Below are 57671 nucleotides of genomic sequence, written 5' to 3' on the forward strand. Positions count from 1 at the left end.
GCTGGGCCTCGGCACCGGCGGAGCCTGGGTGGGGCATGTCGACAAGGCCATCGGACTGCCCCTGCCGCACCTCCTCGACCAGGTGCTCCGCGCCCACGGGAAGCGGACCCTCGACCTCGGCGCGCTGACCGAGTACGACGGCCGGGCCTGGCTCCTGGTGGCGGTGGCGGCCGTGGTGCTGCTCCTTGCGGCCTTCATCGCGGCGGTCCGCTCCCCGGCCCGGCGGCCGGCCTGGCGGCACGCCGTCGAAATGGCCGTGGCCCTGGCGCTCACCCTGCTGGCCGTCGGCCTCCTCACCCGCATCTCCGCCCACTACGGGCTCTCCCTGATGGGCGTCGGTGACCTCGGCGGCGACCTGGGCGGCGAAGTCACCCTGGATCCGCAACTCCTGCGGCTGGTGGGCGCCGGCCTCGCCTGGGGACTGGTCACCGGCTTCCTCGGTGCCTTGCCGGCGCGGCGCGTACGCCATCCGGGCGAGGCGGAGAAGCCGTAGCGGAAGCCGACGCCCGGGAGCCGGCACCCCGGAGCTGACACCCCGACGGCTCCTCCCCGGCAATCAGTCGAGGCACACAACCCGGCTCCCCAAAACACGATTTCAGGCCATGATCCCGCTTTATCCGAGCGAATACGATCGGCTACTCGCGAGAAACGGCGCAGGTCAACTAAGGTGAACGCTCCGATTAGTCCACTTGTAAATTCCATGGAAATGCCGGAATTTACTGCGCTGATCGAAGGAAGTCCTGCCGAACCAGGACACACCGTGCAGCGCAGGGCTACGTGGTGTCGGCGACACCGCTCAACGTCGGCTTTGCAAGACCCAGCCGGCCCGTCCGTCCCCCCCGGAACGCGACGGCGCCGGTTCCTTCTTATTCACCTACCTCCCGAAGGCAAGGCAGAGATGGCACGAGTCTCCCGACAAGACCCCGAGCAGTTCTCCCAGCAGCGGGCTCACCCCGTCGACGAGGTGCTCCCCGTCGGCAAACTCACCCTCTACGGGTTCCAGCACGTCCTCGCGTTCTACGCGGGAGCGGTGATCGTCCCGATCGTTCTCGGGAACGCCCTGGGTCTCTCCCGCGAGGAGCTCGTCTATCTGATCAACGCGGACCTGCTGACCTGCGGTGTCGCCTCGATCATCCAGGCCCTCGGCGTCTGGAAGATCGGCGCCAGGCTGCCGCTGGTCCAGGGCGTCACCTTCACCGCGGTCTCCCCGATGATCGCCATCGGGCTGGGTGCGGGAGGTGGCACCGCCGGACTGCTCGTCGTCTACGGCGCGGTGATCACCGCGGGCATAGCGACCTTCCTGTTCGCGCCGTTCTTCAGCAAGCTGATGAAGTACTTCCCGCCGATCGTCATCGGCACGATCCTCACCGTCATCGGCCTCACCCTGATCCCGCAGGGGCTGCAGGACGCGGCCGGCGGTGCCCAGTTGAAGGGCCACGCCGAATACGGCTCCACCAAGAACCTCGCCTATGCGCTGGGCACCCTGCTGTTCATCCTGATCGTGGTCCGGCTCGGGAAGCCGTACCTGCGCAGCCTCGCCGTGCTGCTCGGCCTGGTCGCCGGCACCGGCGTCGCCTGGCTCCTCGGCGATGTGGACTTCAGTGGCGTGCAGAGTGCCGACTGGGTCGGCGTCAGCACGCCCTTCCACTACGGAATGCCGAAGTTCGAGGTGTTCCCGATCATCGCCATGATCATCGTCATGCTGATCACCATGGTGGAGACCACCGGAGACGTCTACGCCATCGGAGAGGTCACCCGTAAGAAGGTCGACAACACCACTGTCGCCAATGCCGTGCGCGCCGACGGTGTCGCCACCATCCTCGGCGGAATCTTCAACTCCTTCCCCTACGGCGCCTTTGCTCAGAACATCGGCCTGGTGCGGATGTCCAAGGTCATGAGCCGGTTCGTGGTGGTCGCGGCCAGCGGCTTCATGATCGTGATGGGGCTGCTGCCGAAGGCGGGCAGTGTGGTGGCCGCGATTCCGCATCCGGTGCTCGGCGGTGCCGCGATCGCGATGTTCGGCATGGTCGCCGCGGTCGGCATCCAGATCCTCGGCAAGGTGGATCTGCGCGAGGAGCACAACGCCCTGATCCTGGCGGTCAGCCTCGCCGCGGCGCTGCTGCCGAACGCCGTCGCGCCGTTCTTCGAGCGGATGCCGGAGGACGTCCGGGCCGTCCTCAACAGCGGTATCACGCTGGGCAGTCTGGCCGCCGTCGTGCTGAACCTCTTCTTCAACGTCTTCACCCGCCGCAGCACAATGGAGATCGACTGGGACGGGATGGAGGACGACGAGCCGGAGGAGGCGCACGGACCGCTGGGAGCGCACGAGCCGGTCGGCGCGCACGCGCCGGCGGCCCCGTTCCCTCCGCAGGGCCCGCACGCGCACCAGGGCCCGCACACCCCGCAGGGTCCCCACACCCAGCAGGGCTTCTATGACCCGCAGGGCTCACACAACCCGCAGGGCCCGCACAACCCGCAGGGCCCGCACTGGGGCGGCGCCCCCGGCAACTGAGCCGTCAACAGCTGCGGCAACGGCCGCGGGCGGAGAGGGAACCGCTTCCCGGTCCCTCCCCGCCCGTCGGCGTCCGCCTCCTCGCCGCTCCCGTCAGTGGGTGGCCACGGAGTTGAACGGCGGTGCTTCGCCCGCATCCCCGATCAGGTCCCAGAAGTGGTCGACCAGCCGGCGCAGATACGCCGAGCGCTCGGCCGCGACCTCCTTGAGTCGGAAGTCGTCGTTCCGCGCCACCACATGCCCCATATAGCGCTCGGAGAACTCCGCGAACTCCGCATGCATCGTGCGCAGGGCATCGCTCACCCGGGTCTTGTTCAGCGTGGTGATCTTCGCGATCGCCCCCACATGCCCCTTCCAGCGTCCGTCGATGGCCGACCGCAGATACCCGGCCAGCTCGTCGTTGTGCCCCATCACCCCGATCAGCTTCCGCAGCGACAGCCCCAACGCCTCCACCAGTGCCTTGGTCTGCCGGTAGTCGCCGCTCCACTGCTGCGACGACTCGGCCGCCCAGTATGTGGCCGGATCCATCCCGATCAGCTGCGCCAGCCGCTCCACGCTCAGCTGCCGGGCCATCCGGTGTTCGGCCAGGGTCCGGGGCTCGATGCCCATCAGCACGGTCGGCGGGCACCACAGGACATCGGCCAGGGCGAAGAGCTGCGCCTCGGACGGCGCCTGGGTGCCGTACTCCCAGGTCTCGATCAGCTCAGGACGGACCGGCAAGCCGCACGCCGTCATGGCCTGGGCGACCTGAGCCGTACTCAGGCCCACCCGGGCCCGCGCGGATCTGGCCTCTGCGGGGGAAAAGGGAGTGCTGTACACCTACGGGACACCTCGCTGCACCCGGCGAACGGGGGTGCTTGTGGGGAGAGGAGATGGAGGAACATCCAGGAGCGGGCAGATTAACAGATGGTCGATAGGTACGAATCTCCAGTTCCCTATCGAGGCGAAGGCGGGCAAGGGCCGCGAGGGCGGACGGGCAGGAGATGTGCACCATCTGTCCGATTTCGCGCATCAACTCGCTTACTGGGTATAGCCGATGCCTCGGTGTTTACCGGGCGGTAGCGGTTCTTGAGACCACACGGACAACGCAGCGTAATAAGAGCGTTACGTGAATGAGGGTGCGGCGGCCGGCCCGGTGCAGGCGCTCTGGTCGCACCTCGTCGTCCGCCGGAGATCAGCGCAACGTGTGCCGGTCTCCGGCGAAGATCTTGTCGAGGTGGTAATCGAGCGTGCGCCGTACGTCCTCCAGCGTGCGGCGCCGATGGAGGGCGTCCTGGCCCAGTCCCACTGCACCGGACACCAGCAGATCCGCCTCGCGCCACGGGTCGAGGCCGGGGGCCGTCCGCCCGTCGTGCTGCGCCGCGGCGATCAGCTCCGCCACCAGCCGCTCCAAGGGCTGGTCGGCCGGCAGAAAGACCTCGGCGAGCTCCGGGTCGGTCAGGCTGCGGGCGTAGTACGCGGCGAACACCCGCAGTGCGGCGGTGCGTTGGGCATCCACGGGCAAGAACTCGTCCAGCACCGCCCGCAGTAGGGCGCGGGGATCGGTGGCGTCGAACCGGATACGGGAGCGGGCGATGCGCTCGTTCTCCTCGTGCAGCAGTTGCAGCGCGTCGACCAGTAGCCGGTGCTTGCTCGCGAAGTGGTACTGGACCGCGCGCAGCGACACCCCGGCCTCGGCCGCGACCTCCCGCAGACTCGCCGCGTGCAGCCCCCGTTCGGCGGCGATCCGCCAGAGCGCCTCGGCGATCTGCCGGCGCCGCGGCGAGGGGGCACCGGGCGCCGCGGCCCGCTCGGCCGCCGGGGCGGGCGGCTGCTTGCGCCGCCGGTACGCCTTCGCCTGACAGCTGCGCGAGCAGTAGAGCGTCGGCCGGCCCCGTCCCGGAGCGGGGACGGCCGTGGAGCACATCCGGCACACAGCTCCCTGGGCAGCCTTCATTTCATCACGCTCATTTCCCATTCCAGAACCCCTGAAATGTGTGACGTAATTCGAATTCATCAGTAATTCGGCGGCAAATGCCCCTTGCCACGATGATACGTTTGTAACGTCCTTTCGAGGGGGCGCGGAACGTTCCGAGGGGACTTTCCGAGAGATCGTCCTGAGGGGGCTTCCGGGAGAACTTTCCGAGGGGGCTTGGGAATCGATGAAGTACGACATCCTGCAGATCGTCGGTGCCGTCATGACGGTGGTCTTCACTCAGGGGGCGATCCGGCTGCTCATCGACCACGGCGACACCGGGCTTCTGGGCCTGCTGGGCGGTGGTTTCGCGCTCACGCTGGCCGCGCACGGGGCGCTGGTCGCCGTGGGTGTTCTGCTGACGGGCTGGTCCCATACCCGCGCGAAGGCGCTCGGTCGACGGGGCTGACCCGCCGGATTGAGTGTCAACCACGGGTTGACAGGACTCTGGCTGTCAACCTAGGGTTGCCTCATGGTGGAATCGACTCAGATCAACCAATCCGTCCGCCTCGACGACCTCATCGAGGCCATCAAGAAGGTGCACGGCGACGCCCTCGAACAGCTCCAGAGCGCCGTCGTCGCCGCTGACCATCTCGGTGAAGTGGCCGACCATCTCATCGGCCACTTCGTCGACCAGGCCCGCCGCTCCGGTGCCTCATGGACCGAGATCGGCAAGTCCATGGGCGTCACACGGCAGGCCGCCCAGAAGAGGTTCGTGACGAAGGACGAGCCGGCGCCCGACATGAGCCAGGACTTCGGCAGGTTCACCCCTCGGGCCAGGAGCGTCGTCGTCGCGTCCCAGAACAAGGCCCGCGAGGGCGGCCACGCGCAGATCGGCACGGGCCATCTCCTGCTCGGCCTGCTCGACGACCCGGAAGGGCTGGCCGCACGGGTGATCGTCGCCCAGGGCGTACAGCTGGAGACGGTCGGAGCGGCCGCGGCCGAGGCGCTGCCGGAGCCTTCCGTCGAGCCGTTGCCCGCCCTGGTGCCTTTCGACGCCGGCGCGAAGAAGGTCCTCGAACTCACCTTCCGCGAGGGGCTGCGGCTGGGCCACCACTACGTCGGCACGGAGCACATCTTGCTGGCGCTGCTGGAGCAGGAGAACGGGGAGGGCGTGCTCAGCGGCCTCGGCCTCGACAAGGCGAACACCGAGGAGTACGTGTCGACCGCCTTGAGGGCGGTCCAGGAGAAGCTGCAGGAGTAGCTACAGGCTGCAGGAGTAGCTACAGAAGGAGCTGCAGAAGCAGCTACAGGAATATCTGCAGGAGAGCAGTGGCATACCGTTCCCTCCCCGGCTTCCCGGGAAGCCGGGGAGGGAACGGTACGCCGGGGAGGAAACGAGGCCGGGGAGGGAATCGTCCGCCCCGGTTTCAGCCGACGTGCACCCGCGGGCGCCGGGCCGGGTCGGGCTCGGCGCGGCGCAGGACCTCACGGGCGACCGGGGCGACCTCGCCGTCGCCGAAGACCAGGAACCGCAGCAGATGGCTGAACGGATGGCCCTCGGTCCAGTTGAAGTAGGCGTGCGGCACCTGACCGGTGTGCTCGCGCAGGTGCATCAGCACGGCGGCGATGGTGTTCGCCACGCCGGCGCCCTCCACTCGCAGGATCTGCGCCCCGTACCGCTCCTCGCCCCGGACGTGCAGGTCCGTGGTGAAGTCCGAGGAGTCCCTGACGGTCACTTCCAGGAACAGCACCGGCCGGCCGTCGGGTATATGGGTCTCCTCGCGCTGGCTGTACTCCTTCTCCTGGTACTCCGCCGCGTCCCGCTCGTCGGGCTCGTTGGCGATGACCCGCAGCGGCCCGGCCGCCATCGCGGCACCGATCAGCCGCTCGGCCGTCTCGTCGAAATCGACCTCCACGGCGCGCAGTTCGAAGGCCCGGTGAACCCGTGAGGCGAACGAGGTCAGCAGGATGCCCAGGATGAACAGCAGGGCGATCTTCAGGCCGTCCGGCCGCTCGATGACGTTGGTGACCAGGGTGTAGCCGAAGACGAGGGTGATGGCGCCGAAGCCGACGGTGGCCGCCCGCAGCCGCCGGTGGCGGGCGGCCACGGTGGAGGCGAACGACGCCGAGAGCATCAGCACCAGCACACCGGTCGCATACGCGCCGCTCTGCTCGTCGACGCTGGCGTTGAAGAAGAAGGTGATGCCGAAGGCGGTGGCCAGGAAGATCAGCACCAGCGGACGCACCGCACGGGCCCACTCCGGCGCCATGCCGTAACGCGGCAGATAGCGCGGTACGAGATTGAGCAGCCCGGCCATCGCCGAGGCACCGGCGAACCAGAGGATGGCGATGGTGGAGAGGTCGTAGACGGTGCCGAAGGCCTCGCCCAGGTACTGGTGCGCGAGGTAGGCCAGCGCACGCCCGTTGGCCGAACCGCCGGTCGCGAACTCCTTCTGCGGGATGAGCAGCGTGGTGGCCAGGCTCGACAGCAGCAGGAAACAGCTCATGACCAGGGCAGCCGTGGTCAGCAGCCGGCGGGTGCCCCGGATCCGGCCGGCCGGGTGCGCTGCGGTGTCGGTGGCGGCGCCCCGTACCTGCGGCATGACCGCCACGCCCGTCTCGAAGCCGGACATGCCCAGCGCCAGCTTGGGGAAGACCAGCAGCGCCACGGCGACGATCGCCACCGGCGAGGAGTGCTCGGCGGTCATCGCGCCCCACCAGTTGCCGACCACCACCGGGTGCGACAGCACATTCCAGGCCGCGGTGGCCAGAACCACGACGTTCAGCGCCAGATAGGTCCCGACGAGTCCGACGGCGATGCCGATCGCCTCACGGAACCCCTTGAGGAACACCGCGCCCAGGGCGGCCAGCAGCACCAGGGTGATCCACAGATTCGCGCCGTGCAGCAGGGGAGGGGCGAAGGGGTTCTCCACGACATGCGCCGAGGCATCGGCGGCCGACAGCGTCATGGTGATGATGAAGTCCGTCGCGGCGAACCCCAGCAGCACCAGGACCAGCAGCTTCCCCGCCCACCACGGCAGCAGTCGCTCCAGCATGGCGATCGAACCCTCGCCGTTCGGGCTCTCCTTGGCGACCCTGCGGTACACGGGCAGCGCGCCGAGCAGGGTCAGCGCGATCAGCACGAGCGTGGCGAACGGCGAGAGCAGACCGGCCGCCAGCGCGGCGATGCCCGGCTGGTAGCCCAGTGTGGAGAAGTAGTCGACGCCCGTGAGGCACATGACGCGCCACCAGGAGTGGCCCTTGTGCTCGGCCGGCGGGGTGCCGTGCGGCCCGGGGTGGCGGGCGGCCTGGCTGCTGAGCCCGTCCAGGAGCCAGGCGCGCCACCGTCGGGAGGTGGGGGTGGGGGGCGTGGGATCCGCCTGGACAGTGGTCATGCGGGGAAGGCCTGCCGATCCTCGGTCGTCGTTCGGGCAACGAGGAGCGAGTATGCATCACCACGTCAGCGGCGCTCCGGCCCACCCCGCGCGGGGCGACATCGGCGGGTTCGGCTCTGCCGTCAAGGCCGTGTTCACCCTGCTGTCGACGCGGTGCCCCTTTCTGTCGTCTCTGTCGTCGGGGGCCCGGGTCCCGCTTGCCGCCGATGCCGGGTTCCCCCTGTCGTGAGGGCCGGGTTCCCCTCCGCGTCAAGCCCGGGTGCCCTCTGGCAGCAAGGCCTGGTTCCCCTGCCGTCAGGGCCGTGTCAGAAACCGCCCGCCGCCCGTACGCAGGGCGTTAAAGGTCGGCGCGCCAGGGCTCCCGCACCGCCTCCCGTGCGCACTCTGGCGGCAAGGGTCCACCGCGGGTCCATGGACCGACCGGTCCGCCGCGCGGACCACAGCAGGAGCGGACCACAGCAGGAGCGGACCACAGCAGGAGGTGTTCCCCGTGGCCACCCTTCACCGTCCGGCGACCTCCGACCGCCCGTACGTGCCCTACACCCCGCACACCCCCCGCACCACCGGAACCCCGCGCCTCCCGCGGGTGGCACTGCCCCGTACCCGGCCGGCCCATCAGACCCCGACCGACCGCACCCTCGCCCGGGACCTCGCCCTGCCGCTCGGCGCCCTGGGAGCGGCGCTGCTGGTGACCGCCCTGATGCTGACCGGGGAGACCGCGCACGCCACGGTCGCGCTCGCGGTCTTCGCCCTGCTGACGGTGGCGGTGTCCCTCTTCGCCCGGCCGGCCGTAGTGCCCGTCGTGGCCCTGGTCTCGTGGATGTTCTACGACGGCTTCGTGCTGAACCAGCGCTCCGACCTGGCCTTCCAGCCGCAGGACCGGACCGGCCTGCTGGTCCTGCTCCTCGCCGGTGTCATGGGCGCGGGCTGCGCCGCCGCCGCACGGGCCGTCCGGCGGCACTCGCCCGGCTGACCTGAGCCTGCCTGCTCAGGGCGCGCTGACGGGGGTCTGCCGCTCACGGCCGGGTGACGGGGGCCTGCTCGATCAGGGCCCCCTGACCGGCCCGGCCCGCTCGTAACCCGCTGACCGGGCCTGCCCACTCACGACCCGTTCACCGAGCCCGCCCGCTCACAGCCGGCACGCCTCGGGCCCTCGTCATCACTCACCACCGGCCGGACCCTCGCGGCGCGGCACTCAGGCACTCACCACCGGCAACGCCCCCGGTGATGGCGCCGGCAGCACGCCGAGTGCCGGTGCCGGGCCGCCGCGGCCCGCCGCCGTCGGCCGGACGCGCCCAGAAACCCGAGTCCGATGCCCAGCATCCAGGTGTCCTTGGCCATCGGAATCCCGTCCTGGGTCGGCCGCAGACTCCCTTCCTGCCGCAACCCCGGGACGCGCAGATACAGACCGACCAGCCCACCGGAGAACCCGGTCAGCGCCAGTCCGGCCAGCCGAGTGGGTACGAACGGCACCAGCAGCGCGCCACCGACCACCAGCTCCGACCATGACAGGAGCCGGGTGAACCGCTCGGCGGGAATCCTGTCCAGGAACGGGTACGCCACACACGCCATGCCGTGCACGGCCTCCGCGGTGGCCTGGTCCGCCCGCAGCTTCGTCAGCCCGGAATTCAGGATGAACGCACCGGTGGCCAGCCGAGGGGCCAGATCACGCGCTTCGGGCAGCTGCACCATGGAGCCTCCAAGATCAGATCTTCGGGCCCCTTCATCGAGCTTAGCCAGCAGGCAAGAGGGGTGCATCCGGCCGCCATCTTCGGTATCTCGGGCCGTCGAACACCTCGCAGCTCAGGGCTGTCGACCTCAGGCCGGCTTGCGCCACACGGAGATGTGCTTCGTGGAGTCCTGGGTGAACGGTGCCCCGTCCCAGTCCGCGACGCGACGTTCCCACTCGAGCCCGGCGATCCGTGCCATCAGGTCGAGCTCCGCCGGCCAGGCGTACCGGTGCCGGGAGCTGCCGCGGCGGTAGCGGCGGCCATCCCCGTCGCCGTGCCCGTCCCCGGTGCTGTCACCTTCGCGGGTGAAGTGGTGCGAGACGAGAATCTGCTCGACCAGATCGAAGGTGTCGAAGCCGAGATGCTGATCGGAGACGTCGAACGGCACCGCGACCTGGCCGGGCGGCAGGAATCGCAGCGGGGGCACGCCCAGCTCGATGACAAATCGGCCGCCGGGCGCCAGGTGGCGTGCGGCGTTGCGGAAGCACTCGACCTGCTCGTCCTGTGTGAGCAGGTTCGTGATGGTGTTGTAGACGAGATAGACCAGGGCGAACTCGCCGGGGACGGCGGTGGTGGCCATGTCCCCGATGACCACCGGGAGCGTGTCCTCGTCGACCTTGCGCCGCAGGACCGCTGCCATGTGCTCGGACAGTTCGATGCCCACCACCGGCACGCCGCGTTCCCGGAGCGGAACGCCCACTCGTCCGGTGCCGATGGCGAGCTCCAGTGCCCGGCCCTCTCCGGCGAGCTCGGCGAGGAAGGCGAGAGTCGGGCCGAGAACGGCGGCCGAGGACATCTCGGTCTCCTCGGCGTCATAGCGGTCGGCGGTCGCACGGGTCCACAGCTCACTGGTCGTCACGGCCGGCCACTTTGCCGGGTGCCGAGGGGCGCTGTCGACGCATTTACCTTCCACCGGCTCCGACCAGCACCCTCGGGGCGTCGGCGGCGGAGTGATCCAACCAACGTGGAGATCATTTCGCCAGGAGTTCCGAGGAGCGGCAGTGCCGGTCACGATGACCTCTGAAGACGGTCGCTAACGGAAATCCCGGATACCTCCCATCTTATGCGCCACTTCAGTGACTTGAGTGTGGAACCTTTTCGCGGTGCGAGTGCTCCTACATGGCACGCAGGTGTGCACATGTACCCACGTTTGCACGCACACTCACGCACACACACGCACACCATGCGACATGCACGGCCTGAACATGACGCACGTCAACCTGTGCCGCCCAGGTGGCACTTGGGATACGAAAGGTCTGCTGGATGAAGATTCGCAGAGCTCTGACGGCCGCCGCAGCGGCTGCCGTGTTAGCGCCTGCCGCCGTACTGGCCGCGCCTGCTGCCGCATTCGCAACGGGGGCGGTGTCCGAGGGCGGTTCCCGCACGCCCGCCTCTTCCGACTCCTCCGGTGCCGCGACATCGGCGGACCGGCCGGCGGGTTCCGCAAAGAGCGGCGGTGGAACGGGTAACCCGGACGAGCCTCAGCGCCCCGGCGAAGCCACTGCCGCCGGCTCGGCATCCCAGGTCCGCGACGGGGCCGCCCGTTCCGGCCCGGGGAAGCAGCCGAAGGCCGCCGGGACCGCCGAAGGGGCCACCGGCGCGAGTCACGCCACCGGCGCAGGCAAGGACGCCGGTGATTCCGATGGTGCGGGCCAGTCCTGCGCGTTCGAGTCCGACCAGTTGCAGGCGGCCGTCCACGGGCTGCCGCGCCAGCTGACTGCGGGCGGCGCCTGGACCCCCTTCTCCATGACGCTCACCAACACCACCGGCAAGGCCTTGGAGGAGGTCCAGCCCTTCCTGCGCGTGTCCTCCGCCGAAGATGTCGACCGGCCGGAGTGGGAGCTGGAGACCGAGTACCGCGACGCCAAGACGGGCCGGTGGAAGACCTTCCACGACGCGGAGCCCGAGGACCTGTTCGGCTTCTTTGCCGTCGGTCCGCGCAGCACCGTCACGCTCCAACTGCGCACCCGCGTGGTCAAAAACGCCAAGCCCGGCGCCGGGTACGCGCTCGCCGCCGGCGACTACCGCAACCGCGACGGTTCCTGTGGTTCGGCCAAGGAAACCTGGTCCGACTTCACCATCCTCCGCGCGGGCACGAAGCCGACGCAGCCCCCGACCGCCAAGCCGGGTGAGCCGGGCAAGCCGGGTGGCACGGCCGATGCCGGCCAGAGCGCCGCGTCCGCCGGCGGTACGGGTGGTTCCGATGCCACCGGTGGCATCGGCCCGCAGGGCGGCTCCCAACTCGCCACGACCGGCTCCTCGTCCGCGCTCCCGGCGATCGCTCTCGCCGGCGGAGCCGCGATGGTGGTCGGCGCGGGTGCGGTCATCGGCGTGCGCCGCCGTAAGGGCGTGGCCGGTCCGGGCGCCACGGACATCACCGCGTAAGCCCCTTCCACTCCTCCGAGAACCTGACACCCAAGGATCCACGGCCTGAGAACTCAGAGAACTCAGAGGACTCGGAGAACTCAGAGAACTCAGAGGACTCGGAGAACTCGGAGAACTGAGAACTCAGAGAACTCGATGACACCGGAATCAAAGACTCCAAGGGTCCGAAGAAACCAGGAAAGAGATCTTCATGAACACGAAACTGCGCCGCGCCCTGTCGGTCTCGGCCGCGACGGCCGCCCTGCTCCCCTTGGCGTTGGCCGCCGCGCCCGCCTCTCAGGCGGCCCCTGACGCGGAACTCCCGAAGTGCTCCGAGGTCAGCAACGGGCAGTACCACAACAACGCCTTAGTGGGCCGCTCGTTCGGCGTACCCGATTCGATCACTCTCGGCACGCACTGGACGACCTACACCACCACGCTCACCAACACCTCGGCGAAGGAGCTGAAGTCGCTCGACCTCAGCGCCTCGCTGGGCAGTTATGTCTACAACGAGGGCGAGCGCGACCTGAGCCCGTACGGCGATCTGCAGTACTGGGACACCTCGCAGCACGCCTGGAAGACGCTGCGCCAGGCCGATGGAGACGCCCGTGGCACCGTCCCCGGCCCGAAGACGCTGAAGCCCCGCGAGTCTGTCCACGTACAGCTGCGGTTCCGGGTGGGCAAAGACCTCCCGCTGGACCACGCGTACGACGCGTTCACCGGCCTCACCGGCACCTTCGCCGACCGCTACCACGACACGGCCTGCACATCCGACGGCTCCGCCCTGGGCACGTTCTCCCCCCGCGAGGGCTGAAACCTGCGAGGAGGGCTGCCGCCGCCACAACCGGCGGCGGCAGCCCCTGGGGGCCCGGCGATCGGCGGTCTGTTCGCCCATCGGGGGGGGGAGTCCGGAGACCAGATAGCAGTGCGATCACTTGGCGTCTGATCTCCGGCACCGGGCGCACGGAAACGGGCACGGCGGAAACTTGGGCTCAGGGAGATGGACCACGCCGGAAGCCACGTCCAGAGCCCCGCCGTACTCCGTCCACCAGCCGTCAGGGGAGTCCGCATACGGACCCAGTGGGTCATCAGTGAGACTCACCAGCTCAGGTGCCGGTAAGGCGCTCAGACGGGATCTGGTGCGCTTTGCCGGGGCGGTCACCGGGGGCACTCGAAATGCCGGTAAACAGCGACGGACGAAGCGGATTTTCTTTCGATGGTGAAACGGCGGCAAAGGACAAGACGTTTGATCTTCCGCTTGCAGTCGGCACACGTGGACCCGTCAGGGGCGTAGGTCACGTAATCCGCCTCGGTGCCGGTCACTGTGCTCGCTGCCATGTCGTCCCCTCACATTGTCGGTGGAGGGAAAAGCTACGAACTGACGCGAGCTCAGTACAGAGGCAGAGGAGAGGAGTTCGTTCGGCCCGTACGCCGAACTACCACGCTCCGTAGTAGTTACCCGGCAATCCCAAGGTGCGCTGCCATGCTGCGCATATCTTCGGTCAGCGTCCGCTTGCGCTTCTTGAGGATGTCTTCCATCACGCGCCGGGCCATGGGTTGATGAGTCAGCCAAATGTCGGCGGTTTGGCGGAGGTTCACCAGCTCGTCCATTGCGTCTTGATGAGAACCGAGCAGGACATGCGCCCGGGCAACGTCCAACCGATGGCGGCCCCAGTTATTCGTACTCAACCGACCGAAGTGCTTTACGGCCTTTCCGCTGAGCGGACCTTCGTCGGCACGTCGCAGCACACCACGCGCATCACGTGCAAGGGAGAGGTCTTCGATTGCCTTGGCCTCGGCGGTGACAGGGCCAAAGGCGCTCCAATGCGAGGGAAACTTCGAGTGTTCCCGTTCCAGTGCGCCACCAGCAGTAGCCGCCATTCGCCGGGCATGCTTCGCCGCATCCGGCCGGTTGTTCCTCCGGCCGGCAGCGGCAACTCTGAGCCAGAGTTCACCCCAGACGGCAAGCTGAGCGGGTGTCGCTTCGGACATACGCGGCTCAACCTCTGCCGCTGTCTGCGCTGCAAGTTGTTCGCTTTCATCAAAGCGGTCCTCCCTGAGCAACAACCAGCACAGCCCGACAACTCCCGTGGCAGTCAGCTGAGTTTTCCCGGTATCGCGGGAAAGTCGGATTGCTTCAGCGAGTGCGAAATAGGCCATGTCGTATTGCCGTACCTGAGTCAGGTACTTTCCTGCGAGCAGCAGTGCATGAGCTCGAGCAATCATGGCGCGCTGCTTCTCTTCACCCTCAAAGGCGGATACGGCAGCCTCAGAGCTATGCAGGAGCGGTGGAAGACGCTTCGCAACAGCACCGTATCGGCCGGCCTGGTACAGCGCATGACCTTCCTGTACGCCTTGCCGAATGGCTGTCGGCTCCTTCGCCTCGCCAGGCGTCGGCAAGGGCGAAGCAAGCCCGATGGGGGGCATGAGGGCGCGCCTGAGTGCAGCGAGGTTGCGGCGGTTCGCTTCATCCTCTGCACCGATCACGGATCTGGGTGATTCGCTGGCGAACAGGGCGGAAGTCGAGACCCCCAGTGCGCCGGCAAGGGCGGCGAGAGTGTCCATGCTGACGTGTCCGCCTTGTTCGGCCTTGTGGATCGTACTGAGGGACAGGTCAGCCGCTTCGGCCAACCCCTCTTGGCTCAGGCCAGCTGTGCGCCGGTACTTCTTGACGTTGTCCGCCAACCCTGTGGACATCGACATCACCTCACGTCAAGGGTATGCCCGTCGCCGGAACAACGCCGATTGGTCAAGCTGTAGACCAGTGCGTGCATTTGACGTTCCGCTAGAAGCAACGATCTGCAGTCCCCCTGTCGGCCGCAAGGAAGGCCGACCACTCGGGTGTATACCGCCCCATTCCTCCCGTCTCGCTGGTTCCCTCCGCCGTGCGGTCGTCCGACGATGCAGCGACCGGTCACCCCCTGACGGCGTGTGCAAAAGTGTGGCTCATGGGGACCACACCGGACGGGCGGCCGATTCCGCCGCTGCATGCTGATGAACGTGCGACGCTGGAAGGCTGGTTGGACTTTCACCGCGCCACGCTTCCGCTGAAGTGCGAGGGGCTGGACGACCGTCGGATCCGCCTCGCCTCGGTGACCCCGTCGTCCATGACGCTGCTGGGTCTGGTCCAGCACATGGCGGAGGTCGAACGCAACTGGTTCCAGCGGGTGTTCGCCGGCCAGGATGTCCCGCCCGTTCACGAGGCGGGTAACGAAGACGGCTTTGCGCCGGTCCCGGAGCGTGGGATCGACGAGGCGCTGGCCCGGTGGCGCGAGGAAGTCGCACGGAGCCGTGAGCTGACCGCCGCCGCCTCGCTGGACGACACCGGCAGCCTCTCGGAACGGGAATCCGGTCTCGCCGGCGGCCAGGGGGTCTCGCTGCGCTGGATCCTGGTCCACATGATCGAGGAGTACGCCCGCCACAACGGCCATGCGGACCTGCTCAGGGAGAGCATCGACGGGGTCACGGGGGCCTGAGCGGCTGAGGGCCTGAGGCCCGTCAGGCGCCGCTTGCGTCAATGTCTCGATTGTTCCGTTGGTGCCCCTGGAGTGTGCCGCGATCCGGTTCGAGTGGGATGTGCGTCGAGCGGCGTGCCGTCGAGCGGCGTGCCGTCGAGCGGCATGCCCGTCGAGTGGGATGCGGGCCGCGGAATCCCGCTCGGCGGGGCTCGTCCGTCGCTATCTGTGGATCTTCGGAAATCGCCCCGCCAGGTCGTTGTCGTCGACCTCGTCTTTACTGATCCGCTGAAACCTTTCTGCTGCCGTGTTGTCCGGGGAGAGCCATGGGTTCTTTCGCGGCGCGAGCCTCGGCGGGCGCAGTAGTTCTACGGCGTCGGGGTCGGCGAGGCGCCTTTGTCGATCACCGCGTTCCGTTCTCCGGGGCGGTGCGGCGGTGCGTGCCTTCACCTTCCCGAGCCGGTGAGCCATCTGCGGAATTGCCGACTCCCCTTGATGTGTACCTAATCGGCGCGTGGTCGTCGAAAACCCGAGTTTCCGCCAAGCCTTCGAACCCCTCCCGTTTCGGGTGGCGACGTGTCCGATGTGCCCGTGCATGCGGCCTGACCTCGGCATCGTCGGTGGGTGAGGGGCGGGACGGGGCGGGCCGTCAGGGCCTTGTGTGCGGGCGTGGGAGGGGGAAGGGGGTGAGCGCTGAGGAAGTGCGGGCGATCTACCTGGCCGTTCGATTTCTACCTATCAGTATCGTCAACATGGCGCGATTACCTCCCCCTGGAGCGTCACTCTGCGACTATCAACGGCAGTGGAAATCAGGCCATCCGGAATTCCGTGGGGGGAGTGGCCATGGGGCTGCTCGGTGATGAGCTGGCGTTCGCGCGCGCTCTGACAGTTCAGGAAAACGAGAGTGTGATGGCCCTCGGAAATCGGAAGCATTTTTCGGCCGATGCTCACCTTTTGACCGAAGGCGACCGTTCCAGTCACGTAATGATCGTACTTGCGGGATGGGTGACCGTTTCCGTGGTGACGGACCGCGGTGCCACCCGGTTGATACTCGGCCTGCGCGGCCCCGGCGAACTCCTCGGCGAGATGGCCGCGTTGGACAGCCATCCGCGCAGCGCCACCGTACGGGCCCTGGGCCCCATAGAGGCCCAGGTCATATCCGGTGACGCGTTCCGTCGCTTTCTCGCCCTGCACCCCCGCGTCAGCGGTCTGGTGATACGCCAGCTCACCTTCCGGCTGCGCAGTGCCGACCAGGAGCGGTCCGCACTCGCCTCGCTCACCGTGCTGCAGCGCTTGGCCGCCCGGCTCACCGAACTCTCACAGGCCGAACCCTCCGGCCCCTACGCGCCTTCCCTCTCCGGCCCTTCGCCCGCGGGCGCCGTCGTCCATCTGGCTCAGGACGAGCTCGCCGCCACCGTCGGAGCCACCCGCGAAGCCGTCGCCAAGGCGTTGCGGCTGCTGCGTACCCAGCAGGTCGTGCGGACGGGGAACCGGTTGGTGGAGATTCTCGACCCCGCACTTCTCGCCCTCCTCGCCGGCGGCCATCAGGAGTGAAAGCCACGCCCGGCCGTGTGTAAACGGCTACAGACGGCCTTGGTCCCGGGCCCGAAGCTGAGAGGGACAGCGAGCGACAGAACAGGGGCACGGAGTGGACGACGACGCAATGGATGTCGCCGAAGCGCGCTACGAGTTGGTGATCAGCGTCGACGCCCGGCGTTCCGGTGAGTACGACGACGTGGACAAGCCGCGGATGCGCGCCCGGATCTACCGGGTCCTGGAAGCGGCGTTCACCCACGCCAAGGTGGCGCGGGACGCCGTCCACATGGAGGACCGCGGCGATGGTGTGCTGTTGTCGGTGGCCGGCCGGATCGCCGTGACCCGGCTGCTCGGCCTGTGGATGGTCGAGGTGCACGAGAGCCTGCGGGACGAGAACCGCGCTCTGCGCGTGCCCCTGGGGCTTCGGGTGGGCATGCATGTCGGTCCGGTCCGGCACGACGGCCGGGGCATCAGCGGGCGCGCGGTGGACCTCGCCTGCCGGCTGGCGGATTCTCCCGTCGCCAGGCAGCTGCTGGATGCCGAACGGGCCGACCTCGTGCTGGTGGTCTCGGAGTCGCTGTACGGGGACGTGGTCAGCAGCGGCGGCAAGTTCATCGAGCCCGCGCGCTACTCCTCGGCCCGTCTGGAGCTCAAGGAGGGCGCGGTCACCGCCTGGTTCCATCTCCCGGGGCGGGCCGCTCCGGCGATACCGCTCGGTGATCCGCTGCCGGCTGCCGGTACGGAGACGCCCGGGAGGGGGGAGGCGGGGACCGGGGCCGCCGGCACGGACGTCCTGGACGACGACACGGAAGACGGTGCGGACGTCCCGGAGGACGGCGCGGACGACGACACGGACGATGACGACCGGACCGGTGGCCCGGGTGCCCGCTACACCGTGCACGGCGACATGTCGCAGCACCGGGACAACGTGTACCAGCAGCCCGTGCACATCGGGCGGACCATCGGTGGCGCCGGGCCGCGGAAGGACTGAGTCACGTGGCCGAGGAACAACAGCACGCGGACGCATCCCCGGGGCCCGCACCCCGGAAACCGGCCGGAGACCCCGCTCCCGAAGCCGGCAACAAGGCCAGGGCCGGGGACGGCGACGACAGGCCTCGCGGGCAAGAGGGAGCGGCGGACGGCGGGGACCTTGCCGACGGCGAGGCGGCGGAGAAGGAGAACGAACGGGAGCGCGCCGCAGGGCGGTTCAGGGAGCACACCCGCGACCCGCTCGCCGAGGCGGAGGGCGAGGACGGACCCACCGATCTCGCCGCCGCCTCGCGGGCCCGCCGCTCCACCCGGATGCTGTTCGACACCGGCCGGGACCTGAACAGCTTCGACCGTTCGTACATCCAGAGCGCCCATATCGGCGATATCCATCTGCGGATGGACGCCCGCCAGTCCAGTGCGGGGATGCGCAGCGGGCCGGTTCCCGACGAGGAGCTGCGCCGGCTCCGCCGGGTCCATGTGGAGCCGAAGGGCTACCTGCAACTGCGCAATGCGCTCCAGGCCCGCCGGCTGCTGGTGCTCGGTGCCGCGCCCGGTACCGGACGCACCAGCACCGCGCTTTCGCTCCTCGACGAGGTCACCGCCGGGGTGGGGAGCGACCAGGGCGCGGATGCCGGGACGGGCTCCCGGGTGCGACGGGTCGATCCCGACGTACGGGGGCTGGCCGGCTCGCTGGAGGAGCGGCAGGGCACCGGGTACCTGCTGGAGCTCTCCCTCGCCGGGCCCGGTGCGCTGCCGCCGGACGAGATGGACCTGGACGGGCTGGCCGCGGCCCTGGACGAGCGCGCATCGTTCGCGGTGATCGTCGTGACGGTCGGATCGGCGGCGAACCCGCTGCTGGCCGGGCGGTACGGGATGCGCTGCCAGCCCGTGCCCACGCAGGAACTGCTCACCACCCGGCTGCGGGAACGGTTCGAGGACCGCCTCGCCACGGCGCGGACCGGCACATCGGACGGCGGGCCCGGGGTGGCGGACCTGCTGGGCAGGGCGCAGGAGCTGGCAGAGGGGAAAGCGGTCAGGGATGCCGTCGGGCTGGAGGAACTGCGGCCCGCCGAGGCCGAGTTGGTCGCGTCGCTGCTGGCCGGGCATCTGCTGGGTGACGTCTCGTACGAGGAGCTGCTGTCCGGTTGCCGGAGCCTGGCTGCGGACCAGGCCCGGGAGTGGTTCGCCGGCGTGGACCGGGCCCTGGCCGCGCTCCCGTCCGGTACGGAGCCGAGCGCGGGGCGGCCGGGTACGGCGGCCCTCTTCCACCCGGTGGCGTTCCGCATCGCGCTCGCCGTACTGGGCGGGGCCTCGCGCAGCGTCGTGGCCACCGCCGCACATCTGCTGACCTGGGAACTGTCCGTACAGAGCGATCCGGACAACACGCCCGCACGCCCGCTGTTCTGTGACGACCCGGACTCCGATCTGGCGCTCTCGCGTGCCGAACCGACCGACGGCACGGTCGAGGTGGCCGGCACCGAGGTGGGTGCCCAGCTGCTCTGGTACCAGGGGTCCGCACTGCCCGCCGCGGTGCTGACCGAGGTCTGGGACCGGCACTTCCCCGCCAGGGCGCCGGTCGTCCGGTGGCTGCGGCTGCTGGCGGACGATCCCCGCCCCCAGGTGTGGATGCGCGCCGCGGTGGCTGCCGGGGAGCTGTGCGTACGGGACTTCGACCACGGCTACGCCGAGCTGGTCCGGCCGCTCGCCGAGGCGTCCACGCCACGCCGGAGGATCTTCGCGGCCACCACGCTGGACCAGGCGGCCGGCCATGCCACGCACCGCAAGGCGGTGTGCAAGCTCGTCGACGACTGGAGCAGGTACGGGACGAAGCCGCTCCGCTGGACCGCGGCGATGGCGCTGGGCTACGGGAACGCCGCCGCCACGATGGACGACACCCTGGACGCCCTGGCCCGGATCGGGGTACGCGACGACGGGGACCAGCTGGCGGCCGCCTCGTTCAACGTCGTACGGCTGCTGGCGCTCCCGGACGGTGCGCAGGTGCTGCGGCGGATGTCCGACTGGACCCACCACACCCGCGAGGCGTACCAGGACCTCGGTCTGCTGACCACCGTCCGGCTCACGGTGACATCTGTGGACGCGGTGCTGAACGGCGAGCCGGGATCCCCGCTGGCGGACCGCGGGGACTGGCCGCTGCCGCTCGCCCTCGCCGCCACCCGTCCCGAACTCGTGCGCCCCATGGCCGACTTGATGTGGACCGCGCTCAACACCCCGCGGTCGCAGGAGGTGGCCATGGACGCGCTGGAGGGCTTGCTGCGATCCGCCGTGCGCAAGGGCGGAAGGCCGTGGACACAGCCGGGCCTGGCGGCGCTGCTGCCCGCGCTGATGACGGAGGAGCACGACCGGCGGCGGCTGGACTGGCTGCTGCGCCGCATGATGAACGATCCGGAAAATCCGCTCCCCGACGCGCAGGCGCGCTCCTTGTGGTGGCTCGCCGTCCCGCCGCGGGACCGGACGGGTGAGGAGGAGAGGGATGGCTGAGCACGAGGGCATGGCGCCGGACGGGGGCGCGGAACATGCCGCGAACCCTGCGGGCCCGTTCCTGCGGGAGTACACGCCCGCGGGCCCGTTCCGGCAGACGAGTGCCCGGACCGCCTCGGTGCTGTTCTACCGGAATGGCGGCTACAGCGTGGCCACCGTCTCCGGTATCCAGCACTACGACAAGCGGGCGCTGGCCCGGCCGCACACCATCTGCGAGATCGCGCTCGGCACCTTCGAGACGACGCTCCAGATGGAGCTGCCGGCCGCGGGCGGCACCACGTTCTTCAAGGCCGAGGTGGACATCCACTGGTCCGTGAACGACCCCCATCTGGCCGCGACCGAGGTCGTCACCGATGTCGCCCAACGGCTCACCGCCCCGACGCTGGAGCGGCTGCGCGACGTCTCCTCGGAATTCCCGGTGGCCCAGGCCGAACAGGCCGACCGGGCCATCACCCGCAACTGTGCCAGCGGACGCTGGGACGACCTGGGTGCCGAACTCGGCCTGCGGGTGCGGCTGTACGTCCGTCTGCGGGTGGACGACCGGACCATCCACCACATGGACGATATCCGGGACGCGCATGCCTCGGCCGAGCTGACCCGGGTACACCAGAGCAAGTTCCGGGCGATGCTGCAGGGCGGGGAGCTGGACCAGCTCAGCTACATGCTGGCGGCCGAACCCGAGGCCGCCAAGGACTTCCTGGAGAAGATCCGCCAAGAGGGCAGGCAGGACGAGAAGGAACGCGTCGACCGGCTCTTCGCCATGGTCGACAGCGGTCAGATCCACTCCAGCGACGTGGAGTCGCAGGCGCTGGCGCTCCTCAACCGGGGCCGTGGGCACGTCCAGGGGCCCGTCGGCTCGCTGCCCGCCCACCGGGACACCCCGCAGTTGGAGAAGCCCGAGCCGTTCACCCCGGACTGGGTGGCCGACGAACCGCCCGCCCGGGCCGGGGGCCGGTCCCACCCGGGCAGGGACGAGGACGCCGAACCGGAGCCGCCCCGGCGCCGCAACCGCAGCCGGGACGACGGATGGTCCTGGGCGGAGGAGGACTGATGGCTGCCGACGGGGGCGCACACACCTCCCCCGATCCGGTCGTGCCGGTGCCGGACGGGGGTCTGCACGGGCACGACCGGACGGGGGAACGTCTCGCGGAACGACTGCTGATCACGGTCAGGGAAGACCTCGGCCGGGCCGACTCGAAGGCGGCTGTGCTGCTCTCCGGGGCGCTGGCACTGCCCGCGTTCCTGATCGGGCGGCACGGCACGCCCGACTGGCACGGGCCCGCCGACATCACGCTGGTCGTCGCGGGTCTGCTCTGGGCGGTCGCGGTGACCGCGTTGGTCCGGGTTCTGATGCCGCGTACCGGCACGGTCCGCAGCCGGAGCGGGGTGACGTTCTTCGGCGACCTGCTGGCCCCCCACGACCTCGCGCGGCTGTCCGCCGAGCTCGCCGAGGCGGGGCGTGATCCGGCCGGGTGGCTGCTCGTCCAGGCCGTGGACGTCAGCTCGATCCTGGCCGCCAAATACCGGGCGATCCGCTGGGGAGTGAGCGCGCTGGCCCCTTCGGCAGCACTGGCCCTGGCCTGGGGCCTGACCGCGCGCTGACCCGCGGCCGGCCCGCGCCGTCGACGGCGGCGCACCACTACGCACATACGCAGAGACGAAATAAGGGGACGGCCGTGGGAGCAGTCAGGGGAGAACGGCAGAAAAGAAGGGGCTGGGTGCGCCGCCGTGCGGTCGTTGTGCTGGGCGGTGCCGCGGTGCTCGTGTCCCTGCTGGCACCCGCCGGCCCTGATCCGGTGCCGGCGGCAGCGTCCAAGCCGGCTTTCGCTTCGGTCAACTACGCCGTCGCGGTGGACGAGTCCGCCAGCCTCGCGCCCGAGGACATGAAGGCGGAGAAGGCCGCCGCCGCCCGGATCGCGCTGGGCGATGTCTCCTCGTCCTCCCACGTCACGGTCTTCGGATTCGCCGCCGCCGAATCCGGTGACCAGCGCGCCGTGGACCCGGTGTGCCCGCGGACCACGCTGGACGCGGCGGGGCGTGAGTCGATCGGTGGGTGCGTCGGCAAGCTGCGCAGCCGGAAGAAGAGCGAGGGCACCGGCACCGACTTCCCGAGTGCGATACGTCAGGGAGTGCACGAACTCAGCACCGGCACCGACCCGTCGGTGCCCCGGGTGCTGTTCCTTCTCACCGACGGGGAGATGGACGTCACCGGCAGCCCTCAGTACGGCGATGCCGCGCACCGCGAGGCCGAGGGCAGGCAGCAGCTGAACCGGGAACTCGAGAACGCCGCCGCACAAGGGGTCCAGATCTGGCCGCTGGGCTTCGGACCCGCTCCGGACAAGGCGCAGCTCGACCGGATGGCCGCGGGCGGATACCAGAAGGGCTGCGTCGAACTGCCCTCCGCCCGCCCGACGGCCGGCAAGGTCTCCGGGGCGAAGGACGTCGGCCCGATGCTGGAGAAGGTCTTCGCCGCCGCCCACTGCCTGCGCTACCAGCCGGGAACCAGCAAACGGCCGCCCGCCACCCTGGAGATCGGCATCTCGCCGCTGGCGACCGTGGGCAGCATCGTGGTCGACAAGAGCGACCCCGCGGTGACGGTCACCTACCTCGACCCCAGTGGTCACAAGGTCCCCACCTCGGGGACGTACCGGAAATCGCGCTTCGAGCTGGCGGGTGCCGGTGACACGGTCGAGGCGCTGAAGATCGTCGACCCGGTGCCCGGCGTCTGGAAGGTGAAGGCCGAAGCCCCCGAAGGACACCGCTCCCTTCCCGTCGGCGTCAGCGTGCTGTGGCAGGGCGAGCTGCGCGGCTCCCTCACCATGGACCCGCCGTCACCACAGGCCGGACAGCAGGCCACGGTGACCATGCGCCTGCAGACCCGCGAGGGTTACGAGATCAAGGACCCGCGTGACTACGCGGGGCTGCGGGTCCGCAGTGAGCTGACCGGGGACGGCTTCGTCCCGCAGACGCTGCGACTCGCCGACGACGGGAAGGGGCCCGACCCCAAGGCGAGCGATGGCTCCTTCACCGGTTCCGTGCGGATCCCGAAGAGCGCCGCCGGGGCACTGAAGGTGAGCGGCACGCTGACGGCCTCGGGGCTGAGCGCCGACACCCGCAGCGAGAGCGGCCAGATCGCGCCCGGGGTGCTGCCCGTCACCACGGCGCTCACCCTGCACCCCGCGGACACCCACCCCGGCGGCGCGGTCACCGGGAACCTGGCCGTGCACAACACCAGCGGCAGCCGGCACACCCTGCGGCTGTCCGTCGCCGACATCCAACCCGGGCTGCTCTCGATCAGCCCGGCCGAGATCGAGGTGAAGCCCGGCGAGTCAGGGACCCGGAAGGTGACGGTCGACGTAGCGCCCGAAAGCGTCTTCGGCGACCGCCTCGAGGACGACGGACTGCGGCTCGGCGGCACCGTCACGGTCGTCGACACCACGGACCACGACCGGACGCTGGTGCGGTCCCCGCTCTCCGTGCCGGTGACGCCGGAGCCCGGCATCTGGGCGAAGTACTGGTGGGCGTTCCTGTCCGCCGCCGCGCTGGTCACGCTGGCCGCCGTGGCGGCCCTCGCCTGGCTGCGGCAACGCCGCAGCCGCAGGGACCCGTTCGGCCTGGTGCTGCAACTGGTCTCCGAGGAGGGCGACATCGTCGCCGAACACCCCGCCGGACACGGGCACAAGCAGTGGTACGAATTCGCCGTCGTCGAGCCGCACCGCAGCCCGCGCATCGAGCGGCGCAGCCACGGCCCGTACGCCGTCCAGCGCAGCCCCGAGGGCGGCGCGGTCCTGCGCAAGCGCGGCGGTGGACGGACCCGGCTGCCCGCGCGGGGGCAGGTCCCGCTGACCGACGAGCTGAGCCTCTCCCTCGGCGAGGAGACCCGCAGCGCAAAGGTCCGGCGACCGCGGTCGTCCCGGCCGCGGACCACCACGGCCACCACCCCCGCGGCCACCGAGGGCGGGAGCGCGAGCACCTACGAGTCGTACCGGTGACGCGCGGAGCGGGCCGGTGCCGCACCGGCCCGCGGGCGCACACCGCCTCGCGGCCACCGTGCCGCGAGCAATCCACAGACGTATCGAGGACGAACCGGCCGCCGATACGGCCGCATGCGGGAGGGAACCCATGAAGATCTTCCAGCCGATGCTCTTCGTCGGCCTGGGCGGCACCGGTGGCCTGGTCGGTGCCGAACTCGAACGCAAACTGCGTGCCGAGCTGTGCGGTCCGGACGGCGTCGCACTCAGCCACCTGAGCGGCCACGCCCCCTACCAGCTGCCCGACTGCCTGCAGTTCGTGTACGCGGACTACAGCGAGTCCGACCTGCAGCGTCTGCCCCAGTTCAATGTGGACCCGTCGCTGCGCGCCGCGTACGCCCGTACCTCCCGGGCCACCCACAACCTGCTGCCGAACTTCGACAGTTCACCGGAAGTGACCAAGATGCTCCGGGCGAGCCTGCGGGACGAGGTCTCCGGCTGGCTGCCGCCGCGCATCGACGAGCCGAAGGTCACCCCGCTCCACAACGGTGCGGGGCAACTGCCCACCGTCGGGCGCGCCGCCCTGTTCGCCACGCTCCGGCACAGCCTCGCGCCGGTTCTCGAACCCCTCCTCCAGGCGATCGACGCGATCGCCAAGTCGGCCGGGGAGCTGAGCGAACTCGGCGGCGGCAAGGTCAACGGCTGCGATGTGTTCGTCGCCTTCTCGGTTGCGGGCGGCACCGGCGCCGGGATCTTCCTGGACTATCTGCACCTGATCAACCACGCTTTCCACCTGCGCCGCTTCGACGGGGTGAAGATCTACCCGCTGGTCGTGATGCCTTCCTCGTTCTCCTCCGCCGCCGGCGGCGGACGGGAGGCGGAGCTCAACTCGGCCCGTGCGCTGGTGGACCTGTTCCGGCTGGTGGACGGCCAGAACGCGCCGACGGAAGGGGCGGAGATCGGCGATCTGGACCACGACTCCGGTCTGGGCATCCGCTACCCGGGCACGACACCGATCCGGCTGCGGACCGGCATTCTGCCCACCGCCTTCCTGTTCAGCCCGACCGCGGGTATCCGCCAGGACGACCTGCGCCGCTCCATCGTCTCCCTGGTGATGTCCCTGATCGGCACCGAGCTGGGCGACGGCCGCTCCCGGGGCCGGACGACGGCGGCTGACGACGACTTCCAGACCTTCGCCGCGAGCTTCATCAACCGGGGAGTGCACCGCAGCGCGATGTCCCCCACCGGCATCGGCCGGCAGGGGGTCTCCACCAGCCTGGTGGCGTCCATGACCGCCCCGATGGACCAACTGGCCGACCTGGTGGCCGGCCGGCTGCTGCGGGAGGCGGTCACCGATCTCGTGGAGCGGCCGCGTACCGCGCTGCGGGAGACCGCGGTGCCGATGATCCGGCAGCTGTTCGCCGACTCCCACCTCGAAGAACTCTGGGAACGCCCGCAGTTGCCCGTAGCGGAGCCCGACCCGCTGCCGCGCGGCAGCCGGGCCATCGAGCTGGCGCTCGGCGAACGCATCGCGGACATGCAGCGGCTGCTGTCCGACCTCCGGTCCCTCGCCGACCGGCAGACCGCCTCGATGGCCGACCGGTTCGCCCCGCGCCCCGCCATCGACAAGCTCCTCCAGACCGTGGACCCCTTCCTCGCCGAACGCGTCGTGCGGGGCGTCCCGGACAGCGACGAGCCGATCGCCCGGGCCGGGTTCCTGGGCATGCTCAACAGCCGCTCCGTTGCCCCCCAGCGCCCGCCCGGGGTGACCGAGCAGCCGCCCAAGACCCCCCGGGTCAAAGGCCGGATGGCCGGTATGTCGCCGGCCCGCTGGGGTGACGACGACGTGCAGGCGGCCCTCCAGGAGCAGGACACCTGGTACCAGTGGCGCAGCCGGATCCTGTGGCACGAGGCCTGGCGGGAGCAGCAGCAGCGCTGGCAGCCCCAGGCGGACGCGGCCGGCACCGACCTCGGGCGGCTGGTCAACTCCTTCCGCAAACACTCCGACCAGGAGCGCAAGGTATCCGCACAGAAGGGCCTGGAACTCTACGAGGACCGCACCGGGATCTCCTATCTGCTGCCGCCGCAGCGCACCCTCAACCACTTCTACGAGGACCTGGTCACCCGGCTGATCCGCCGGGAGGGGCTGCGCGACCACGACGACGAGGCCACGCTCCTGCTCAAGATGATCGACGGGGACACCTGGCGCACGGTCCACTCGCTCAGCCGCCGCAGCCCCGACAGCGCGGTGGCACTCGTCAAGGCACAGCTGGAAGGCCGCATCACGCGCCTGTTCGCCGAGGGCGGCGAACATCTGGAGGAGCGCCCGCTGCTGCCGTCCATGAGCACCCTGCTGGCCGCCGCCGCAGGCGACGCGGACGCCACCGACCACGTCAGCAAGGAAGCGCTCGACCTGTTCGGCCGCAAACTGACCGGGCTGCTGCCGGTGGGCTTCACCCCGGAGGGCACCGGGCCGCTGCGGGTCCTGGTCACGCACCCGCGCGTGCAGGCCGTGGAGGAGGTGCAGGAGTACCTGGGCAAGGCGCTGCGGCTGCCCTCCGACGCCAAGAACTCCGTGGAGTACCGGGGGGTGGAGAGCGATTCGATCACCGTGGTCCTCTTCCGCAGCGAGATGAGCCTGACCCAGGTGCCCGAGGCCCGCAAGGTGCTGCGCCAGTGGGCCAGGGCGAAGGACTCCGAGCAGGCCCAGGACGTGCTGCGGTGGCGCCAGCGGCTCGGGTTCCGGGACAGCTGGATGGTCAGCAGCGAGGAGGACCGCCGCGCCATCCTGCACCGGCTGCTGTGCTGCATGTGGAACGGCCAGGTGGACGTGGTGGACGGCGACTCGGTGTCGCCGGACCGCGTGCGGCTGAGGCTGTTCCCCGAGACGGGCGACAACGTGCCCGGCGTCCGGCTGCGGCTCGGTGACTTCCCCGGCGGCGTGTCCAGCTGGGCGGAGCTGCTGCGCGCGTACGAACGCTGGACCGTCCTCGACGACGAACGCATCGTCGAGGACTACTGCCGCGAACTGATGGGGGCCCAGCCGCTGGGACTCGCCAGGAGCGGCAGCACACCGCATCCGCTCTTCGTCGAACTGGTCGAGAAGATCGCCCCGCGCCAGCTGGAACTGCTGGCGGACCGCCGGGAGCGCGGCGGCGAGCGGGTCGAGGGCTGGGTGCGGCCGCTGTGGGAGTTCTGGGCGGAGACGCTGCCGGCCGCCCTGGACACCGAGTTCGGGGACCAGCGTGCCGTCCAGCCGACCCTGCGCACGCTGCTGGAGCACGTACGCGGCGGAACGCCGAAGCCGCGCGTCCGCAAGGACCTTCCGGAACCCCGGCGTGCCGTGTCCGATGACGACGACTGGGGCACCGCACCGCGCGCCTCCGCCGACGCGTACCAGGACGGCCGCAACGCGAGTTCGCGGCGCGCGGCGGTGGACGACCATGACGGCGGGTACGGCGGCGAGGGGTACCGCGACGAGCGGTACGGCGACCGCCACGGTGATGACCGCCACGGTGACGAGCGGTACGGCGGCGAGCGGTATGGCGGCGACCGGCGCAGTGACGAGCGGTATGGCGGCGACCGCCACGGCGACGGCGAGACGCACGACGACGGCACCCGGCGCTCCTTCGGTGACCGGGACCGGGACCGGGACCGCGTCAACGGGCACGCCGGCAGCGCCGACCGGCCATGGGCACCCTGGGACGAACCCGACGACTCCCGGCCGAACGCCAGCACCGACGACCGGGGCAGTGACGACCGCGGCACCAACGACCGCCGCACCGATGACCGCGGCACCGATGACCGCCGCACCGATGACCGCGGCACCGACGACCGCGGCAGTGACCGCTCACGCCGCAACCCCTGGGACGGTGATGCGGAGTGACCACCCCCGAGGACATCGGCGCCGTCATCCACCTGGACCTGCGCACCGGGGCGGCGGAACTCGGCACCGCCCCGGCCCTGCGGGCCACGGTCGCCCGGCAGCTGGGCCGGGCCGGGCTCCCGGAACCCGACCACCCGCTGTTCCTGGTGGTCGACACCCCGGCCGGACTCACCGACCACCAGCAGCAGTACGAACTGCTCACCGCCTACCGGGCCGTGGGCGAGGTCAGGATCCTGGTCCTGCTGGTGGGCAGCGCACCCGGTGCGTATGACGGTGAGGACGAGATCCTCCAGCCGGACCGCCGGCTGGTGCGTCCTGCGATGCTGCGGGCTGCGGGCACCGCCCTGCTGTGGGCGGGCGATCTGCGCTCCGCCCGCACGGCGCTGGAACAGCCTGCGCCCGATGACCCGGAAGCGCTGGCGGTCCTGGTGGACCTGCTGTCGGTCCCGGACGTCTTCCTGCGGGTGCTCGACGACTTCGGATCGCTGCCCGACACCGTCGCCGCGCCCGGGGTGCGGCTGCTGGAGCAGGACCTGCCGCCCGAGGTGCGCGACCGGGCCTGGCGCGACGCGCTCGCCCGGTTCGCCGGCGAGGACACCGAGCTCGCACCGGATCTGCCGGTGACCGCCTGGAGCGCCGCCGATCTGCCGGAGCCGCTGCGCGGCCTGGTGACGGGCCGGACCGGCCGCGACCTGCGGCACCGCGAGGCGGGCGGAATGGCGGACGCCGCGTACCACGCCTGCGCGGCGGCCCTGGACGACGCCGAGGAGGCGCTGGCCGGGCTGCGTTCCGTCCCCGGGCTGCTGAGGGCCGCCCGCAGGGAGGCGTTCGAGGCGGACCTCGACCAGGCGCGTCAGGCGCTCGGCGACTACCGGGACCTCGTCGGCACGGCTCTGCACAGCGGCGGCTCCGGCACGGTGCCGTCCGCCGCCGAATCGACGGCGCGGCTCGCGGCCCTCGGTCTGCGGGTGCCCTCGGCCGAGGGCGTGGGCGAGCGGATCGGCGAGGGCCTGCGGGAGTTCGCCGGGAGGCTGTTGGGGCAGGGGCTCGCCCTGCGCGCGGTGGCCCAACGCTTCACCGGCTTGGCCGGCCGGGTGGAGCCGGTGCCGGGTTCGGCGCTGCTGCCGAAGCTCGCCGAGCACTCCGCCGAGGCGGTGGCCCGGCGGTCCGGGGCGGCGAGCGGCCCGGTGCCGGGATCCGTGGCCGGGCCGTCGGCGGCGGCCGCGGCGGGGCTGCTCGGCGCGCTGTGGCAGGGTCCGTATGTGGCGCTGGCGATCGCCGTCCCGCTGGTGTTCCTCGGCCTGGCGGTGTTCGGCGCCTCCCGGCTGCGGGGCACCGGGCACCCGGCACGCTGGGCCACCGGCCCCCGGGCCGCGGCGCTCGGCGGTGCCGTGGCCGGAGTGGCCGTGGCGTACGCGACCGAGCCTCCGCTCTGGCTGAGCGCCCCCGCTCTGGTGGTGGCTCTCGGCATCGCGGTGGAGACGGCGCGCCGGCTCTGGCGCGCGTCGGCCGGCTGCTGGGCCACGGTCCACGGGACCACCGCGCTGCGCCAGGCCCTGAGCGGGCTCGACGCCCTGCTGGCCGAGGCGGTCCGTGAGCACTGGGCCGCGGACGAACGCCTGTACTGTGCCGACGCGGCCCGGTCCGTCGCCGGCATGCTGAGGGCGACGGCCGCCGCCGCGGACGCCGAGGCGGTGCCCGAGCCGGAGCGGTCCCCGGCCGCCGTCGCGTCCGCCACCGAGCCGCCGGCCGCGGACGACTGGCTCTCCAGCGCCTCGGCCCTGGAGACGGGCGCCTTCGCCGCGTCCGGCGACGAGGACAGCGACTGGGCGAGCGCGTACGCCTGGGAGGACGGGCCCTCCTGGGACGAGGCCTCCGCGGAGCGGAGCGCGGCCCGGCCCGCCGACCCGTGGGAGGACGGCACCGCCGGGGCTCCGCGCTGGCTGGACCGTGAGAGCGGCGAGGGCGGGCCGGAGCTGGTGGCCACGCTCGCTGGTGATCTGACGGACGCCGCCATGGTCGCGATGGCTCCCTACTGGGGGGCGGTCGAACGCGGCCAGGCCGGCGCCCTCGCCCTGCGGCGCACCGAGGACCGGGTCCGCGAACTGCTGTCGACGGCCCGTCGGCACCTCTACCACAACGGCGTTCTGGCCCCGCCCCCGTTCGCCGCCGCACACCGGACCCGCGCCACCTCGGCGAACCTGCTGGGGACCGACCCGCAGCGGGTGGCCGAGCTGGTCGGCGCAGAGCCCGAACGGCAGGCCGTGGTGCAGCTGTCCTCGCCCGAACAGGGCACGCTGCTCAGCCGCGACCCGGCGGCGGCGGTGTGGATCCGGTTCGCGCCGGAGGCCGTACGCGGCGAGGTCGAGAAGGCATGGCGGACGACCGGCGCGGCCTGGCCCCAGGGGACGCTGTGGACATCGTCGGGACGGTACGCCGGCCTGATCCGGCTCACCCCGCTGCGGATGGGAGTGGTGGATACCGTCCGGCCCCGCGAGAGCCCCGCATCCGACGGTGCGGACGGGTACGACCGAAGGGACGGTGACCGCTGGTGACCAGCAGCCCGCACTCCCACCGGGCGGAGCCCGACAGTTCGCAGCGCACCACACTCGCCTTCACCGCCCCCTCGGGCCGGCGCCGAATCGCCCCCGTCCGCTTCGGCCGCGAATCCCGCCGCGATCCGCTGCTGCCCCAGCGGATCCGCAACGGCCTGCTCGACGACGAGGGACAGCAGTGCGTCCAGGTGCGCCTGACCGCCGCCGACGCGGCGAACCCGGCGGCACGGGCACTGCTGGACGCGGAGACGGGCACCGCCCTGCACCTGCACCGGGTGCTCGACGACACGGAGTACGCGACGCTCTTCCCGCGGATCGTCGGCTACGAGCTGGACACCGCCGAGCCGTTCCTCCTCTACGCCGCGCCGCGCGGCACCGCCGCCGTGCGCACCCATGTGATGTCCGCGACCGACCAGCGGGTCCTCGCCCGCGATCTGATGCTGGGGCTGTGCCTGCTGGAGCGCCAGGGCCTGGTGTTACGTGGCATCTCGCCCGCCACCGTGCTCTGGGACGGCACCTCGCTCCAACTCTGGGGCCTGGAAGGCGTGGCCCGCACCGGACGGCCGAGGACCCGGTGGGGCCGGGCGCCCTACTGCTCGCCCGAACAGCGCAGGGGCGAGGGCCTGGTCGACTCCCGGGACGCGGTGTGGAGCGCGGCCCAGGTGCTCTACCAGCTGGTGACCGGCCGGCCCGGCCCCACCGACCGGGCGCCCGCCGACCTCGGTGAGCACCGGGTGCTCGCCGAGACGCTGCGGGGCGCCTTCGCCCCGCTGGCAGCCGGCCGGCCGACGCCCGACCGGCTGCTCGATCTCCTGGCCCCGGGTGCCGCCCGGCGCATCGCGCTCGCCGTGCCGGCCGACGAGACGCGTCCGCACCGGGAGGCATTCGCGCAGGCGCTGCGTCTCAAGCGGCAGGCGCCCGCCGCCGCACCCCGCGACGGGGCAGGCGGGGCAGCCGGGAGAAGCAACGGTGAAGTGCTCTGCCCGTATTGCCTGGAGACCATCCAGCTCGACCTCACGTCGCTGTTCGTCACCGACAGCAAGATGCAGTACCAGGCCCTGGATCCGTCGGGCATCAGCAACCCCTTGCGGCGCCAGGACGTCATGCGCGGCGCCGTCCAGAAGTGCACGGCGGACCCGGACTTCCCCGAGCACTTCATCCCGGTGCCCTACCTCACCTACGGCCGCCCCCTGACCGTCGCGATGGTCGGCCAGTCCTCCACCGGCAAGAGCCACCTGCTGACCCAGATGATCGCGGAGATCACGGACGGCGGCCTGGAGCCGTTCGGCCTCAAGTGGCAGTCCGTCAACCCGGAGCAACACGCCCGGTTCGTACGGGAACGGGTGCAGCCGCTGCGCAACGGCAAGGTCCTCGATCACACCGGCGGCCTCGGCCTGGACGGCTTCGCGCGCTTCGTGGAATCCCTCCTGCTCACCGACGCGCGCGGGCAGGTACGGCCGGTCGCCTTCTTCGACCTCGGCGGCGAGGACCTGGTGCGCACCGATGCAGCGCTGCGCTTCCTGCTGGGAGTCGACGCCATGGTCTTCGTCGTCGACCCTGCGCTGGCGCTCCCGCTGCCGCATCTGGACCACGCCAGGGAACGCTGGGGCCTCGAGGTGAACCGGGACGGCGATCTCGCCTTCGGCACGGTCCTGGACCGACTGCCGAAGAACGGCCCGTACCTGGACGTGGCGGCCGCCATGGTGCTCGGCAAGGCCGACCTGCTGCGGTTCCAGCCACCGGTCGACCGCTGGCTGGGCGAGCCGCCGCCCACCTCGCTCGATCCCGCCGTGATGCGCGAGGAGAGCCAGGACGTCTACGGGCTGCTGCGCCGGCATGCCGGCCAGGCATGGCTGCGCCCGTTCGACACGATCCGCCGGTGCACCCTGCATGTCGCGTCGGCTACCGGCGGCCAGGAGGAACACGGCCGCTATCCGGTGGGAGCGGGGCCCCGGCGGGTGCTGGAGCCGCTGCTGTCCCTGCTGGCGATGCACGGGCTGATCGAAGTGACCGGCGGCGCCGAGGCGTTCGCCGTGGGGGCGGCTCCCGCGGGAGAAGCGGAACCGTCGTCGGAAGCCAGGGGAGCAGGGGGAGAGGAAGCGAAGTGAGCGACTTCCAGGAGCGGAGGCCACCGACCGGGACGGGCGGGCCAGGCGGACCAGGCGGACCCGGCCGACCGGGCGGGACGGACGGCACGGGCGGACCGGGCGGTGGCGGAGCCGCGGGGCCGGTGCAGCAGGTGATCTTCCGCTGGGATGGCAACCAGGGCCGCCAGGGCACCGGTATGAAGGCCGTCGCCCACTCCTGCTCCGCCGAACGCGCCGAGGAACTGGGCAGAGAACTGGGCCCGTTGCTGTGGGTGTCCGGTGCGGCGGCCCCGCGGCAGAGCGTCGTACGCACGCTGTCCCGCGACGGTGAGGTCATGCTCGTCCAGCGCCGGCCCACCACCGACCGCGGCGGACGGCCCAGCACGGTCAGCCACGTCCTCGTCGGCGACCCGCGGACGCTCAAGACCCGTCAGTGTCTCGGCCTCGCCCACGGCGGGTGGGGCAACCGGGAGTCCGCGGAGAGGGCTGCCGGGCGGCTGCGCGCGGTGGAGTGCGCACAGCTCGACGCGGTGGCACGCCGGCGACTGCCGGGAATGCAGGAGCTGTTGCCGACGGTCCAGCACGCGCTGATCCTGGTCACCGCGGAGTGGCTGCGCGATCCGGCCCAGCGGGTGTCGCTGCTCACGCCCGAGGAGAAGCAGCCCGGCTGGCCGGACCAGGACGCGGCATCGCTGGTGTACCTGGGGCTGTTCATGCTGTTCGGTTCCTGGCTCGGCCAGGAGTGGACGTTCGCCACGTACGACACGGTCGACACCCATCAGCTGCGACTGATGTGCGTCCCGCGCTGGGAACCGGACGCGGGCGGGCCGGGGCCGCTGGCCCGGATCGCGGGCCACCCGCCGGCCGAGCGCCGGTTCGAGCACCGGGCGGCGGCCCGGCTGGTGGGCCACCTCCTGGCCCACCCCGCGGACGGTCCCGGAGTGCCGCAGCTGGCCCACGCGCTGAGGGACGGCGCGGCTCTGGGGTGGCCGCAGCGACGCAACCTGCTGAAGGAGATCCTGGACGCCGGCCCCCGGCCCGGCCCCCGCACCGCCGCGGCAGCGCACCGTTTCCTGTCCCCGGTGGACGAATCCGCCGACGAACCGGTCGACGAACCGGCCCGGGCTCCGGTCGCGCGGCCCGCCGCCTCGCAGCCGGAGCCCGCGCCCGCACCTGCGGCACCCGTACCGATGCCCATCACCGCATCTCCTCCACCGGCCGCCGAGCCCGAGCCCTCAGTGGGGCGCACGCCCGCGCCCACACCCACACCCGCAACTCCGTACCCCCTCCAGACGCCCGCCCGTCAGCCGGCGGCGTTCGATACCGGTCGGGAGGCAACCCGCGAAACCGGCCGGGCGGCAGCCCACGAAACCGGCCGGGAGGCAACCCACGAAGTGCCCTCCCTCCACGAGGATCTGCGTGCCCCTCAGCGCAGGAACGGCGTGCAGCGCGGTCTGCTGAGAGAGCGGCTGCGCACGCAGTCCGACCGCCTGCTCCTGGACGAGCTGCGCTCCGACGGGCTACCGCCGGATTCCTTGGACCTGCTGCTGGTCGAGCTGGGCGACGGCCACCGTGTCCGGGTGCGGGAGGCGGCGGTGAGGCACGAGCTGTGTGCCGAAGTGCTCAGCCACGGACTGTACTTCGAGCCGAACGGGCAGGGCGCGGAGGCCGTTTCGAGGACCGCCATGGCCAGCCGGGCGGCCGACCTCTTCACCTGGGCCGTCGCCCCCCTGGCCCGGGACGAACGCTATCGGCATGACCTGCTGGAGCTCTTGCACCGTATATGTCTGGACCGCCACCCCACCGCGGGCAACTGGCTCTGGCAGAGCATCATCCAACCGGGCAACGGCCTGGCCCCTGACCTGCCTCCCGACCTGTGGCAGCAGATCCTGCGCGATGTGATCAGCCAGAGCACCGCTCCGCGTTCCGCCCCGCCCACGCCCCACACCGCTTCGCCCGCCGCCTCCCACGCCGCCCCGGTGTCCACCACGTCCCTCAAGCCCTCCGCCACCGTGCCGGAGCCACCCGCCTTCGGGGCGCGGCTCTCCGATCTGGCGACCAACCCGGGCTGCGTGGTGGGAACCGGAGTCGGAGTGATCGCCGTCCTCCTCGCGATCCTGCTGCTCTTTGCCTGATGAGCTGGGAGGAGCTGGGAGGAGGCTTCGCTGATGGGTCGGCTCGTCCGGTGGCTGCAGAGCCATTGTTCCGGTGAGTGTCCTGGGAAAAAGGGTTGGCGCAGCGTCCTCCCTGTCCCGTAAGTTCTGTGCCGCAAGCCGTTGAACGCGTGAACTTTCGCGTGAACTTTCGCGAGAACAGGAGGTGAGGACCGTGATGACTGTCATTGCGCCGGGCGCTGCCTGGAACCGGAAGCTCATCCATCCCACCCCTGTGGTCTCCGGCTGACCGACCTCTTCTTCTCGCGCGTGGTGCGCGTGGCCGGGACCGCTCTTTCTGAAGGGTCATCCCGTTGTTCGACCTTGATTTCTCTGCTGCGCACCCGTTGACCGCCTATGGCTGGGACGACGGGTTCGCGGAGTGCTTCACCCCCTATGCCGGGCAGGGGTTCGTGCCCGGCCGTATCGTCCGCGTGGACCGCGGACGGGTGGATGTCGTCGTGCCCGAGGGCGAGGGCACGGTCGAGGGCGAGGGTGTCCGGACCGTGCTGGCGGACACCGCACTCGTGGCGACAAGCGATCCGATGCGGGTGCCGTGTACGGGCGACTGGGCCGTGATCGACCTGGCGAACGGGCTGACCGGGGACCATCTCGACGGTGTCGTCAGGGCGTTGCTGCCGCGGCGTACGGCGTTCTTGCGGTCTGCTTCGTCCAAGCGTTCCGAGGGGCAGATCCTCGCGGCGAACGTCGATCACGCGGTGATCGCGGTGTCGTTGGCCGATGCGCTGGACCTCGGGCGTATCGAGCGGTTCGTCTCGCTGGCCTGGGAGGGCGGGGCGCAGCCGCTGGTGGTGCTGACGAAGGCGGATCTGGCCGGAGGGCCGGACACGGTGGCGCATCTCGTCGCGGACGCGGAGTCCGCGGCTCCCGGAGTGCAGGTGCTGGCGGTCAGCTCGGCGACCGGTGACGGGATCGATGTGCTCTCCGCCGTGCTCGCCGGGGGGACATCCGTACTGCTGGGGCAGTCCGGTGCGGGCAAGTCCACGCTGGCCAATGCCCTGCTCGGTGCGGAGGTGCAGCTGGTGCAGGCGATCCGCGACCGGGACGGCAAGGGGCGGCACACCACGACCACCCGGGATCTGCGGGCGCTTCCCGGCGGCGGGGTGCTGATCGATACACCGGGGCTGCGCGGTGTCGGAATGTGGGATGCGGGGGCCGGGCTGGCCCGGACATTCTCGGATGTCGAGTCGCTGGCCGAGGGGTGCCGCTTCCACGACTGTGCGCATGAGGCGGAACCCGGCTGTTCGGTGCAAGAGGCCGTTGAGAGCGGGGAGTTGCCCGTGCGACGGCTGGAGAGCTACCGCAAGCTGCTGCGGGAGAACCAGCGCATCGTGGCGAAGACGGACGCCCGGCTGCGCGCCGAGATCCGCCGGGACTGGAAGCAGAAGCAGGCGCTGGGGCGGCACATGATGGAGCGGAAGCGGGGGCCGCAGAGGTGAGGCGGGGCGGGGAGGCCTCGCGCCGGGGAGGGCGAGGGGGAGCGGGAGGGGCGGGGTAGTGCCGGTCGTGGGCCTGCCCTCCCCCCCGTCAACGCCTGCACTCCCCCCTCGCCAACGCCATGTCCGATTCCCGCCAGTCAGAGGGCCGGGCGCGGCGCAGACTGAAGGGGTGAGGGACGACGAGGCCAGGTACGAAGCGGTGTCCAGCCGGGACGCGCGGTTCGACGGGGAATTCTTCTTCGCGGTGGCGACCACCGGCATCTACTGCCGGCCGAGCTGCCCCGCGGTCACTCCCAAGCGGGTGAATGTGCGGTTCTTCCCGTCGGCCGCTGCCGCGCAGGCGGCCGGGTTCCGGGCCTGCCGCCGGTGCCGGCCGGACGCCGTGCCGGGGTCGGCCGAGTGGAATGTGCGTGCCGATCTGGTGGGCCGGGCCATGCGGTTCATCGGGGACGGCGTGGTCGACCGCGAGGGCGTCGGCGGGCTGGCGCGGCGGCTGGGGTACAGCGCGCGCCAGGTGCAGCGGCAGCTGACCGCGGAGCTCGGTGCGGGGCCGGTGGCGCTGGCGCGGGCCCGTCGCGCACATACCGCGCGGGTCCTGTTGCAGACCACGGAGCTGCCGGTCACCGAGCTGGCGTTCGCGGCCGGTTTCGCCAGCATCCGGCAGTTCAACGACACCATGCGGGAGATATACGCCGGCACGCCCAGCGAGCTGCGGGCGGCGGCCGGGCGTGGGGGTGGCGTCGGTCGTGGGGATGGCGCTCGCGGTTCCGTCCGAAGCGGGGCCGGAGCCGGGTCGGGAGGAGTCGGCCGGCCGGAAGGAGTCCGCGGTCCGGGAGGAGCCGGCGTCGGGGGTGGCCCGGCGCCGGCTGGGATTCCGCTTCGGCTGGCCTACCGCGGACCGTACGCGGCGGCCGAGATCTTCGACTTTCTGCAGGTAAGGGCGGTGCCCGGCATCGAGGAGGTACGCGGTCCCCGTGGCGCGCGCACCTACCGCCGTACGCTCCGCCTCACCCACGGCAGCGGGATCGCCGAGGTCGACGAGCCCGGTGGGCCCGCCGGTCGGCACCGGCCACCGGCGGGCCTGGTGTGCCCGGCGGCGCGCGGGGCCGGCGGTGGCTGGCTGGAGTGCCGGCTGCGGCTGGCCGATCTGCGGGATCTGCCGACGGCCGTGCAGCGGATCCGCCGGCTGTTCGACCTGGATGCCGACCCGTACGCGGTTGCCGAGCGGCTGGGTGCGGATCCGCTGCTCGGTCCGCTGGTGGCCGAGCGGCCCGGGCTGCGGTCACCGGGCGCGGCGGACGCCGGCGAACTCGCGGTACGGACCGTGCTCGGTGGCCCGCCGGAGCGGGCCGCCACGCTGGTGCGGAGGTACGGCACCCCGCTGGATGCGGCGGACGGCGAGCTGACCCATCTCTTCCCCGAGCCCGGCGAACTGACCGGCGTGGAGATCGCGGAGCCGGTCCGTACGCTGTGCACCGCACTCGCCGACGGCGCGGTGCTGCTGGACGTGGGCACGGACCGCGACGTCGCCGAACGGGCGCTCGCCGCGCTGCCCGGGGTCGGCCCGCGGGCGGCCGCCTACATCCGGATGCGCGCGCTGGGCGACCCGGATGTGGCGGACGTGGGGGCGGCGGCGCAGGGGAGGGACCAGGATCCGGACGGGCACGAGTACGGGCACGGCCATGGGCACGGACATGGGCGCGGACATGGGCATGGGCATGAGTACGGCTACGGGTACGGGACGGTGGGGCCGGCCGCCGCATGGCGGCCGTGGGGTGCGTACGCCCTGCACCATCTGTGGCACGCCGGGCTGCTGCCGGCGGGGGAGATGCTGACGGGAGCGGCGCCGGGAGCGGCGGAGGGGCCCAGGCTGTCGGCGCGTTATCGGGCGGCGGAGAGGGCCAGGCCGTCGGTGCCTTATCGGGTGACGGAGGTGCCGTCCCCGATGGTGAGGGCGGACCTGCCTGCCTGCGCCGTGGACGTCCGGGCCGGATGACGCTGAAGCCTGCCGGACCGAGTCACGCTGAGGCCCCGTCGGACCGGGGCATTCTGCGGCCCTGCCGGACAGGGGCATGCTGCGGCGCGCCGGGCCGGACGACGCCGTAGCCCGCCGGGCCGGGGCACGCCGTAGCCCCGTCGGACGGGGAGACTCCGTAGCTCCCGGGCCGGACGACGCCGTACCCCGTCGGACGGGGAGACTCCGTAACCCCCGGACCGGGGCACGCCGTAGCCCCGTCGGACCGGGAGGCTCCGTAACCGCCGCACCGGGGCACGCCATAGCCCGCCGCGCCCGATGACGCCTCAGCCCGCCGCCACCGCGCCCGCCCACGCTCCGACGACCAGCAGGCAGGCGAACAGCTCGATCAGCACGCTCAGGCCGATGGCACGCATGGCCGTACGGGTCGAGGCCCAGGCGTCGCCATGGCTGCCGAGCCGGACCCGTTCCAGCAGGTAGAGGCCGCCGACGGCGCCCAGCGGGCCGCCGATCACCGGGATCACGAAGAACCCCGCGATGCCGGCCACCCCGGCCAGGAACAGCGCCCGGTACGGCGCGCCCGCGGCCCGCAGGTTCCGGACCGGGAGCAGCCACTTCAGCGTCTGGTTGAGGAGCAGTACGGCGGTGGCGCCCATGAGCACCACCCAGGCAAGGGAGGACTTCTCGGACAGCGTCCACCACAGCACGCCCGCCCAGACGATGAGCGGTCCGGGGATACCGGGCACCAACACCCCGAGCAGCCCCAGCAGCATCACCAGGCCGACCGCGACCAACTGCCACACACTCATGCGCCGGCCCCGTATCGCCCGGCCGGTCCGCCTTCGCCGGGCATGCCCCTTCTCCCGGCCCGCCGGCCGCTGCTCCTGGCCCGCCCGCTGCCCTCGCTCACGCGCCGGCCTCACTCCCGGCGGGCGCACGCCCCGTGACGGCTCGTGCGCTGCAGACTCTCATGGGCCCAGCGTGCCGGACGCGACCCGGAAGCGCTTGCCGGCCGGCCGAACCGGGTGTACCCGGCGGGTGCTCCGTCGTCAGCCCCGCCCCTTCCGCGTCACCCGGCAAACAGACGACGCCGGACGGCGAACCGGCAGACACCCGTGACCCTCGGCCCACCGGTCCTGAGTCCGCACCCGCGACCCATCTGGGCCGCCGCAGTCCAGCGGACGACCACCCGTACGAGGCCGGCCGCCCGGTGGACGCTCTTTCGCGCCCTGTCTCGGCCATGGCCGTCCAGGGACAATACGGCCCATGAATCAGCAGGGAGCCGCGCGGGCCCACGAGGACGACTGGTGGCGGCAGTTGTACGGCGACGGCGACGGTGCAGGCGACGGCAACGGTGGCGCGGGTGGCGACGCGGGCGAGGGCGCCTCGGGCCGCGGCGCGGTGTGCGATGTCGGCTCGTCCGATGCCGGCCTGTCCGGCGCAGGCCCGTCCGATGTGGGCCCGTCCGGAGCCGCGGACACCCTCGATGACCGGGTCGCGTCCGCGCTGCGCACACTGAGAGGGCCGAGGCGGTCCGGTCCGGCGCCGCAGAAGCCCCCGGATCGCGCTACGACCGACCCGGTGCCGTGGGCACCGCCGGGCCGGCCCGCATCCTCTCCGGCCGCATCGCCTCCGGCCGCGCCTTCCCCGGCCGTGCCCTCCCGACCCGCGCCCTCGCCGGCCGAACCGTCGGCACCGATCCCCCTCCGGTCCACCGGGCCCGGGAGGCACGCGCCATCCGCCGATCGCCCGTCGCCCGGCCTCCCGCTCGCCGATCGTCCGCCTGTCAGCCGCCCGCCCATGGACCGCCCGACGGCCGACCGCCCACCGACTGACCGGCCGCCCACTGACCGGCCGGCCGCTCCGTCGCCCCGCACACCCCGCACACCCCGCACACCTCAGGACACTCCGCCGCCCACTACGGCCGACTTCGCCGGTGACCGGCGGCCCACCACGGCCGACTTCGCTGGTGACCGGCAGCCCACAACGGCCGACCTAGCTGCTGACCGGCCGCCCACCACCGCCGACCTCGCCGCCGACCGGCAGCTCGCCCCCGGGGCCGAACCGGGCGAACTGCCCGCCGCCGACCCGGCCGCCCTCGACGACCCGGTGCCGGACACCACGCTGGACGGTGCCCGGTACGGCGCGCTGACCCTGCGTGCCGCCTCACAGCGCGGCGACGCCGCCCGTCGTCGCGGCGATATACGCCGTGATGCGCTGCTCACCGCCCGCTTCGGGGCCGGCCGGCACGCCCTGATCCTGGTCGCCGTCGCCACGGGCCGGCCGTCCGCCGAGGGCGCCCACCGTGCCGCCCGGGACGCCTGCACCTGGATCGGCGGCGCGATCGGCCGCAGCTACACCCGACTGGCGGAGGACATCAGGACCGACCGTCGCGGCGCCCTCAAATCCGGGCTGCAGCGGCTCACCGACCGCAGCTACGGCACACTGCGCAGCCGGGCGCCGGAACGGGGCCTCCCACCGGAAAAGGGCGTCCCACCGGAGCGGGCCGCCCCACCGGCGCGGCACCCGGCCGCGTTGCGCTGTCTCCTGCTGCCCGCCGACCCGGACTGCCGTACCCGGGTGTTCTTCGGTGTCGGTGCGGGCGGCCTCTTCCTGCTGCGCGACGGCGCCTGGCAGGACCTGGAGCCCGCCGGGACGGACCATCTCTCCGTAAAGGCGGCGGGCACCGGCCAACTGCCCCGGCCCGCCCCGTTCCCGGCGCACGACCCGCACCCGAACGGCAGCCCCGCACGGCCCGAGCCGTTCCTCTTCCGGACCGCCTTCGCCCGTCCGGGGGACACTCTGCTGCTGTGTACCGCGGGTCTCGCCGAACCGCTGCGGGAGGAGCCCGCCTTCGCCGCCCGGCTGGCCGACCGGTGGTCCGCCGCCGGACCGCCGGACCTGGTGGACTTCCTCACCGCCGCGCAACTGCGGGCCGGGGACCACCCGAAGGACCGTACGGCCGTGGGGGTGTGGGAGTCGTAGCGCGGTCCGCACCGGCACACCGACGCGGACCGTACGGCGAGGCGCAGCGGCGAGGCGCGCCGGGACGGCACAGCAAGGGCGCGCCGGGGACACACGACGGAGGCACCGAGCAAGCACAACGGAGGCACACCGAGCAAGCACAACGGAGGCGAGCAGAGGCAAGTCGGAAGGCACAGCGGAGGCGCGATGCGGCGCCCCATGGGTTCATGGGAGAGCAGCACCCACCATGCCGGCGGGCAGCCACCCACCCCTCGAAGGAGCGAGCGCGACATGGCGAAGCAGACCGTGGCCGAGCAGTTCGTGGACATCCTCGTGCGGGCAGGCGTACAGCGGCTCTACGGTGTCGTCGGCGACAGCCTCAACCCGGTGGTGGACGCCATCCGGCGGAACTCCGCGATCGACTGGATCCAGGTCCGTCACGAAGAGGTCGCCGCCTTCGCCGCCGGGGCGGAAGCACAGCTCACCGGCTCCCTCGCGGCCTGCGCCGGCTCCTGCGGCCCCGGCAACCTGCACCTGATCAACGGCCTGTACGACGCCCACCGCTCGATGGCCCCGGTCCTCGCGCTGGCCTCCCACATCCCCTCCAGCGAGATCGGCACCACCTACTTCCAGGAGACCCACCCCGACCGGCTGTTCGCCGAGTGCAGTCACTACAGCGAACTGATCTCCAGCACCCGGCAGATGCCGCGGGTGCTGCAGACCGCGATCCAGCACGCCATCGGGCAGAGCGGGGTCGCGGTCGTCTCCCTCCCCGGCGATATCGCCGCCGAGCAGGCCCCCGAGCGCACCCTCGAACACGCCCTGGTCACCGCGCGCCCGTCCGTCCGCCCCGGAGACGCCGAGACCGACAAGCTGGCCCGGATGATCAACGACGCCGGCAAGGTCACGCTGTTCTGCGGCAGCGGTACCGCAGGAGCCCACGCCGAGGTCATGGAATTCGCCGAGCGGGTGAAGGCCCCGGTGGGCCATGCGCTTCGCGGCAAGGAATGGATCCAGTACGACAACCCCTTCGACGTCGGCATGAGCGGACTGCTCGGCTACGGCGCGGCCTACGAGGCCACCCACGAGTGCGACCTGCTGATCCTGCTCGGCACGGACTTCCCGTACGAGGCGTTCCTGCCCGACGACGTCACGATCGTGCAGGTCGATGTCCGCCCCGAGCACCTGGGCCGCCGCTCGACACTCGGCCTGGCCGTCTGGGGCGACGTCCGCGAGACGCTGCGCGGTGTGATGCCCAAGGTGCAGCCGAAGACGGACCGCCGGTTCCTGGACCGGATGCTGAAGAAGCACGCCGACGCTCTGGAGGGCGTGGTCAAGGCGTACACCCGCAAGGTCGAGAAGCACCTGCCGATCCACCCCGAGTACGTCGCCTCGGTCCTGGACGAGGAGGCCGCCGACGACGCGGTCTTCACGGTCGACACCGGTATGTGCAATGTCTGGGCGGCCCGCTACCTCACCCCCAACGGCCGCCGCCGGGTGATCGGTTCGTTCAGCCACGGCTCGATGGCCAACGCGCTGCCGCAGGCGATCGGCGCCCAGTTCCTCGACCGCGGGCGCCAGGTCGTCTCGATGTCGGGCGACGGCGGGTTCTCCATGCTCATGGGCGACTTCCTCACCCTGGTCCAGTACGACCTGCCGGTGAAGGTGGTGCTGTTCAACAACTCCGCGCTGGGCATGGTGGAGCTGGAGATGCTGGTCTCCGGGCTGCCGTCGTACGGCACCGGTTACCGCAACCCGGACTTCGCGGCCATCGCCCGCGCGGCCGGGGCCCACGGCATCCGGGTGGAGAAGCCCAAGCATCTGCGCAGCGCACTGCGCGAGGCCTTCAAGCACAAGGGACCGGCGCTGGTCGACATCGTCACGGACCCCAATGCCCTGTCCATCCCGCCGAAGATCAGCGCCGAGATGGTGTCCGGCTTCGCCCTGTCGGCCGGGAAGATGGTGCTGGACGGCGGCGTCGGCCGGATGCTGCAGATGGCCCGCTCCAACCTGCGGAACATTCCCAGGATGTAGCCCGGTGCGAGGGCACCTCAGCTGCCGGCGAGCCAGACCACCCCGGCGGTGAAGAGGGCGGTCGCCATGGCAGGTGCCGCGTAGCGGAGGCGGCGGATGCGATCGACACGGTGGAGCGCGAAGCCCACGACAACGGCCATGAGAAGAACGGCGATGGTCCCGATCGTTCCCGGGAGCGCGCCATGGCTGTACCCGAAGTTTTCGGCGTGCCGTACCCACGCGAACAACCAGAAATACTTCATTCCCCGCCCCCGGAGCCCTCACAAAAACGCACTGCTGACCGATCGAGAATAGCGGCATCTTGACTGCGCCCAGCTGCGCCCAGCTGCGCCCAGCTGCGCCCAGCTGCGCCCGACTGCGTCCAACTGTGCCCGGCTGCGCGCTGCGCCCGCGGCCGGCTCAGACCCCGGGCGGGTGCTGCGGCCGGAGCCGGAGCGTCAGGATCTGGAACGGGCGCAGCTCCACCGCCACCTCCGAGGTCGGCCCTTCCTCCTCCTCGTGCAGCGGCCGCTCCAGCAGGTCCGTGACGGTGACCCGTTCGACCGGGAAGCCTGGGGAGAGCGTGCCGCGGGCGCGTCCGCCGCGCGACTCGTACAGCCGCACCACCACATCGCCGCTGCGGTCCTCGGCGAGCTTGACCGACTCGACGGTGAGGGCCGGGTGGTCGACGCGGATCAGCGGGGGGACGGGCGGCGCGACGGCGGTCCGCAGCGGCAGGTTGAGCGCCAGCCCCTCGGCGACCGCCTCGCCGGTCCCGGCGCCCGGCAGCAGCGCATAGGTGAAGCGGTGGGTGCCCTGGTCGGTCTCGGGGTCGGGGCTGTGCGGCGCGCGCAGCAGGGTGAGCCGGACGGTCGTGCCCAGGCCCTCCGGGTGCGGGGTGCGGGTGACGTCGTGGCCGTACGTCGAGTCGTTGAGCAGCGCGATGCCGTAGCCCGGCTCGGCGACCCGCAGCCAGCGGTGCGCGCAGATCTCGAAACGGGCCGCGTCCCAGCTCGTGTTGGTGTGGGTGGGGCGGTGTACGTGCCCGAACTGCACCTCGGAGGTGGACCGTTCGGCGTGCACATCCAGGGGGAAGGCGGCCTTGAGGACCTTCTCCGACTCGTGCCAGTCGATGTCGCAGGTGATGTCGAGGCGGTGTGAGCCCGCCCGCAGCGTCAGCTCCTGAACGATCCGGGACGCGCCGAACGCCCTGGTCACCCGCACTGTCGCGGACAGCGGACCGGCCGCGGTCAGCTCCACCGACTCGGCGTCGGTCAGATCGGTGTGCCGGTTGCGGTAGTGCCGGTCGAGGTCCCAGGCGTCGTACTTGTTGGGGTGGTCGGCGTGCAGTTGCAGCAGGTTGCCGCGGGCTCCCGGCGCCAGCACCTCGCGCCCGGCGTGCAGATCGCGTACGGACGCCAGCAGGCCGTCGGCGTCGACGACCACCCGCAGCAGCCCGTTGTCGAGCGTGACGGTGCCGTCGGCGTCGCTGTCCGCCTGTACGGGCGCGGGCGGCGGGGTGGCGGAGTCCGGGCCGGGCGGGCGGACGGCCGCCGACCCCAGGGCGGGGACATGCACCGCGACCTCGGTGGCCCCGCCCGCGTCCGTGGCCGCCGGCAGCGCGACGATCTCGTCCCGGCCGTAGGGCGAGGCGTTGAACACCGTGGGCACCCCGGTCGCCGCCGTCTCCTCGCCCTCCAGCGGCCCGGGTGACCCGAGCGCCCCGAGCGCCGTCTCGATGATCCTGGTCAGTTCGGCGGCCACCGCCGCGTAGGTGTCACGGGCCTCGCGATGCACCCAGGCGATGGACGACCCCGGGAGGATGTCGTGGAACTGGTGCAGCAGCACGGTCTTCCAGAGACGGTCGAGGTCGTCGTACGGATAGGCGTAGGCACCGTCACCCGCCCGCACCGCCGCCGTCGCCGCCCACAACTCCGCCTCCCGCAACAGGTGTTCGCTGCGCCGGTTGCCCTGTTTGGTCTTCGCCTGCGAGGTGTACGTGCCGCGGTGGAACTGGAGGTACAGCTCACCCGACCAGACCGGTGCCGCCGCCCCGTACTCCGCGTGGGCGGACTCGAAGAACCGGGCCGGCGGCTCGATCCCGACGCGCGGGGAGCCCTCCAGGGAGCGCAGCCGGCGGGCCCGCTCCAGCATCTCGCGGGTCGGGCCGCCACCGCCGTCACCCCAGCCGAAGGGCACCAGGGAACGGGTGGCGCGGCCCTTGTCCGCGAAGTTGCGCTCCGAATGGGCGAGTTCAGCGGCCGCCAGCCGGGAGTTGTAGGTGTCCACCGGCGGGAAGTGGGTGAAGACCCGGGTGCCGTCGATGCCCTCCCACCAGAAGGTGTGGTGCGGCATCTTGTCGCTCTGGTTCCACGACAGCTTCTGCGTCAGGAACCACTTCGCCCCCGCCAGCCGCGCCAGCTGCGGGAACGCGGCGGTATAGCCGAACGAGTCGGGCAGCCAGACCTCCTCGGTCTCCACCCCCAGCTCCTCCAGGAAGAAGCGCTTGCCACACGCCAGCTGCCGGGCCAGCGCCTCACCGCCGGGCATATTGGCGTCGGACTCCACCCACATCGAGCCGACCGGAGCCCAGTTCCCCTTCCGCACGGCTTCCTTGATGCGCTCCCAGAGGTGCGGCTGGTGCTCCTTGACCCAGGCGTACTGCTGCGCCTGGGAGCAGGCGAACACCAACTCCGGGTACTCCGCGGCCAGATGGGTGACATTGGCGAAGGTGCGGGACGCCTTGCGGACCGTCTCGCGCAGCGGCCACAGCCAGGCGGAGTCGATATGCGCATGTCCGGCGGCCGAGACGCGATGGGCGCTCGCCGCGGCCGGGCGGCCGAGGACGTCCGCCAGCGCGGCCCGCCCCGCGGCCGCGGTGGCACCGACGTCATGCAGGTCGAGGGCGTCGAGCATGTCCTCCAGCGCCCGCAGGATCTCGTGCCGGCGCGAGCCGTCGGCAGGCAGCTCGTACATCAGCTCCGACAGCACCTCGACATCCAGGATCAACTGCCAGACCGGCTCGTCGAGCACCGCGAGATCCGCCGCGGCGAAGCGGTAGAGCGGACGGCCGGGCGCGGTACGCACATCGCCGAGGTCGGTGGGGCGGAAATCCCGCAGCACCGCCGGATTGGCGGCGGCCTCCAGCAGCAGCCGTACCTTTTCCCCGCCGCGGGCCGGCGCGGCGACGGGGACGTGCCGGTTGCGCGGATGGATGCCCTTGATCGGCACGCCCTCGGCGTCGTGGACAAGCCCCTCCGCCTGGAATCCTGGCCCGTCCCCGCTGAAGCCGGGGTCGATGACGGCCTCCACCCGCCGCCCCGCCCACTCCTTGGGCACCTCACCCGTCAGCCGGAACCAGCTCGTGGACCACGGCGGCCCCCAGGGCTCGCCGACCGCGAACGGCTCGTACGCGGCCCGCAGCGCCTCGCCCACCGGCAGTGGTTCTCCAGGCGCGTGCCAGACGGCCAGCCGCAGCGGTACCCGCGCCGCGTACTGCGCGGGCCGGATGAACTGCCCCAGCGCCCTCTCCAGACGCCCCTCCACCAGCAGTCGGTCGTCGTGCACAGCGGCTCCTCACGCTCGTACTCCCCGACGCCGCCGGGGTGCGGGCGGGGGACCGGCAGGGCTCCGGCCGTTTGCCGTTTGCCGTTGCCGGGGAGCGCTCCGGTCATCCGGGTCCCGGCCGGGGTTCCACGGCACTCCCGGGTCAGGCATACCCACTGGGCGCCGCTCGGCCCACCCGGCGCGCGGGAGGCGACGTGGCGCCCCCGCGACCCGGCGGGCGGAAGCATGGCGGCAGATCCGATGGGCATGCTGACCGTGAGGCTGTTCGAGGCAGAGCGCCGAAGTTCGTTGGGGGCGGGGGAGAAAATGCGTCAGCCTGTGCGACGCGAAGAGCGGGACAGACAGCAGGAAACGGCTGAGGGGAGCCGGAACGGGGGAATCGCCGCACGAGCGCCGGGTGTACTGGAGCGGAAGGTGCGGCATGCGGATCTGAAAGCGGTCGGCGAGGTGCGCAGGGAGCTGCGCCAACTGCTCAGCCGCTGGTCGGCGCCGGGGGACGGCGAGTTCACGGAGGTCGCGACGCTGCTCACCAGCGAGCTGGTCACCAACGCCCTGGTCCATGCGGAGGGCGGCGCCGTCGTCACGGCCCGGGTCAGCGACCGGCTGCGGGTGGAGGTGCGGGACTTTGTTCCCGGCCGTCCCGAGCCGCGCGCCCCGACCACCGACGGCACCTCCGGCAGGGGACTGATGCTGGTGCGCTCCTTAGCCGACGCCTGGGGAATACGTGCCGAAAGCCTCGGCAAGAGCGTGTGGTTCGAACTGGGCGGCGGACCGGCCTGACCCATGGGCGCGGGTGCCGGTTGGCGCGGTCCGCCGCCGGTCAGCCGAATTGCCGCTCGATCTCGGCCAACTTCTCCTCCAGGGAGTCCAGACGGGGAATGGTCTGGGTGTCGTCCTCGGCGGTGAGATCCACGGTCCGCCGGGGCCCGTCCGCGGTCGCGGCGCCCTCGGCCTCAGCGCCGGACACGGCCTTGAGGGCCGGACGGGCGCGCACCGGCAGCTCCCCGGTGAGCAGCGGCTCCCCAGCGAGCAGCGGCTCGGCATCGCCGGCTATGGCGGGGTCGGGGCCGGCCACCTCAGCGGACGCCGTCGCCGCCTGCGTCACCGCCAGCTGCCGACCGCCACCACGGCCCCAGCTGCGGTGCTGCCGGTTGATGGCCTTGAGGCGCGCCCGGTCGAGCTTGCCCTGCTCGCGCCTGCGCAGACGGTGCTGCTCCTTCTCGCGTCGGTCCTCGCGGACCTCCTCGACCGCCTCGTCCAGCGTCCGTACGCCCTCCAGCAGCATCAGCGACCAGGCCCCGAAGGTCTCCCGGGGAGCGCGCAGCCAGCGGACGATGCGGATCTGCGGCAGCGGACGGGGCACCAGCCCCTGCTCGCGCAGCGCCGCCCGGCGGGTCTGCTTGAGCGCCCGGTCGAAGAGGACCGCCGCCGACAGCGACATCCCGGCGAAGAACTGCGGGGCGCCCGCGTGGTCCAGGCCGCGCGGCGCATGCACCCAGTTGAACCACGCCGCCGCGCCCGCGAACGTCCACACCAGCATCCGCGAACCGAGCGCCGCATCACCGTGGCTGGCCTCCCGCACGGCGAGCACGGAACAGAACATCGCCGCACCGTCGAGCCCGAACGGCACCAGGTACTCCCAGCCCCCGGAGAGGTTGAGGTTCTGCACACCGAAGCCGACCAAACCATGGAAGGACAGCGCAGCCGCGACCGCCGCACAGCAGAACAGCAGCAGATAGGACGCCGACGCGAAGACCGTCTCCTTGCGGCGCCGGCGCTCCTCGCTCCGCTCCCAGGAGTCCTCACCGGCGGACCGGGCGGCCGCTCGCCTGCCCCGCACCACCAGCGCCGCGACCACCGGCACCCCGACGAGCAGCAAGACTCCGGGAACCAGCCAGTCCAGCGGTATGTCGGTCATTCTCATTCTGGGATCCCTTTGGCTCGGGTACGCGTTTTTCGCGACATCCTGACGGACGCCGTCGCCGTAACCGAGGCATTCGGAATAAGACAACGCCAAGAGGTGCCATGATGTCACCTTGATATCGAACTTGCTTTCACCGAGCAGGAGTTGCGTTCGAGTGGAATCGCTCTGGTAGGTGGCGTGGGGGATCGAGGTGCGGGGCCGAGCGTCGATTCGTGGCTGCGAAGCCGGCCGCGGGGTGGTCTGGTCGAGAGTGACCGTGTGTCCAATGCATGACCACCTCTAGGCGTCTTTGGTAACCCTGATGCTGACCTAATGCTGACGCTCGTGACGTTCCGTCAGGTGCAAGTGCGATATTTTCCGGGTGTTCGTGTCGACGGTGATCGCTCAGGGGTAGGGGTTGTCGCGGATGTCCGTGCTATCTCGCCGCGCCCCTGAGGCTGGCTTGCGGGTTTGCCACGCCAGGCGCAGTGCACTGCGTTGCCTCGCGAAGGGGCTGGAATGTGGAATGCCCGCAAAAAGGTGGGGCCAGATGGTGATGCATCGCATTCGCAGTGACCACGGTGCGTCGAGGGCGGTCTCTTCCGGGCGAAGCACCCGGACTCAGAGGGTGTCTTACGTGGCAAGTTTCGCGAACTTCTTGTAGCAGGTCAGGGCGGCGGCCATGGTCAGGCCTCGGCTCTACCAGTCGTTGCGGACCACGTACGGGATCTTGAGACCCACGAGTAGCCCATGGCAGGCTCATGCCGCATGATCGATGAATTCGCGAAAGACAACCTGCACGGGAGACTGCGGCGGGACCGCAAGGCGCTGCTCTGGAAACTCGACGGCTTGTCCGAATACGACGCCCGCCGACCTTTGACAGCGACCGGGACCAACCTCCTCGGCCTGGTCAAACACGTGGCCACCGTCGAGGCCAGGTACTTCGGCGAGGTCTTCGACCGCCCTTCCCCGGAACCGCTGCCCCGGTGGCAGGACTCCGACGGCAGCGATCTGTGGGCGACCGAGGACGAGACCCGCGATCAGATCATCGGGTTCTACCGGCGCACGTGGGAACACTCGGACGCGACGATCAACGAGCTTCCCCTCGACGCCCCCGGCCACGTGCCGTGGTGGCCGGAGCCTTCTGCCGACACGAACCTGTTCGCCATCATGGTCCATGTCCTCGGCGAGTCCATCCGGCATACCGGGCACGCCGATATCCTGCGCGAGGGCCTCGACGGCCGGACCGGGTTGCGCGCCGAACTCGAGAAGCAGATCGACGAGGAAGCCCGCGCAGCCTACTGCGTGAAGATCGAGCAGGCCGCCAGGTCGGCCGCACCAGTCAAGGCTCAGAGGTTGTCTCACGTGCCGGGTGTACCCGATTGCGTTGTGGGTCCCATGGGCTGATGGCGACAGTGGATGCTGACCCAGTCGGCACCCAGTCAGCAGGCTTGCGAGCCATCCAGGGCTGATGATGGCGACGAGATCTTCTCGAAGTCGTCTATCTGCCTGCCTTGACCTGGGGGGCGGTCATGCGCCTCTGAACTGCGGAGATGGGACTTTGAGGGGCTTTCAGGTTCGTGCCACATTACGCGGTCGATTCCCCTCACGCGCCTCCCAGCGCCGTCACCCCCCAGATTCCCCCAGGGAAGCCACGTGCGGCGGGATGGGGGCGTCGCCGGTAGCGAGATCATGCACGGCGCTGTGAGCTATGTTGCGTGACTGCCGTAGGCCAGGAAGAAGACCACCAGTAGGTTCTTCGTCTGCTGGTGGTACAGCGCTCATGGTGGTGCTGGCCTGCTGAAATGGCTGCTGTAACGGTCGCCGATGGAGCGTTGGTCCGTGCATGGTCCGGATCTTGGCGTCAGCTACCCGGCTGCTGGGGCACTGGTGGTCGGCGTTGCCCTGGAAGGCACCTTCATCGGGTGCCTGGCCAGTAGCAGCGTGGCATGCGGAGAGCTGAGCGTGCATGGGCACGGCAACCTGTCAGGCGCTGGAAGCGGTACCTCTTCGGCTTCCATTGGCACCGGGTTTGGGGCAAGGTTGCGGGAGTAGCGGGTTGGCCAGCATCTATACAGGTCAGGGGTGGTGTGGAGCGGATTGGGGCATGTGCATGTGTCGCCGTCTGTCGCCACCTCTGGCAGGGTGCATGCTGACTCGGTGCTGACTTTGATGACGTAGCGTCAGGTAGACCTGATGGCGCGTCATGTTGCCCTCGTTGCATGGCGTGAATCAGGGAGTGGATCGCCTTGGGGGTGAGATGCTGGGTGGGCTCGAATTTCGAAGTCGGCCGCCGTCAATGTCTGTCTTGAGGGTCATCTGGTGTCCTGGATGTGTCATTGAAAGTGGGATGGCTACACGGATGCGCTGGAGTCGCGTCACAAAGGGGCATGCAGAGAACGTCTTGCAGTCTGAGTCGTTCGATGTCCGCGCGCTACATGAGAGGCGCCGGCATCGATTCGGGGATATCGGAACCCCTGAGGCGGGACCGGAGACCGCTGTGGTCGCAGCGTGATCTGGGGGTCTCCGAAGATGGAAGGGGCGACCAGCTCCTGCCTGCACAGGAAATTGCGGGTGTGGACCTTATCGTCCTCCCTCGACCGAGTCGCCTACGTGGGTTGAGACCCGCTGCTCTGGCCTTCGAACAAATGCCTCGGCGAGGTGCGGTATGGGTCGTTGTCGGAATTGGGTCTACCTCTTCTCGATGACGCATCATGTCGAGTGCGTTGTGGTGCTGGAGGGGGCGGATAAGGGCGTCTGACCTGTGGTTTTTCCCGTGCGCGGAATGTGCGGTGCGGGCCTTACAGGCGATATCTTGACGCTGAAATGACGATCAGTTGACGCTCGTTCTGATGGTGCGTCAGTCGTCTTGCGTCGCTGGTCAGGCGGTCTGATAGCTAACCCGGTGAGGCAGGGGTGCCGAAAGATTCTTGGTGCGAAGCGGTCATGCGTCATGCAGAGTGTTGCGGATCAATTACCGGTCAACCATCTGAGTAGAGCCATTAGCTACGCTCACGCACATCTCGGGCAGGTGCAGGAGGACGAGGAGCGTCGAGGGGCGACGGGGCTCTTGGCTAAGTTCGTCCTGTGCCATGAACCAAAGGTCGGCTGACGCGGTTCGGCGCTTTCGGGGTGAGCCATCATCTCGGCCTTGGCCTGCAAGACGTAGGCAATACCGCGGTCATGAAGGCTACCTCGCAAGTCCGCGTTCGCGCCGGAACCGGCATCTGCCACCACGACAGCCAGCTGCGGGCCGACGGCGGCGAGTTCGTCGAGCATCTCCAGCGCGAGCTTGTGGTGCGAGGCGGACAAATGCCTCTATGGCACGGGCGCCAGAAGCCGTCAACGTCATCGGTACCACGGCGCGCACTGTCCAGGCGGGGCATGGGAAGGGGAGGTCTTCCCGTCGATGGAGCCTGCAGGGTGCTGGGCAGACCTCGGCGAAGGTCGAGGAATCCATCATGGTCGTGAGGTCGGCACCCCGGGTTTCCCAAGTAACCTGCACGGCTGAGGCGTCGACCTGTTCCGTTCCCACTCGGAACCCAAGACGGTGTCGCGTGCGGCTTCGAGGGCGGTGGTGAAGTCGACCCGGTCGGGGTGCAGTCCGCCGTGAGCCTCGACGGCGGTGACCATGGTCGAGCGTAGGGCCTGGTAGAGCACCGTGAGGCCCCAGAGTTCCTGGGTGGCGACGCGCGGAAGGGCTGGCGCTGCTGGAGCGGTTCATCCAGGTAGCGGCCGAGGCGGAACGCCTGGCGTTCACCCGGCATTCCGAGTGGGACGACGCCCACGCATGGTGCCTCACATTACCTGGAGAGGCAGGGGATGCATCCTGGGACGGCTGCAAGGGCGCGTTGGTGTAGTGAGCGTGCTCGGTAGGGAATTGAGCCATTTGAAGGGAGAAGTGCGTGGGCTGATTACGTTCAGTATTCCGATCATAACCTGAAGTGAGTCCATGGCTGGATCAGGAGGGGCGCGCACGGGCGCCTCGGGAGGCTCGTGCGGCACGTTCCGGCGTGGTAGAGGCATCGCCGCGTGTGCCAGGGGCCGCCGTGCTGCCGGGGCCGACGGCGTCAAGGTCACACTTCAGGCCACGAAGCAGGTTTCCGCGAACGTCATTCTGCTCGTCGAGGTGGTTCGAGTTCGCACGGCCGGGCCTTCGCCGGGGCGATCTGAAATGGCCGGATACGCAACGGCGGGTTGCGCTGCTCCGGCGCCCTCACCAATCTGTTGCCATGCCAGGAACAGGGCGTAATCACGGGGTTACCGGCGAAGCCTATTTCGCGGCGGTCAACATACCCTAAGTGCCTCGTCCGTTGATTTACGGACGGCGCGGGGCTGGTGTGTATCACGGTCACGGCCATGCTGAGCAGGTCGATCGGCCGGTGCGCAGAATACGGTGCCCTGGTTTTTTCTGACCGGTCGGAGTCTTCCCTGCGTGCAGTTCCCGCGCGACGGGGCGCTTCCGCTCGAATTCATGAGCGGCCGCTCGTCCCGGGAAATGGGAAGACTTCGTGCTCGGGCCACTCGTCACATACCGCCATATGTACATGGCGGCGTGTGGAATTCCGCAGCGAAGCCGCCCCATCCACCATTCGCGACAGGGGATTCTTTTGAGAAGAACGACGAAAGGCGCGTTGCGGGCCGGGTTCGGCCTGGGAGCCGCGCTGACCCTGCTGACCTCGATGGTGCCGACGCCGGCGGTCGCCGCCGCGCCCGGCACGCTGACGGTCAGCGTCATCCGCGACGTGGACGCCGACGGCAGGTACACGGCGGCCCGTGAACTAGGGGTGGCCGGGATCCAGGTCGAGGTCACCGATGCCGATGACAACAGATTCATCGTCACCACCAACCCGGACGGCACCGTCGATGTGCCCACCGCGGGGACCACGGGAGAGTTCCGGCTGGAGCTGGTGACCAGCAGCCTTCCGGACTATCTGCAGCCTGCCTTCGGCGGCAGGGACCTCTCCTCCGCGGTCACCTACGTCAACGTGGCCGAGCATTCGCAGACGGTGCGGTTCGGGGTGTGGAACACGGCGGACTTCTGCCAGGTCAATGCCGACCTGACGACCTCCTGCCAGCAGGACATGCTCAAGCCCGACACCTCGCGCGGCCTGGTGACGTTCAAGAACAACTGGCGCGGCAACAGCAACGGCGGTGCGCCCCAGCCCACCGCCCTCAACACCAAGGGCGACACAGGCGCGACCTACGGCCTGGCGTACGACAAGAAGCAGCGGCGCATCTTCCAGGGCGCCTATGCCAAGCGGGCCACCACCTATGGGCCGGACGGGCAGGGTGCGATCTATGTAACGCCGCGCGGCGGCGGTGCCACCACCACGTTTGCCACCCTGACTGCCGGCAGCACCCCGCACGACACCAGCACCGCCCGCTACGACGGCGACTTCATCAAGGCCGTCGGCAAGGAGGGGCTCGGAGACATCGACCTCTCCGAGAAGGGTGACGAGCTGTACGTCGTCAACATGTACGACCGCAAGCTCTACACCTTCGACGCGACCCAGTCGGCCCCGCCCCCGAACGCGCCGCAGTCGAGCATCGACATCCCCGACCCGGGCTGCAACGGCCCCGCCGACTGGCGGCCGATGGGCCTCGGGGTGCGCGACGGTGTGGTGTACGTCGGCGGGGTGTGCTCCGCGCAGTCCACCCAGAACGCCGGTGACCTGCGGGCTGTGGTGTGGACGTACGACCCCGGCAGTCAGACGTTCTCCACCGCGCCGGTGCTGGACGAGCAGCTGGACAAGGCGCGTGGTGACCTGACCCCGGGCATCTCCGCCAAGTGGACGCCCTGGACGTTGGACGACCCGAACCAGTACCCGGCGTCCGTCAGCGGCACCCCCGCCCGCCCGCAGCCGATGCTCAGCGACATCGCCATCGAGGCCAACGGCGACCTGGCACTGGGCTTCCGCGACCGTCAGGGCGACCTGGGCGGCTACCAGATGATCAACCCCAACCCGGCGCACCCCACCCTGGACACCACTGCTTCGGCGGGTGACATCACCAAGGTGTGCCGCACCGCCGCGGGCACGTTCGTCTGGGAGGGCACCGGCGGCTGCCCGACCAACCCGGGCGACGGCGCCGACGAGTTCTACCACGGCGACAACTGGTCCGGCCACGGCGAACGGGCACAGGGTGCGCTGGCCCTCTCCCTGCACGACGGCAAGATCGCCAGTACGTACATGGACCCCGCGCACGCGATCAATTCCGGAGGGGTGAACTGGCACGACCGCACCAGCGGCGCCGCCGACCAAAAAGGCTACGGCATCCAGTACCTCACCGCTCTGGACAGCGGCAACTTCGCCAAGGCCAACGGCTTGGGCGACCTGGAGTACCTGTGCGACGAGCCGCCGATCCAGATCGGCAACCGCGTCTGGTACGACCCGCAGCCCGGCACCCAGAACCCCGACGAATGGGCCGGGATCCCCGGCGTCACCGTCACCCTCCTGGACGAGAACGGCAACACACTCGCCACGACCACTACCAACGCCAAGGGCGAGTACTACTTCAGCTCGCTCGACGTGCCCGCGCTGACCGAGCACGGCAAGTACAAACTGCGGTTCGACAAGAGCACCGCGAACCTGACCAATGTGCCCATCGGACGGCCCAACCCGCAGATCAGCAGGCTGCGCTGGACCAACCCCTACGAGGACGATCCCGGCGGGAACTCGTCGATCGACTCCAAGGTGGAGTTCAGCAGGAACTCCGACACCACCGCGGAGACCCAGGTGTTCCAGGTCGGTGACTGGGGTTCGGTCAAGCACAACCTCGACGCGGGTATGTACTACGCCCGCTGAGCAAGAGCACCTGTTCCGCAGCGGTGCGCCCTCCCTCCAGGGGGCGCACCACCGACGTCTCACCCGGCCAACAGGCCCGCCCCCAAAGTGCGTTCGGCATCGAAGCCCGGCAGAACCAGGAAGGTGCCAGAGGCCGTGGCCGTGGTGAACGCCATCAAGTCATCGCCCTCGTCGAGCCGCTGCAGGGTGGCGACGAACGTACGGAGTTCGCGTTGGAAGCTGATGAAGACCAGACCGGCGTCGTCCGGCCCGTTGCGGTAGCTGTAGCCGCGGCGCAGCATCAGTCCACTGCCGGAGGTGAGCGGGTTCGCGCGGCGGGCGTGTGCCATGGGCGGTACCCGATAGCGGCCGTCGGGAGTCTTGGCGCCCAGGTCCACCTCGGCCTCGGGACCGCCTCCGCTCAGCGGCGCCCCGTCGGAGCGCCGCCGGCCGATGATCTCCTCCTGACGGTGCACGGGCTGGGCCAGGAAACGGTCGGTGGCGATGCGCAGCCGGCGCACCACGGCGATCGTGCCACCGGCCACCGGCCCCGGGCCGTCGAGCCACACCTCACGCCGCATCTGCTCCGGCCCCTTGGGCACGATGATCCCGTCGGGAAAGCCGAGGAGATTGCGCCCGGCGTGCGGCCCCGCCGGGGGCCTAAATCCCTGCTGCGACCAGCGCACGCGCGCCCCCGCGTCGGTCAGCGCCGCAGTGCAGGCCGCCTCCGCGCAGCTGACCACCAGGGGGTCGGAGCCGCAGATCTGCAGCAGAACGTCGCCGTCGCGGGCCGCCTCGGGGATCTTCTCGCGGGCGAAGGCAGGCAGCCGGGCGGCGCCGGGCAGTTCGCGCCCCGCGCCGGAGACGAGGCGGGGCCCGATGCCGACCGTCACGGTCGTATCGCCCGGGGCCAGCCCGGCCATACGGGGATGACTGCCCCTGGCCACCCGCTGCACGGACCGGCCCAGGTCGGCGATCACCTTGGCCACTTCGCCGCCTTCTTGTGCCGGGGCGAGGTCGAGCACCACGAGACCGAGGTGTTCCTGTGGCGTGCCGGGTCTGTCAACTCCCGCTTGCGTGGGTCCTGTTGGACTCACAGACGACAGTGGGTGGGGAGCGTCGTCGGCGGACTTCCCTTCAGGGTGCGGGCCCTGGGCCCGGCAGGCCGCCAGGGAGGATGCCACAGCCAGCGCACCCCCCACGAGCAGCCCCCTACGCGGTACGCCACGTAACTGATCCATTACTCCATCTTGTCAGTGATGAGGAGTAATTGTCAGCAAATCTCCCTCACTGCCATCTCAGAAACCGTTGAAGGGAAACCGTGTTCCGAGGCCGTATCACCCCGTTCATCTGCCTGATCGTCATGCTTCTCGCGGCGGTGGGTTGTGCACCGTCCGACGAGGAGGACGACGCAGCCAAGGCCCGTACGCCACAGACCATCCGGGTGCCGCAGGACGCCCCCACGATCAGCACGGCCGTCGGACGCGCCCGGCCGGGCGACCTGGTCCTGGTCTCGCCCGGCGTCTACCACGAGACCGTACGGATCCCGGTCGACCGCGTCGTGCTGCGCGGCACCGACCGCAACCGCGTGATCATCGACGGGCAGGGCAGGCGGCATAATGGCGTCGTCGTGACCGGCTCCGGCGTGGCGGTGGAGAACCTCACCGTCCGCGACCACCTGCTCAACGGCGTGCTGGTGACCGGCGTGGCGTCCCAGGACGGGCAGGGCCTGGCCCGCGGCAGCAACGGCTATGAGCGCCTGGAGCCGGAGAAGTTCCCGCCGCTGCAAGGCTTCCGGGTCAGCTATGTGACCTCCGCGCGCAACGGCCTCTACGGCATCTACGCCTTCAACGCTCAGAGCGGACGGCTGGACCACAACCACACCTCCGGCGGCGCCGATTCGGGCCTGTACGTCGGCCAGTGCAAGCCGTGCAATGTCGTGGTGAGCGACAACGTCGCCGAGTACAACGCCGT

39 protein-coding genes (2 of these 39 running past the window's edge) are annotated in these 57671 nt (G+C 70.7%); 27 read left to right on the forward strand and 12 right to left on the reverse strand.

Annotated elements, in window-relative coordinates:
* Together ABR737_RS35365 and ABR737_RS35370 are read left to right on the forward strand one after the other, a co-directional pair.
* Positions 1 to 493, forward strand: partial view of a streptophobe family protein gene (locus tag ABR737_RS35365; protein WP_502964432.1) — the final stretch only. The gene continues 812 nt to the left of window position 1, outside the view; 493 of the gene's 1305 nt are visible here — the last part of the coding sequence; the start codon falls outside the window, past its left edge; it ends in the stop codon at positions 491 to 493.
* Positions 494 to 898: 405 nt separating this feature from the next.
* A complete protein-coding gene (locus tag ABR737_RS35370) occupies positions 899 to 2512 on the forward strand; it encodes a solute carrier family 23 protein (protein ID WP_350255141.1) in 1614 nt (537 codons plus the stop codon).
* Between the two features lie 93 nt (positions 2513 to 2605).
* Here the strand turns inward: ABR737_RS35370 and ABR737_RS35375 are convergent, their stop codons facing one another.
* Both ABR737_RS35375 and ABR737_RS35380 read right to left on the reverse strand, forming a co-directional pair.
* Complete coding sequence (locus ABR737_RS35375) at positions 2606 to 3331, reverse strand: transcriptional regulator (protein ID WP_350255142.1); 726 nt, start codon at positions 3329 to 3331, stop codon at positions 2606 to 2608.
* Positions 3332 to 3686: 355 nt separating this feature from the next.
* Positions 3687 to 4418 carry a TetR/AcrR family transcriptional regulator gene (locus ABR737_RS35380; RefSeq protein ID WP_350255143.1) on the reverse strand — a complete coding sequence of 244 codons (732 nt, stop codon included), beginning with the start codon at positions 4416 to 4418 and terminating at the stop codon, positions 3687 to 3689.
* Between the two features lie 235 nt (positions 4419 to 4653).
* Here ABR737_RS35380 and ABR737_RS35385 point away from each other — a divergent pair, with 235 nt between their 5' ends.
* A complete protein-coding gene (locus tag ABR737_RS35385) occupies positions 4654 to 4875 on the forward strand; it encodes a hypothetical protein (protein ID WP_350255144.1) in 222 nt (73 codons plus the stop codon).
* Positions 4876 to 4938: 63 nt separating this feature from the next.
* Entirely contained in the window at positions 4939 to 5670 is a 732-nt protein-coding gene (locus ABR737_RS35390; protein WP_350255146.1) for a Clp protease N-terminal domain-containing protein, read from the forward strand.
* A gap of 166 nt (positions 5671 to 5836) precedes the next feature.
* Here the strand turns inward: ABR737_RS35390 and ABR737_RS35395 are convergent, their stop codons facing one another.
* A complete protein-coding gene (locus tag ABR737_RS35395; RefSeq protein WP_350255147.1) occupies positions 5837 to 7804 on the reverse strand; it encodes an APC family permease in 1968 nt (655 codons plus the stop codon).
* Positions 7805 to 7856: 52 nt separating this feature from the next.
* Here ABR737_RS35395 and ABR737_RS35400 point away from each other — a divergent pair, with 52 nt between their 5' ends.
* Both ABR737_RS35400 and ABR737_RS35405 read left to right on the forward strand, forming a co-directional pair.
* Positions 7857 to 8033, forward strand: a complete 177-nt coding sequence (locus tag ABR737_RS35400) for a hypothetical protein (RefSeq protein WP_350255149.1) — start codon at positions 7857 to 7859, stop codon at positions 8031 to 8033.
* A gap of 261 nt (positions 8034 to 8294) precedes the next feature.
* Positions 8295 to 8777, forward strand: coding sequence for a DUF4118 domain-containing protein (locus tag ABR737_RS35405; RefSeq protein WP_350255150.1), 483 nt, complete (start codon positions 8295 to 8297; stop codon positions 8775 to 8777).
* A 230-nt stretch (positions 8778 to 9007) separates the two neighbouring features.
* Here the strand turns inward: ABR737_RS35405 and ABR737_RS35410 are convergent, their stop codons facing one another.
* Complete coding sequence (locus tag ABR737_RS35410) at positions 9008 to 9496, reverse strand: hypothetical protein (RefSeq protein ID WP_350255151.1); 489 nt, start codon at positions 9494 to 9496, stop codon at positions 9008 to 9010.
* 126 nt (positions 9497 to 9622) lie between these two features.
* Positions 9623 to 10393 (reverse strand): class I SAM-dependent DNA methyltransferase, encoded by a 771-nt coding sequence (locus tag ABR737_RS35415; protein WP_350255152.1) that lies wholly within the window; start codon positions 10391 to 10393, stop codon positions 9623 to 9625.
* Positions 10394 to 10797: 404 nt separating this feature from the next.
* Here ABR737_RS35415 and ABR737_RS35420 point away from each other — a divergent pair, with 404 nt between their 5' ends.
* Entirely contained in the window at positions 10798 to 11919 is a 1122-nt protein-coding gene (locus ABR737_RS35420; protein WP_350255154.1) for an LPXTG cell wall anchor domain-containing protein, read from the forward strand.
* 190 nt (positions 11920 to 12109) lie between these two features.
* Entirely contained in the window at positions 12110 to 12712 is a 603-nt protein-coding gene (locus tag ABR737_RS35425; RefSeq protein ID WP_350255155.1) for a hypothetical protein, read from the forward strand.
* A gap of 641 nt (positions 12713 to 13353) precedes the next feature.
* Here ABR737_RS35425 and ABR737_RS35430 read toward each other — a convergent pair.
* Positions 13354 to 14601 carry a helix-turn-helix domain-containing protein gene (locus ABR737_RS35430; protein WP_350255156.1) on the reverse strand — a complete coding sequence of 416 codons (1248 nt, stop codon included), beginning with the start codon at positions 14599 to 14601 and terminating at the stop codon, positions 13354 to 13356.
* A gap of 245 nt (positions 14602 to 14846) precedes the next feature.
* On the opposite strand from ABR737_RS35430, the gene ABR737_RS35435 reads away from it, so the two are divergent.
* The 13 genes from ABR737_RS35435 (at position 14847) to ABR737_RS35495 (ending at position 38486) form a co-directional block, all read left to right on the forward strand.
* Positions 14847 to 15374 (forward strand): DinB family protein, encoded by a 528-nt coding sequence (locus tag ABR737_RS35435; protein ID WP_350255158.1) that lies wholly within the window; start codon positions 14847 to 14849, stop codon positions 15372 to 15374.
* 822 nt (positions 15375 to 16196) lie between these two features.
* Positions 16197 to 16907, forward strand: coding sequence for a Crp/Fnr family transcriptional regulator (locus ABR737_RS35440; RefSeq protein ID WP_350255159.1), 711 nt, complete (start codon positions 16197 to 16199; stop codon positions 16905 to 16907).
* 94 nt (positions 16908 to 17001) lie between these two features.
* Positions 17002 to 17880: a hypothetical protein gene (locus ABR737_RS35445; protein ID WP_350255160.1), complete on the forward strand. Its 879-nt coding sequence runs from the start codon at positions 17002 to 17004 to the stop codon at positions 17878 to 17880.
* A gap of 5 nt (positions 17881 to 17885) precedes the next feature.
* On the forward strand, positions 17886 to 20378 hold the full coding sequence (locus ABR737_RS35450) for a hypothetical protein (RefSeq protein ID WP_350255161.1): 2493 nt from the start codon (positions 17886 to 17888) through the stop codon (positions 20376 to 20378).
* Positions 20371 to 21429, forward strand: coding sequence for a hypothetical protein (locus tag ABR737_RS35455; protein ID WP_350255163.1), 1059 nt, complete (start codon positions 20371 to 20373; stop codon positions 21427 to 21429). Before ABR737_RS35450 ends, ABR737_RS35455 begins: the two co-directional genes overlap by 8 nt.
* Entirely contained in the window at positions 21429 to 21980 is a 552-nt protein-coding gene (locus ABR737_RS35460; RefSeq protein WP_350255165.1) for a Pycsar system effector family protein, read from the forward strand. The genes ABR737_RS35455 and ABR737_RS35460 overlap by 1 nt, the downstream gene beginning before the upstream one ends.
* 116 nt (positions 21981 to 22096) lie before the next feature.
* On the forward strand, positions 22097 to 24370 hold the full coding sequence (locus tag ABR737_RS35465) for a VWA domain-containing protein (RefSeq protein ID WP_350255166.1): 2274 nt from the start codon (positions 22097 to 22099) through the stop codon (positions 24368 to 24370).
* Positions 24371 to 24500: 130 nt separating this feature from the next.
* Positions 24501 to 28235, forward strand: a complete 3735-nt coding sequence (locus ABR737_RS35470; RefSeq protein WP_350255167.1) for a tubulin-like doman-containing protein — start codon at positions 24501 to 24503, stop codon at positions 28233 to 28235.
* The gene (locus ABR737_RS35475; RefSeq protein ID WP_350255168.1) at positions 28232 to 30790 is read left to right on the forward strand and encodes a hypothetical protein; all 2559 of its coding nucleotides are present in this window, start codon (positions 28232 to 28234) and stop codon (positions 30788 to 30790) included. The genes ABR737_RS35470 and ABR737_RS35475 overlap by 4 nt, the downstream gene beginning before the upstream one ends.
* The gene (locus ABR737_RS35480) at positions 30787 to 32898 is read left to right on the forward strand and encodes a serine/threonine-protein kinase (RefSeq protein WP_350255170.1); all 2112 of its coding nucleotides are present in this window, start codon (positions 30787 to 30789) and stop codon (positions 32896 to 32898) included. The genes ABR737_RS35475 and ABR737_RS35480 overlap by 4 nt, the downstream gene beginning before the upstream one ends.
* A gap of 122 nt (positions 32899 to 33020) precedes the next feature.
* On the forward strand, positions 33021 to 35012 hold the full coding sequence (locus ABR737_RS35485; protein ID WP_350255171.1) for a hypothetical protein: 1992 nt from the start codon (positions 33021 to 33023) through the stop codon (positions 35010 to 35012).
* Positions 35013 to 35344: 332 nt separating this feature from the next.
* On the forward strand, positions 35345 to 36490 hold the full coding sequence (rsgA, locus tag ABR737_RS35490; RefSeq protein WP_350255172.1) for a ribosome small subunit-dependent GTPase A: 1146 nt from the start codon (positions 35345 to 35347) through the stop codon (positions 36488 to 36490).
* 169 nt (positions 36491 to 36659) lie between these two features.
* Entirely contained in the window at positions 36660 to 38486 is a 1827-nt protein-coding gene (locus tag ABR737_RS35495; protein WP_350255173.1) for an AlkA N-terminal domain-containing protein, read from the forward strand.
* Positions 38487 to 38791: 305 nt separating this feature from the next.
* On the opposite strand, the gene ABR737_RS35500 is transcribed toward ABR737_RS35495, so the two are convergent.
* Positions 38792 to 39274, reverse strand: a complete 483-nt coding sequence (locus ABR737_RS35500) for a DUF456 domain-containing protein (protein ID WP_350255175.1) — start codon at positions 39272 to 39274, stop codon at positions 38792 to 38794.
* A 991-nt stretch (positions 39275 to 40265) separates the two neighbouring features.
* Between ABR737_RS35500 and ABR737_RS35505 the strand changes: the two genes are divergently transcribed.
* Complete coding sequence (locus ABR737_RS35505; RefSeq protein WP_350255176.1) at positions 40266 to 41450, forward strand: protein phosphatase 2C domain-containing protein; 1185 nt, start codon at positions 40266 to 40268, stop codon at positions 41448 to 41450.
* A gap of 270 nt (positions 41451 to 41720) precedes the next feature.
* Positions 41721 to 43463, forward strand: a complete 1743-nt coding sequence (locus ABR737_RS35510) for a pyruvate dehydrogenase (protein WP_350255178.1) — start codon at positions 41721 to 41723, stop codon at positions 43461 to 43463.
* Between the two features lie 17 nt (positions 43464 to 43480).
* On the opposite strand, the gene ABR737_RS35515 is transcribed toward ABR737_RS35510, so the two are convergent.
* Positions 43481 to 43705, reverse strand: coding sequence for a hypothetical protein (locus tag ABR737_RS35515; RefSeq protein ID WP_350255179.1), 225 nt, complete (start codon positions 43703 to 43705; stop codon positions 43481 to 43483).
* A 157-nt stretch (positions 43706 to 43862) separates the two neighbouring features.
* A complete protein-coding gene (locus ABR737_RS35520; protein WP_350255181.1) occupies positions 43863 to 47009 on the reverse strand; it encodes an alpha-mannosidase in 3147 nt (1048 codons plus the stop codon).
* Between the two features lie 402 nt (positions 47010 to 47411).
* Here ABR737_RS35520 and ABR737_RS35525 point away from each other — a divergent pair, with 402 nt between their 5' ends.
* Positions 47412 to 47789, forward strand: a complete 378-nt coding sequence (locus ABR737_RS35525; protein WP_350257054.1) for an ATP-binding protein — start codon at positions 47412 to 47414, stop codon at positions 47787 to 47789.
* Between the two features lie 40 nt (positions 47790 to 47829).
* Here ABR737_RS35525 and ABR737_RS35530 read toward each other — a convergent pair whose 3' ends face one another.
* Positions 47830 to 48933 carry a DUF2637 domain-containing protein gene (locus ABR737_RS35530; RefSeq protein ID WP_350255182.1) on the reverse strand — a complete coding sequence of 368 codons (1104 nt, stop codon included), beginning with the start codon at positions 48931 to 48933 and terminating at the stop codon, positions 47830 to 47832.
* Positions 48934 to 49680: 747 nt separating this feature from the next.
* Here ABR737_RS35530 and ABR737_RS35535 point away from each other — a divergent pair.
* Positions 49681 to 50319: a DinB family protein gene (locus ABR737_RS35535; RefSeq protein ID WP_350255184.1), complete on the forward strand. Its 639-nt coding sequence runs from the start codon at positions 49681 to 49683 to the stop codon at positions 50317 to 50319.
* A 1605-nt stretch (positions 50320 to 51924) separates the two neighbouring features.
* On the opposite strand, the gene ABR737_RS35540 is transcribed toward ABR737_RS35535, so the two are convergent.
* Positions 51925 to 52224: a transposase gene (locus tag ABR737_RS35540; protein ID WP_350255186.1), complete on the reverse strand. Its 300-nt coding sequence runs from the start codon at positions 52222 to 52224 to the stop codon at positions 51925 to 51927.
* 1298 nt (positions 52225 to 53522) lie between these two features.
* Between ABR737_RS35540 and ABR737_RS35545 the strand changes: the two genes are divergently transcribed.
* Positions 53523 to 55718, forward strand: a complete 2196-nt coding sequence (locus ABR737_RS35545; RefSeq protein WP_327690155.1) for an SdrD B-like domain-containing protein — start codon at positions 53523 to 53525, stop codon at positions 55716 to 55718.
* 59 nt (positions 55719 to 55777) lie between these two features.
* Here the strand turns inward: ABR737_RS35545 and ABR737_RS35550 are convergent, their stop codons facing one another.
* Positions 55778 to 56938 (reverse strand): Dyp-type peroxidase, encoded by a 1161-nt coding sequence (locus ABR737_RS35550; protein ID WP_350255187.1) that lies wholly within the window; start codon positions 56936 to 56938, stop codon positions 55778 to 55780.
* 80 nt (positions 56939 to 57018) lie between these two features.
* On the opposite strand from ABR737_RS35550, the gene ABR737_RS35555 reads away from it, so the two are divergent.
* Positions 57019 to 57671: the 5' portion of a right-handed parallel beta-helix repeat-containing protein gene (locus tag ABR737_RS35555; protein ID WP_350255189.1), read on the forward strand. It continues 691 nt past the right edge of the window; the window shows 653 of its 1344 coding nt (coding positions 1-653); its start codon is at positions 57019 to 57021; the stop codon falls past the right edge of the window.

Origin of the sequence: Streptomyces sp. Edi2, assembly GCF_040253635.1 — a bacterium.
Lineage (GTDB): Bacteria > Actinomycetota > Actinomycetes > Streptomycetales > Streptomycetaceae > Streptomyces.

Coding starts and splice junctions, on each gene's coding strand:
- ABR737_RS35370 (WP_350255141.1), top strand. CDS start 899: ATGGCACGAGTCTCCCGACAAGACCCCGAGCAGTTCTCCCAGCAGCGG.
- ABR737_RS35380 (WP_350255143.1), bottom strand. CDS start 4,418: ATGTGCTCCACGGCCGTCCCCGCTCCGGGACGGGGCCGGCCGACGCTC.
- ABR737_RS35385 (WP_350255144.1), top strand. CDS start 4,654: ATGAAGTACGACATCCTGCAGATCGTCGGTGCCGTCATGACGGTGGTC.
- ABR737_RS35390 (WP_350255146.1), top strand. CDS start 4,939: ATGGTGGAATCGACTCAGATCAACCAATCCGTCCGCCTCGACGACCTC.
- ABR737_RS35395 (WP_350255147.1), bottom strand. CDS start 7,804: ATGACCACTGTCCAGGCGGATCCCACGCCCCCCACCCCCACCTCCCGA.
- ABR737_RS35400 (WP_350255149.1), top strand. CDS start 7,857: ATGCATCACCACGTCAGCGGCGCTCCGGCCCACCCCGCGCGGGGCGAC.
- ABR737_RS35410 (WP_350255151.1), bottom strand. CDS start 9,496: ATGGTGCAGCTGCCCGAAGCGCGTGATCTGGCCCCTCGGCTGGCCACC.
- ABR737_RS35420 (WP_350255154.1), top strand. CDS start 10,798: ATGAAGATTCGCAGAGCTCTGACGGCCGCCGCAGCGGCTGCCGTGTTA.
- ABR737_RS35425 (WP_350255155.1), top strand. CDS start 12,110: ATGAACACGAAACTGCGCCGCGCCCTGTCGGTCTCGGCCGCGACGGCC.
- ABR737_RS35430 (WP_350255156.1), bottom strand. CDS start 14,601: ATGTCGATGTCCACAGGGTTGGCGGACAACGTCAAGAAGTACCGGCGC.
- ABR737_RS35435 (WP_350255158.1), top strand. CDS start 14,847: ATGGGGACCACACCGGACGGGCGGCCGATTCCGCCGCTGCATGCTGAT.
- ABR737_RS35440 (WP_350255159.1), top strand. CDS start 16,197: ATGGGGCTGCTCGGTGATGAGCTGGCGTTCGCGCGCGCTCTGACAGTT.
- ABR737_RS35455 (WP_350255163.1), top strand. CDS start 20,371: ATGGCTGAGCACGAGGGCATGGCGCCGGACGGGGGCGCGGAACATGCC.
- ABR737_RS35460 (WP_350255165.1), top strand. CDS start 21,429: ATGGCTGCCGACGGGGGCGCACACACCTCCCCCGATCCGGTCGTGCCG.
- ABR737_RS35470 (WP_350255167.1), top strand. CDS start 24,501: ATGAAGATCTTCCAGCCGATGCTCTTCGTCGGCCTGGGCGGCACCGGT.
- ABR737_RS35500 (WP_350255175.1), bottom strand. CDS start 39,274: ATGAGTGTGTGGCAGTTGGTCGCGGTCGGCCTGGTGATGCTGCTGGGG.
- ABR737_RS35505 (WP_350255176.1), top strand. CDS start 40,266: ATGGACCGCCCGACGGCCGACCGCCCACCGACTGACCGGCCGCCCACT.
- ABR737_RS35510 (WP_350255178.1), top strand. CDS start 41,721: ATGGCGAAGCAGACCGTGGCCGAGCAGTTCGTGGACATCCTCGTGCGG.
- ABR737_RS35515 (WP_350255179.1), bottom strand. CDS start 43,705: ATGAAGTATTTCTGGTTGTTCGCGTGGGTACGGCACGCCGAAAACTTC.
- ABR737_RS35530 (WP_350255182.1), bottom strand. CDS start 48,933: ATGAGAATGACCGACATACCGCTGGACTGGCTGGTTCCCGGAGTCTTG.
- ABR737_RS35535 (WP_350255184.1), top strand. CDS start 49,681: ATGATCGATGAATTCGCGAAAGACAACCTGCACGGGAGACTGCGGCGG.
- ABR737_RS35550 (WP_350255187.1), bottom strand. CDS start 56,938: ATGGATCAGTTACGTGGCGTACCGCGTAGGGGGCTGCTCGTGGGGGGT.